The organism is Hymenobacter montanus, from assembly GCF_014699115.1.
Lineage (GTDB): Bacteria > Bacteroidota > Bacteroidia > Cytophagales > Hymenobacteraceae > Hymenobacter > Hymenobacter montanus.
This window is the reverse complement of the sequence record NZ_JACXAD010000012.1, coordinates 1-56,613: the sequence shown is the minus strand read 5'-3', so window position 1 is coordinate 56,613 and position 56,613 is coordinate 1. Positions and strand designations below refer to the sequence as shown.

The following is a 56,613-nucleotide window of genomic DNA, read 5'->3' as shown; positions in this document are numbered from 1 at the left end:
CCACCGATGCGCTGTCGGTGGCCCTGTGCCACCACTATCAGAAGGGCAACAACGTGCAGGCCGGCGGTAAAAGCTGGGGCAAGTTCCTGGCCGACAACCCTGGTCGACTGAACGCCACAACCACGACTAAAAAAACGTCGGCTAAAAAGCTGCCCTAGGCGCCCACCTGGCCATCGGCATCAGGGTCCGCGGCGGCAATTTCTCCGGTTGCGTACGTCACGGCGTAGCCGCTGATGTCAACCCGGTCGGCCCGCAGCCGGCACCACAGGTCACCACCGCGGGGCGAAACCTGCCGGGCGCGCAACTCGGCCTTGCCTAACTTCTCGGCCCAATATGGAATCAGGGTGCTGTGGGCCGAACCGGTGACGGGGTCTTCGGGCACCCCTACCCGGGGCGCGAAAAAGCGGGAGACGAAATCAACACCAGCGGAGCCCGGGGCAGTGGCGATGACGCCCACGTATTCGAGCGCGGTAATAGCCGCAAAATCCGGGCTCAGGGCTCGCACTTCGGCTTCGGTATTGAAAACGGCCAGTAAGTCGCGGGCCGCCAGCACGTGCACGGGCGTAGCCCGGAGGCCGTCGGTCAACCCCAGGGGGTGGGCAGCCAGGGGCTGCGGCGGGCGGGCCGGGAAATCCAGGGTGAGGCGGCCATCGGCCTCCCGCGAAACCTCCAATGGCCCGCTCTGGCTGTAAAAGGTAACCTTGGCCTGGGAAAAGCCCAGGTGCGCAAAAAGCACGTGGGCCGCCGCCAGGGTGGCGTGGCCGCACAGGTCGATTTCGACGGTGGGGGTAAACCAGCGGATGTCGTATTCCGCCGCCCGGCCGGCTCGCGGCACGATGAAGGCCGTTTCGGCCAGGTTGTTTTCGGCCGCAATCTGCTGCATCAGCTCGGTGGGCAGCCCGGCGGGCAGGGGGCACACCCCGGCGGGGTTACCGGCAAAAGGGCGCTGGGTAAAGGCATCGACGTGGAAATAGCGTATCACGACGGGGCGGGGTTGGGAGTACGAGTTTCCTGGCAAGAATACGGCGTAGCGGGCATTGAAAAGCCCGAGAAGAAAACAGCGCGGCCTGGGGGCCACTACGCACAACTCGGGTCGGCGCTACTTGGGCGCTAGTGGGGAACGGGTTGGCGGGACGGCCGAGCCCGGGGCATGGATCGAAAATATTTTCAGAATAACTTTCGGGCCGTGCAACCGCCTGGGGTACTCGCCGGTCATCAGGTCGTAAGGCGGGTGGTGTACAGCCTGCTTTTCTTCATCGTTCTCCTATGCCGCCCCCCATTGCCCCTGTCGATGAGGCCTTGCTGGCGGCGTGCCGGCGCGGCGAGTCGGCCGCTCAGTACCAGCTGTACCAACGGCTGGCCTACCGCCTGCTGGGGGTGTGCCTGCGCTACTGCCCCAACCGGGCCGAAGCGGAGGACGCGCTGCAAAACACGTTCGTTAAAATATTCACCCGCCTCGACCAATACCGGGGCCAAGGTCCATTTGAGGCGTGGGCCCGGCGCATCGCCGTAACCACCGCCCTGCACGCGGTAGAACAGCACCGCCTGCGCCACCCGACCCCCGGCACCGACCCCGACGACCTGGCGGCCGACTTGCCCAGCGCCGAGCCCTCGGCGCTTGAGAGCCTGGCGGCCGAAGACCTGTTGGCTCTGCTCAATACGCTTCCCCCCGGCTACCGCACGGTGCTCAACCTCTACGCCGTGGAGGGCTATTCGCACCAGGAAATCGCTGAGCTGCTGGGCATCGCCGAGGGTACCTCCAAGTCGCAGCTGGCGCGGGCCCGCCGGCTGCTCGAATCCCGCCTGGCTACCCAACACTACCAACAATTGCCATGACCGACCGCACCCCCGACGACTTATACGATGCCCTGCGCGACCGGCTGGCCGATTATGGCCAAGAGCCGCCCGCCCCGCTGTGGGCTAAAATTCGGGCGCAGTTGCCCCCCCCAGTCGCTGCACCGCAGCTGCGGCGGCGCCGTCGTCGCCCCATTGTGCTCCTGGGCCTGCTGCTGACCGTGCTGAGCGCGGCCGGCTGGCAATTGTGGCTGGTCAGCAGATCGGGCCCAGCCGTAATGCCGGCTCCGCAAACCGTGGCCCTAGGCTCAAATGCCCCAACGAATGCCGCCGTTGCCTCACCAGCCTCAGCCGGGCCGTCAGCTAGCCCCAAGCTCGGCAAAGCGGCACTGGAGAACCCAGGAATGTCCGGGGCTTCGATCTCCGAAACGAAGTCCTCGCCCTCAACCGCTACTACTGATAATCTACGGTTGGCCACCCAGGTCCGTCCGGACTCGGCGGCTTCCCGGCGCTCCGGGCCTTATCGTCCCCAGCCGGCCGGCTCGGTGGCCGGCCCGTTCGCGGGGGGGTCCCAGGCCCGCAACCCTCGGCTAGCGGTGCTTAGTCGGAGTGCCAGGGTGCGCTATTCGGCTGGCCAGCCAAGCTTGGCCGTAGGCAGCACTGATTCGAGCGTTGAGTTACCGACTGCTGCTGCATTTTCTACCAGCGGTTCAGAGCAGGGGCGCCTACCTGTTGATGTTGTGGTTGCACCCTCCGCAGGCGGGCACAAAGCCGTTGAGCGCAGCACCGCGCCTGTTTTCGGCCCGGTTGCCGCTTCGGCCACCGATTATGCCCCAGGGGCTCCCGCAAGCCTGCTGGCATCGCGCCCGGTAGCGGTGCTTTCGCCTGCGCTTCCCCAACCCAGGGTGCAGTTACGCACCGATACTTTTTCGACGGCTCCGGCAGTGGTCCGCCGCTGGACGGTGCAGGTGCTGGCCGGGCCGACCCTTACCCACCAGCACTTAGGAGCTGAACCTGCTTCAGACCCCTCGCTTCCTACCGGCATCATCACCTATCTTGATAGCATCGTTAATGAGTTCTCCCGGCGGGAACGAATGAGCACGGGCTATAGCGCACAGGTGCAGGTTCGCCGGGTGCTTACCGGCCGCTGGAGCCTGAGTACCGGCCTAGGCTACCAGGAGTATGCCAGCCAGACAACTTACGTGGCTTCAACGTCGACAAGCACGCCGCCAATCCTGAGTTCGGGCGTATTCGACATGGCTCCCCCCTCACCCCACCGTTCCACCTACCGATTTCTGACCGTGCCTATCCGGTTCGGTTATGCACTGGGCCAGTCGGGGGGCCGGTTACGCTACGGCCTGCTGGCGGGGATCGATGCGGCGTTGTACCTGGGCGGCAATAGCGCGGGTAAAGAGGCAGTTCCCACCGCCTGGAGCATCAGCGGCAGCCCTTACCGCCCGCTTAGCGCATCCGTAAGCCTGGGCCTTGATTTTAGGTACCGTCTTGCTTCTCACCTGGAAGTGCTGGCTCAGCCCACGGCAACTTATTTTTTAAATTCGCTGCCGCGCCCATTGTCCGGCTTAACTCCGCACCATCTCTTCGGGGCCGGGGCCTTGCTTGGGCTTTCTTATGAGTTCCGCTGACGTTATCCCCGGGGCTGACTCCCGCTGTTTTCTGATTAGCGTACGCGGGCGCCAAGGCACACTTACTCTCCCTATTCGACCAGAAAGATCGGCTAAGCCGTTTGGGTTCGTCATAAAAGGGCGCCAGACCAGCCTTTGGCATTTCATTGCTACTATCAGAAATAAGAGAGTAATGTGAATAGCCAAAACAAGAACATAGGATTCTTTTATCTTTAATTTATATACAATATTCTTATACAAAATTTAATTTACTTTCATAATCCTGCATTATCTGCTGCAACACTTTCTGTAACTGCTGAAATTGTAAATTGTCAGTTGAGAAAGTAATTTTAATTGTCTCATATCCACCCATCTGATTCGCCATTTCAGGATTTAAATCAATGATGAGGCTGTTACGATTTAGACTAACCTGGTTGATTCCTCCATACCCTCCCCAACACTGATCGTCTCGCTCAGTGTAGATATTTTCCAGGTTGGAAAGAGGCTCTTCTGTAAACTCTTCGTCACGTTGCATGATGAAGTAATGTTCACCATTTTCTCCCTCAGCAAAACCAACACGAAGAGCAGCAGCGTCAATTTCAAATTCGCTAGCATGAAATTCAAATATCATTTTTTTACCTCTAAAAAATTCCTCAAGCGTCCGAACCTTGGTACTCACTTCCCCACCCCCGCTCAACCGGCTGCCTAACACAAACAGCCGCCTATTACCACGTCGCGGACCGGGTTTTCGCCCAGCCAATACGGAATTTCGGCTATGCTTGCTCGACGCAGGACCAGCACGTCGGCCTGCTTACCGGGCTCCAGGCTGCCGCAGTTGCGCTGCTGGCCAATGGCCCAGGCCGCGTTGAGCGTGACGGCCGCCACGGCTTCCTTCGGGGTGAAGCCCATTTTCAGGCAGGCCACAGACAGGGACAGCCACACGTTTTTGCTTGGGCAGGAGCCGGGGTTGAAGTCGGTGCTCAAGGCCACGGGCAAGCCGGCATCGATAAACTCGCGGCCGGCGGCAAATTTCTCCTGCCGCAAAAACAAAGGCACCAGCGGCAGCAACACGGCCACGGTACGGCCCTGGCTCTGCTGCCCGAGGCGGGCGGCCGCGGCCGGCGTGAGGTAGTCGCAATGGTCCACGCTAAGGGCACCCAGGGAAGCGGCCATCTCACAGCCACCCAGGTCGTGCAGCTGCTCGGCGTGTATTTTCAGCCGAAAACCCATCTTCCGGGCCTGCTCCAGGTAATAGCGCGCCACTGCCAGCGGAAAAGCTCCTTCCTCGCAGAAAACATCAACGAATGCCACCTGCCCTTTTAAGTCGGGCAGCACTTCCCGCAAGATAAAGTCGACGTAGGCCCGGGGCCCCGCGGCCTTGAATTCCGGCGGCACCACGTGCGCGCCCAGGAAAGTTGGCACTACCCGCACGGGCTGCTGGTGCCCGGCCTCGCGGGCCACGCGCACGAGGCGCAGCTCGGTGTCGCGGTCGAGGCCGTAGCCGCTTTTCGCTTCCAGGGTGGTCACCCCGTAGCGGCGAAACCCCTCCAGGTGTTGCAAGGCGTTGGCCAGCAGCTCGGCCTCCGAGGCCGCGCGGGTGGCGCGCACGGTGCTTAAGATGCCGCCGCCCCCGGCCAGGATATCCAGGTACGACTCCCCGCGCAGCTTGCGCTCGAACTCACTGGCGCGGTTGCCCCCGAACACCAAGTGGGTATGGCACTCCACCACGCCCGGCATCACCACGCACCCCGTGGCGTTGATAAGGCGGGTACCGGGGCCGATGCGAGCCGGAGTCAGCTCGCTCATTCGCCCCACCGCTACGATGGTCGGCCCCAAGCACGCGACGTAGCCGTCCTCGATAACGGCCCAGTTGCCGAGCGCGTCCCCGGCCAATGGGCGGTCGGTTGGCCCGCCGGCCAGGGTCAGCACTTGGGCCGCGTGCTGAATGACCAGGGTATAGGGACTCAGACCAGCAGGGGTACCAAGGGGGCCCGGGAGAACGTGCGGCGAAACGGCGAGGGAAGGGGAATCCATGCCCAAATGTAGGCAGCCGCCAGAGGGTGCTGTCTGGCTACCAGACGCGCAAAGCCGGGCGCTAGGTCCAGTATTGCCCCGGGGCCTGCGGAAACCGGCGCTGCCACTCGGCGTAGAACCAGGCTTTCATGGCCTTCATCTGCTCGGGTTGGTACACGTACTTGAGGCCGCCGAACTTATTGCGTTTCACGGCGCGGCCTGCCTCGGCCAGATCGAGGCTGGTGTTCGGGTACCACTGCAACAGCACGTCTTTCGAGCCGGGCGTAAAGCGGTGGGTGATAAACTCGGCGATCAGGTCGCAGTCGAAATCCAGCACTGCCCGCAGGCGGTCGAGCAGCTCGGTGTAGTGCTGCTGCCAATCGGGAATGGGCATGATGGGGGCCAGCACCACGCCCACGGGGTACCCTCCGCCCCCCTTGCCTGCCGGCAGCGCCAGCTTGCGCAGGGCCTGCAAACGAGCTTCAACCGAAGCCGTACCGCCTTCGAGACGGCGCACCACGGGCTCGGCGTTGAGGGAAAAGCGGGCGCGGGTGCGGCCGTGGTGCGGCTGGCCCAGCAGGGAGTCGACGTGGTCATACTTGCTCACGAAACGCAGCTGGGCTCCCTCCCGGGCCCCAAAATACCGGACGGCCTCGCCCAGGCTGCCGGTGAGGTGCTCGATGCCCAGCACGTCGGTGTAGCAGCTGGCCTCGAAGCTGACCACCCGGCCGGGCTGCTCGTAGGCGGCGGTGTTGGCCAGCAGCTGGGGCAGATTGGCGAAGGCCTTCACCACGGGAGGGCCACTGAGGCTGCCGGCCAGGTAGCAGTACTGGCAGTGAGCGGGGCAGCCCTCGGCCAGGTTCAGCTGCCAGTCGGCCGAAGGGGGCGTAGGCTGCAGGCGCAGGGCCCCGGCGGGGGCCTTCACGATGGCCAGGGTATTTTTGGCGGTGCGATAGGTAGCGCGCACGTCGTCGCCCCGCAGGCCGGTGAGGCGGTTGCTTTTCAGCAGCTCCACTTCCAGATTCTGAGCCGCGACGCGAGCCAGAATTTGCTGGCCGAATTCCTCGTCGAGCGCATCGGGCGTGAACACCACCCGCTGGGGCCGCCAACGCTTGGCCGAGTGAGTGCGAGGGGCCGTCGCCGGAGCGGGCACGTCGGTGAGCAAGGTATCCGAAAGCGAAACCAGGGAGCCAGCAGGTAGCATAGAAGCGGGTTGGTGAGGGATAGAAGACCAACGTTTTGGAGGCCAAATTAAGTCCTTCACTCGACGCTTAATTCCTTGATTTTGTAGTCTTTTATCAAGCAAGCTCGGGGTTTTGCCGCCACCTCAAGCAGCTTAGCATGCAGCGGTTACGGGCTGCTTTGCGTACGCTTATCAGCTGCTATCCTCTTCGCCGCCCCATGTCGTATTTTGCCGATGCCCCGCTCATCCTCACGCTCACGCTGGACGACGCGGCCCACACGTATTTCAATGCCCTGCGTCGCCAGCATTTTCCGCCCAACATCAACTACCTGGCCGCCCACTTGACGCTCTTCCACCACTTGCCCGGCAACGAGCTGGCCACCGTCAGCGAGCAGTTGCGCACCTGCTGCCAAACCCAGCCCCCGCTGTCGCTGCAAGTGACGGGACTACGCTCCCTGGGCCGGGGTGTGGCGTTTTCGCTGGCCTGCGACGGCCTGCTAGCCCTGCACCGCCAGCTGCAGCGGGCGTTTGCGCCCTACCTCACGCCCCAGGACCAACAGAAGCTTCAGCCCCACGTCACGGTGCAAAACAAGGTAGACCCGGCCGCGGCCCGGCAATTGCTGGCCCTCCTACAATCGGACTTCGCACCGTTCGGCTCGGTGGGCACCGGGTTACACCTCTGGGCCTACCGCAACGGGCCGTGGGAAAGCATCACCGAATTTCCCTTCACCGGCTGATACCCGAATCCCTCTCCAAAAAGAGAGGGGCAACTTTTCCTCGGCTGGCTCCCTCTCGCTGAAGGCTTCCGCGCCCCAAACTAACCGGGGCCGGCCTCGGAGAGGGCACGAGAGGCCCCGCTAGAACGACAACAGTACGCTCCCTGGCTTCAGTGCCCTTCCCACTCGGCTAGGCCGGCGCGCCATTCCCGGCTCAGGAGGGCCCGAATGTAGCTATCGGGAAGTATGCCAATAGTAATTGCAGTGCCCCGTTCGCGGGCGTAGGAGTCGGCGACGGTGCCAAAGCGGCGGTAAGCGGCAAAATGCGGGGCCAGCTCGTCGTCGGGCTCGTTGTCGACAATGATGAGGGCTCGACACCGCGCCGGCACCGGATACCAGAACAGGAAGCTGCCGTTGAGGCTGTTGGCGGGCGGCAGGGGCCGGTGACGATTATAGTAATTAATGGCGCTGGCCTGGCCATAATTCGCGCAGTGAATGAGGGTGTGGGCCCGCAGCGAATCGGGCAGAGACTGGTAGGCCGCCCAGGTTTTTTCGGCTAGCTCGTGCCAGCCCAGCATGTCGGCGTAGTCCTGGGGCAGGGTGTGGTCGCGGCCGTCTTCCCAGCGGTACAGGCCCAGGCCGACGTACTGCGGACGCAGAGCAGCCATGGTAGCGGGGCGGCGCACGGGAAACACGAAGGGGAGAAACGAGACCAGAAATACCAGCGGCACTGCCAGCAGCACGGGCTGCACCAGCGCCTTCCCCCGAAAATTGCGCAGTCGGGTTTCCCACCACACCGCTCCGAAGGCAAACAGCACCGGGTAGTAGCCCAGGGCGTAGTAGTCTTTGCCGTGCAGCGCGGCCAACAGGCCCACCCCCAGCACCGGCACCCAACCCACCGGGCGGTAAGCCCGAAACGCCCGGCCGCCTAACAGGGCCAGCAGCCCGGGCACCCACACCCACGTGGCCGGCAGGCACATCAGCAGTTGAGCCTTCCAAAAGTCGGCGGCCTCGACGTGCACCAGCTGGCTTTCCTTCAGCAGGGCCATGTGGTGCAGAAACGGGATGCCGTGCCGAAGCTGCCACAAGGCATTGGGCAGCCACAGCAGGAGCGTCAGGCCCGCCGCGCCCCACAGGTGGCGGTTACCCAGCAGCCGGCGAGCGGGCGTGAGCAGCAGCGCCCCGCCCAATGCGGCAATAAAAAACAGCGTGGTGTACTTGTTCAGCAAGCCCAACCCGAGCCCCAGGCCCAGCAGGTAGAGGTGGCGCGGCCGGGCTTCCTGGATAAAGCACACCAGCCAGTACAAGCATGCCATAAACCCGAATACCTCGAACGAGTTGGGCTGAAACAGGATGTTCAGCCGGGCGAAGGCCGAAGCCAGGTAGCAGGTGCCCGCCAGGCTTTGGGCAAACCAGCCCCCGCCCAGCCGGCCAGCCAGCCGCACCACCAGGTACACCGTGGCCGCGCCCCACAGAAAAGGCCAGAACTTCACCCAGCCCTCGGCCCCACCCAGGGCTAGCGTTACCCACCCCTGCACGGCAATGAGCGGCGGCACTTCCAGATAGCCCCAGGCCAGGTGCTGGCCCTGGTTGAGATAGAGGTATTCGTCGCGCTGCAAGTCGTACGCCGGGCTAATGAAGAAGTAGCCCGACACGAACTTAACCAGCGCGAAAGCAAGCGGCAAGAAGCGTTTCATGCGGGGCAAGGTAGCAACCGCTTAGCAGCTAATAGCGCTATCTTAATACCTTTTCAAGCGCACCCTGCCACCCTACTGGTACAAATTATTATATTTAAATTATTTTTAGCAGTATTTTTAGCTGCTCTGAATTCCACCACCACTGGCGCATTCGCTACTCTTACTCTTCAATGATTATTTACGGAACCAACGCTGCCCGGTGTAGCCTGTCCTAGCTGTGCCACCCCCGAAAAAATGCACCTGAGCGTGTACAGCCGCTACGTCCACATCTACTGGATTCCGCTGTTTCCGTTTAGCAAGCCCACGTTCGTGCACTGCGGCCACTGCCAGCAAGCCTGGGAAGAGAATGGGATGCCGGCGGAGCTGCGCAGCTCCACCCAACAGTTGAAAGGGCAAACGCGGGCACCGCTCTGGCACTGGATGGGGCTGCTGGTAATAGCGAGCCTGCTTGCCTGGAGCATTATAAGCAGTGGCTTGAAATCGATGCCCTGAGTACACTCCCAAACGCGAGCTACCGGGCCGCTCTCCAGGCTGGCAGCAAAACGCATTCCCGTCTTGCTGCTGTTACTCTAAACGCGGCCCAACAAATCGGTGGAACCGTCGGGTCACCGGCCGCCATGGCTTTGCCTCGAAAGAAGCCGACCGCTTGGACTGAGTGACCTTGGAGTCGGAACGTGAAGCGGTAGCACCGCTGAAACCAAGCACAAGCGAAACCAGAATATTATAACAAATATCCTATATTACCGGGGCGGCATTCAGCGCTAAAGGAAATCTCCCTGCCCTATAATAGGTTTGAATAGGATATCAAAAACCAGGCAGGGCAAATACCAGTTGATCGACGTAGACCGGCTAAGGGAGTGAGGACGCTGGTGATTATTCGGCTAGCAATTGCTGAATAAATACGCCGTAGCTGGGTCCTACGGGAAGTTCGTATTCGGTATGCAAGCGCCGGCGCGCTACCAGGGTTGCTTCCTTTTTCAAGGGGTTAACCCCCTGATGCGGCTCTTCCATCCAGTACAGCCCTACTCCCCGCTTCTGCCAGGCGGGCAGGTTATTGAAGTTGATGCCGCGTTGAAACAGCAGCTCGTTTTTGGCCGCGGTACTCAGCCCGCTTACCGCGGCAGTGGCCGCGGCCGGGGACTGCCCTTCGTCACGTAGCTGCCAGTAACAATGAGCATTGAGGGCGTTTCGCAGCGCATCCTCGGCGCGCCAGCGGAAATAGTCGTCCACGTCGCTCAGCCGGGGCAGCTGCGCTATACGGCAGTCAAAGCTGCCGAGGTCGCCGAGGAGCAACGAGAACTTCGCCGAGGCTTCGCCGGCCAGGATGCTGTGATACTTGCGCAGCTTACGACCAAAGGTGTTTTCGGCAGGGTCGAGCAGCAGCGATATTTCGTCGCTCTCGGTAAACCCGTACCGGATCCGAAAACCGCACTGCATCAAATGGGCCACGGTAGCCACCATCAGGTCCCGAAAACGCGCGTCGAAGGGCCGCTCGAAAGGGTGCAGCTCTTTGGTGAGGCGGGTGAATCCCCGCCCATCGAGGCGGGCCACTAGATAAAGGCCCGGCAGCGCGCAATGGTCGTGGGCGGTTTCATATACCCGGAGACGAGCATCAAGGTCGTTAAATTTCATGGTTGCCAAGGTTCGACAACAAATGTACCGTCCGGGGCGATGCGGACGTGGTGTAACTCATCAAATCCCTCGGGGTAGGCGGGCAACTCCAGCCGCGCCCGGGTCCCAAAAATGCCGCGGTCTGGCACCTGCTCCTCGAGCGGGCGGTTACGGTTGCGGGCCACGGCCGCTTGCGTAGCCGATTGAAAGAAGTACCCTACCACATGGTACCCAGCCTGCCGGGCGGGGCCGATGTAGCGCTGCCGGTCGGCAGCGGTTGGGTTGGTGTTGTCGACCACAAATCGGGCTTGGGTATCGAGGCACAGTTCCAGCATGCGCTGCTCCCGGTGGCGGGTGCGCAGCAAATCCATGCTGATGCGGATGTGCGAATTGAAAAAGAACTGCCGGTAGAAGGTACTCTTACCCGTTGCCTGAATGCCGCAGAAAATAATGGCCTGCATGAGAAACTAACGAAAAGCCCGAGTCGCACCTGCCTTTGCCCGAGCGGCACAGGAGCCTTACAGGTTGCTGGGCAGCTGCACCAGGCGAAGGTAGTCGCTCAGCCCAGTGGAGCTTTGGAAGACGTGAATGAAAAGAATGGGTTCCTCGCCCCGGCTGCGCCAGATTTCGGCGTAAAATCCCTCTATTGCGTACAGCGTCAGCACGAAGCTGTCTTCCTGGCGCTCGGCCAGGCAGTGGCCGTGCCGGGCGAGGTACTCGGCCTGGCGGCGCTGGTGCAGGGCTTTGAAGTGGGTGTAGGTCATGAGCAGCACGGGCGGCGCGGAAGCCCGACAAGGCGGGGAGGTGTCAATTTTTCTCCTTAGGTTGCACCAAATTACTACCCTAACCTGCTTGTCTTCGCATGGGCCTCTTCGACTTTATTCGCAACGAGCTGATTGAGATTATCGACTGGGTTGATAACTCAACCGATACGGTCATCTGGAAATTTCCGGACCACGAAAACAATATCAAAAACGGGGCGCAGCTTACCGTGCGCGACTCCCAGATGGCCATCCTGATGGACCAGGGCCGAATTGCCGACGTCTTCGGGCCCGGCCGCCACGTGCTGACCACGGAGAACCTGCCGGTGCTCACCACCCTGCGCGGCTGGAAGTACGGGTTCGACTCGCCGTTTAAGGTGGACGTTTTCTTTGTCGCCACCAAGCAGTTCACCAACCTGAAGTGGGGCACGCCCAACCCGGTTATCCTGCGCGACCCGGAGTTCAAGCAAGTGCGGGTACGGGCCTTTGGCACCTTCGCCCTGCGCGTGACCGAAGCCACCAAGTTCCTGACCGAATTCGCGGGTACCAACTCCCTGGTTCGCATCACGGACGTGGAAGGGCAGTTGCGCTCGGCCATCGTGAACAAGTTTTCCGATACCCTGGCCGAGGCCAACGTGTCGGTGCTCGACCTGGCCCGCAACTACCAGGAGCTGGGCGAGCGGCTACGGCCGCTGCTGCAGGACGACTTCGGCGCCTACGGCCTGGAGCTCACGCGCTTCTACCTCGAGAATGCCAGCCTGCCGGCCGAAGTAGAGGCTTTCCTGGACAAGACTACCCAGATGAGTATGGCCGGCGACATGGGCCGGTTTCAGCAGTTCCAGGCCGGCCTGGCCGTGGAAAAAGCAGCGGAGCAGGAAGGCGGCATTGGCGGGGCCGCCGTGCTGCTGGGCGGGCTGGGCAACATGCTAGGCAACGCCACCGCGCCGGCCCAGGCGGCAGCAACCCCACCGGCCGCCCCTGCCAGCGCCAACCGGGAACAGGTGATGCAGCTGCTGCGTGACTTGGGCCAGCTCAAGGCCGACGGCATTTTGACGGCCGAAGAATTTGACGCCAAAAAGGCCGAGCTGCTGGCGCAGCTATAAAGCACGACCTAGCTCGGTCTGAACCCACCCCCCACCCCTGATGGATCCCGCCACCGAAGCCACCCTCCACCACCTGCGTGAATCTGACTTGCTGCGCGCGCCCTGCTCCAGCTGCGGCTCGCAAATGGTGTTTCAGGCCGATACGCAGGTCTTGGGCTGCGGCCATTGCGGAGCTACCCAAGCGCTGGTTTTCAGCCGCGACCGGCTGACTGAAAACCGGCTCACCGGGTTGTTTATCGCCGATGAGCTAAATCCGGCAATGCTCGCCGAGCAGCAGCTCTTCAGCTGCCCCAACTGTGGGGCCCGCACCCGCATCAATGCCGACCACCCCACCCTCAATTGCGGTTTCTGCGGCAGCCGGGCCATCAACCCCGAGGCCCAGCGCACCCGCCTGATTGAGCCCGCCGGGGTGCTGCCGTTCCGACTGAGCAAGGCCGCGGCTACCGAAGGCTTCCGCCGCTGGATTGGAACCAGCTGGCTGGCCCCCAACGACCTGGCCGCTGCCGCCAACCTGGACAACCTGCACGGCATGTACCTGCCTTTCTGGACCTTCGACGCGCAGGCGCATTCGGACTGGCAGGGCGAGCGGGGCGACTATTATTACGTGTCGGTGAGTAGCACTGATAGCAAAGGAAATAGCGTCACCCGCCAGGAACGACGCACGCGCTGGTCGTTTCGCAGCGGCAGCCACGACTTCTTTTACGACGACGTGCTGATCCTGGCGTCGCAGAGCCTGGCTAAGCAGCAAAAACACGTCGATGAGGTCCTGAACTACAACCTCCAGGAAGTAGTCGACTACGACCCCCGCGTGCTGTTGGGCTGGGAGGCCGAAGTGTACGCCATCGACCTGGCCGAGGGCCTGAATCGGGCCCGCGCCACCATTCACCAGCGCGAGGAAGAAGCCTGTGCTCAGCTGCTGGGCGGCGATACCCAGCGCGGCCTGGAGGTGGCCACGACCCTCAGCAACGAGTCCTTTAAGCACCTGCTGCTGCCGCTGTGGCTCTGCGCCTACACCTACCGGGGCAAGCTCTATCACTTCCTGGTGAACGGGCAGACCGGGAAAGTGAGCGGCTCGCGGCCCCTCTCGTTCTGGAAGGTGCTGCTACTGGTGCTACTGGGCCTGCTGCTGGCCGGCGCGGCCTTTTACCTCTGGGGTGATGCAGATTCGAATAATGTGAATGTAGAAATGTCAAACCGCAACGGATTCTAGCCCTGGGCTTTCACTCTGAACTCTTTGCTAAGCGCGAAGAACCGTAAACCTTTCCTCCACTACCTAATCAGCTTCGGCCTCCTGACGGTCCTTTTTTAAGAGGATAACCGGGAGCGGGAGTCGCCCATGAATACCTTCCGCTTTCCTCACCCACTCGTGCTGCTCGTGGGTTTTATCATTCTGTCCGCCGCGCTGAGCTACGTCCTACCCGCCGGCCGCTTCGACCGCAAACAAGACCCCGTGACCCGGCGCGAAGTAGTGGTAGCCGGCTCTTACCACCGCGTGCCCGCTACCCCGGTGGGTCTGCTCGACATGGTGGTGGACATTCCCAAGGGCCTGGCGGATGCGGCGGGCGTGGTGTTTCTCATCTTCCTGGCGGGTGGCGCCTTCACGGTGGTCGACCAAACGGGGGCCCTGCGCCACGGCGTGGACTGGCTGCTGGCCCGCACCCAGGGCCGCCAGGTGCTGGTGATTCCGCTCATCGGGGTCCTGTTTGCCACCATGGGCGCCCTCGAGAACATGGGGGAAGAAATCATTGCCCTGGTGCCGGTGCTGCTGGTGCTGATGCGGCGGCTCGGGTTTCCGGCCCTCACGGCCGTGGCAGCCAGCGCGGGAGCAGCCTTCGTGGGCGCCTCGTTCAGCCCCATCAACCCGTTTCAAGTGGGTATTGCCCAGAAGCTGGCCCAGCTGCCGCTGCTCTCGGCCGGGGGCTACCGCCTGGCGTTTCTGGTGCTGGCCCTGGCGTTCTGGCTCTGGGGCACCATCCGCCACGCCCAGCGCCACCGCGTGCTGGTGGAGGCCACGGAGCAGGAGCGGGCGGCCGATGCGACCGGCTCCGGCCGCCACGGTTTGGTTCTGCTGCTCCTGCTGGTGGGCTTCAGCTTTTTTGCCTACGGTGTGGTGCGGCAGGGCTGGGGCTTCGAGGAAATGGCCGCCCTGTTCTTCGCGCTGGGCGTGGCGGCCGGCCTGTTGGGGGGCCGCGGCCTCACCGGCACGGCCGAAGGTTTTGTACTAGGGTTTCGCGACATGGCGTTTTCGGCCATGCTCCTCGGATTTGCCCGGGCTATTTTCGTGGTGCTGGAGCAGGGCAACATCGTGGACACCATTGTACATGGGCTGGCCGAGCCCCTGAGCCACCTGCCCGTAGCGTTTGCGGCCCTGGGCATGATGGCCGTGCAAACGGCCCTGCACGTACCCGTACCCAGCGGCAGCGGGCAGGCCACCCTCACCATGCCGCTGCTCACGCCCCTCTCCGACCTCATTGGCCTCTCCCGCCAGGTAATGGTGCTGGCTTTCCAGTACGGGGCGGGCCTGTGCGAGCTGATAACGCCCACCAACGGCACACTCATGGCCATGCTGGCCGCCACCGGGGTGCGCTTCGAGCAGTGGCTGAAGTTCGTGTGGCCCCTGTACCTGGGCCTAGTGGTGCTGGGCATCGTGAGCGTGGTAATGGGCATTACCATTGGCCTGGAATAGGGGCTGGCAATGAGCTTGGCCCAGGTGCTGAGGACTGACAGAAAGCCATTTGAAACCTGCTTTTCCCGGCGCTTGGTCGCCGACACGCTCCGCTTAGTTGGGATAAATAATGCTGCTCAGGCCCATGCATGCGCCAGCTAGCCGCCAGGCGTTGCGACAGCAACAGATTCTCACTCCTGCTATTTTCCACTACCGCTGGCTCCTGATTCAGGCGACAGCTATGCCGCAGCTTTGAGAGGCCTGAAAAGCAACACAGCCTGACTATTCCTAGTCAGGCTGTGTTGCCGCATCCGTATGGGAAACCGCTTAGCGCAGAATTACGAGCTTAGCGGTTTTACTCGTCTTGCTGCCTTGGGCCCGCACCGAGAACAGACCCGAGGCAAGCTGGCCGATGGGCAAGCGTACGGCGCTTTCAGCTTTGGCCGAGAGCGGCACATACTCTGCCAATACTTCCCGGCCGCTCACATCCACGATGCGCACCCAGACCGCCTTTTCCGAGGCGAAGGCCGACAGATCAAGGCTCACCCACTCGCGGGCCGGGTTCGGATACAGCCCCAGACCCGGGGCGAGTGCCTCGTCCGCCGCAGGGGTATTGGCCCCGGCGCTCAAGGGCGTATTCAGCTCATAGGCGCCCAGATCGGGCAGGCCCTGCACATTGTCATCGTAGGGCGGCACGGAAATGCCCTTGTCGATCGCGTCCGTCGCCGTCGGTTTCAGACGGTAGTCACCACCAGCCGCGTCCACGAACAGGGTCGAGAGCACCGTTCCGGCCGCATTGAATAGGTTATTGCGGATGTCTAACAGGTTCGGACTATTAGCGGGGTAAAGAACCAGCGGATTACTTAGTATGTTATTATATACCTTGATGTTTCTTCCCGTATTGGTGGAGTTCAGGGTGATTGCTAAGGCCCCCCTGGCAATACGCCCTCCCCCTGGGGCATGAGCCAGGAAGGTGTTGTTAAAGACATTCACCTCGATACCGGGGTTAATCAACATTGGATTGTCGACCTCGTAAACCACATTGTGGTCTACCGTCGCCCGTATTCTCAATTCGCCATTTGTAGAGCTACCGAAATCGAGGTAGATTCCATGCCGCCGGCCCCCGTATTTAGCATCGGGTAGGGTGTTGTAAATCCGGTTGTGGTCGATTCGAATCCACTGCAAATCTGACCCTACCATATCGATGGCCCCGCTATCCCAGCTCCGGCGCATGAAATCATAGATCTCATTGTGATGGATCCGGTACACGTCCCGAACATCCGGATTGCTGTTCTGAGAATATTTAAAGTTGATGGCCATCATGGTGGTGTTCCAGATCTTGTTATACCCGATCTCGGCATCTTTGCAGATAAAGCCGGTATTCATCGCCCCGGAGTTGGAACACATGTAGTTAGCATCCTGAATCCGGTTGTTAAGCACCTTGATGCCAAAGCCCTGGACGCTCAAGGCCGAAGTGGCCGAATAGCGGATCGTACAGTTGCGAATTGTGTTATTGCGCCCGCTCACCACCATGCCTGTCCAGGTATAGTGCTGGTCCTGCCAGTTGCCGCTCATGTCGGTCTGGTGCGAGGGGTACTCCACGTTCAGGCCGCTGAGGGTGATGTCGTGGGCCGCTTCGATGATGCCGCGGTTGTAGAAGGCATCTTTGTCGGTGGTGATGGCGCAGGCAAACAGGCGAAAGTCCTTGATAGTGTAGCCCGAGCGCGTGGTCGAGCCCCAGAAGGCAAAGTGCCGTCGTTTGGCTTCAATCACGTTCGAGCCCGTGCCCGTGGCGCTCGGCGCGCCCCCGTTGCGTGTTTTCACGTACAGTGTATTGCCGTTTTTCCACCATTCGCCCGGGCCCAGCAGCGCATTCACGCCCCCGGTGGCATTGACCCCGGCCGGGGTCGGATTGAATAAGAAATATTCCGTGCCTTCCCCTAAGCTCCAGGCTTGGTACCCTAATCGGGGTGGTGAGCGAAAATCGATAGTGATGGTATTGCCGCTGGTGGCCACCACGGTGCCCGTCCAGCCCTGCCCGTCGAGATCCAGCCGCGCCAGATTGACCCAGACCTGAGCGCCGACCCAGCGACCGGCGGGCTCGTTGAAGTCCGCATCAGTAATGGTAAATAAGTTGCCCGAGGCGCTCACGGCATCGGCTTTGGCATTGGTGGGCATGACCAGGTCGCTCGCGGTCTGATCGGGCCAGCGGGCCAGCTCCATCATTCGCCCGTCGGCAAACACCTGGTTGGTGCCCCACCGGGCGTCCACGTCCCAGGCCATAGTCGTCTGGTAGGTCGAACCGGCCACCGGGGTCCAGTCCCGCATCAGGTCCGTTCCATTGATGGTCACGCTTTCCCCATTGTAGGGCTGAAACGTCACCCGGTCGGCCTTCAGGTCCACCATTTCGCGATACACTCCGGCCCGAACGTAGACCATATCGCCGGCCACGGCCACGTCCGAGGCTTTCTGGAGGGTAGCATAGGGGGTGGTCAGCGAGCGGCCATTATTGGTGTCGCGGCCGTTGAGGGCCACGTAATAGTCGGTGGCAAAAGCCGGAGCCGTCAGCAGCAGGCAGAGCAACGACAACAGGGCTCGGGCGGGGCGTCGGCCTAAAAGGATAGTTAGTGTGGTATGCATGATATTATTCAATTAAGTGGATCGCGCAGGTAGAGGCGATAAGAATAGTAAGTAGCTGTGAACTAGGATCCACCTCAGAGGAATGGTAGTGTAGGGGTCGGCTCCTGAAGCTCGTAGACAAGTACATCGCGGTCCAGAAAGTGATTATGTTTCATACTCGTAATTGATTAGAGGTTGTACTTAATCGTCTTGACTTCTCTTTTCTTTTATGCCTAACACAACCGCCGTTTGGACTGGTCTATCCCAGCCTGTTTGTCTTCCGCTGTTTAATAATATATTATTTGTAATTCAACACCGCATCTATTTAATTGTTTAGCTTAAACTTACCAAAAGCGTTTTCCAAGCAGACTATGGCGACTCCAATCCCATGACGGGGTTATAAACACCAGGATAACTAGTTACGTGAATCAATAGCACTCACTACGAGTGCCGTGCTCAACAAAAGTCCTACTAGCGGCCCGAAATCTCCTAGTAGTTTACCAAATTACTGCAGTTAAGGAAGGATAACCAACTTGACGACTTTGCTGCCTGGCCCCGAACCCAGAACAAGCCCGAGCAGAGCTGGTTGATGGCTAAGCGCACCGCACTTTCGGCATTGGCTGACGGTGGTATGGTACTCGGCCAAGACTTCTCGCCTACTCACATGCCTGATGCGTGCCCAGACGGCCTTTTTCGGGGTGAACGCCGACAAACCGAGGCCTACCTACCCGCGGGCCGGGTTCGGATCCAACCCCATCCCCGAGGCCCGACCTGCTCCGCCAAATGATTATTGGCCCCCGCGCTTAAGGGCGTGTTCAACTCGTAGGCCTTCAGGTCGGCAAGCCCTGCACATTGTCATCGTACATCGTAGGCTAGCCCGAAGATGCCCTCCTTGGCTTATCACGGCCGAGTCGGTTAGGTGTCAAATGGTAATTATGATTGGCTTCATCCATAAAAAGAGTCACCGTTGCCATTAAAACCAAGTAATGGTCAGTGGCAAAGGCCAAAGTCGTCAGCAGCAGGCAGAACCGTGATAACAGGGTTGGGCCAGTGGCTGGCGTAAGAGGATAGTTAGCATGGTGTGCATGGTATTATTCAGTTAAGTGAATCGGGTAGGTAGATGAAGGATAGAAAGTGGTGTGGACTAGGCCTCACCTCAAGAGGTCGATGGCGTAGGGGCTTGCTCGTGAGGCTCGTGGAAAAGCGAATCACCTTTCAGAAAGTGGTTATGTTCCATAATAGCATTTGTTAAGTGAGTATGGAAATTACTGAACTATTCTACTGAAGTGGCTAATAAACAAACAACAAACTGAAGATCCAAGCTAACGCCAAAATCCTGTTACCAGTTACTCATCCTCATTATTTCCAAAACAGCTATCTGGCCAGACGTGTAAAGAAGCCGGTGGGTCCATCGACGCCCTCGATGATAGTGGCCTGCTACCCCTGGATTGATTCGCAGGTTTGGTTCGGGAGCCGGCAGCAATCAGGTAAGCCGATCGGTGCGGAGCCCCGAAATGATATGACTTTTTATCAGTGCCGCCCTCCTCGGCCAGAGAGAAACCACACTTAGTTTCCGGATACAAGGCATTCCTGCCGCGATAATGGCCCGGTACGTAGCCTACCCGCCTAGTCGCTATAATATCACTTGGCTTAGAATAAGAAACGTAAGCAATAGCCCTTGGGGTACCCAGGCGACCCTACATTTACCCACCTGCAACAGCCGCCGGCTCGCCTCCCAGCGTTCGCGCCATCAGCTCCACCATAGATCCCCCGAATAGGCTGGTGAGCATAGAGTCGGAATAACAGAAAGGCTCGCCCTTATTCGTGGGCGCGGTACTGCTGCGGAGGCCCAAGGACTGACATCGTTATCCATTCCTGGGGCGCCGTCGGAGGCAGGCTTCCTTAGCGGGGATGTTCCAGCCCCTCTAATTACCCTTAATTTATTTGACGTAATGGCTCTGCTGCCTGGGGCTAGTCGGCCCGCAGCTCGGTAGCTTTAAAAATGCGCGGCAGCTTACGCTTGCGCTCCACGATCTGAAAAGAGGCGGTGTCGGTGGCCTCGTCCCAAAACACGTCGGAAACTTGACCAAAATGGCGGTACTGACCGGGCAGCGAGGTTACCTCTTCCACCGAATCGCCGAAGCTAAACCTGGGCTTGTGGTAGATTTCCTTGAACAGCTCAGGCCGCACCAGAAACTGCTGCTCGTCGTAGCGCAGAGTCATCCACTCCCCTTCTTCGTCTTCACTGATTTTCTCGAACAACTTGCCCACTGGCTCCAATAACTCAAAGGAGCGGCGGTTAGCGGGGTGGATGTACCGGAAGCCGTAAGCCGGCGACCAGCTGTAAAGACCAAAAACAACAGGTTTAGGGCGAGGCATAAACAGGCAAAGTACGGGGCAAAGATTACCTGCAAAACCCCAAACCGATGGCCAAAGTTGCGCCTCACCCCCCGGCCCCCTCTCCTTCAGAGAGGGGGAGCCAGGCGAATCCGGTAGATGCATAACCGGCTCCCCCTCTCCCCGGAGAGGGGGTCGGGGGGTGAGGCCCACCCCTGAACAGCTGCTTTCACATTTTGTAAGTGGAGATGCGCGCTCAGTAAGCAGCCGGAGCCGACGTGGCGGGCAGATGCAGGAAAGCGTGGGCCAGCACGCGGTCGCGCAGAGCGGCACCGTCGTGCAAGGCCGTAAAGGAAATGCGGCGCGCCGTTGGGCGGTGCACGAGTAGGTTGGTGGGGCCGGTGGGCTTGACGCGGGTAATAACTCATGAATGGTGCGAATTGGCCGCGCCTATTTTATGGTGCGGCTGGCGTAAAGCACTCTTGGCCGAAAGGACGTGGCCAAATTCCGGGCGATTCCGTATTGCCCGGTTACCTACTGTTCAGTACCGGCCGCATTCCTGGCTGCCTGGGCAGCGGCCAGCCATTCCTTCAATGTCTAAGTCTAACGCCAGTCCCGCCCAGGGCGCGCCGCGCGCCAAATCCTCTCCTTCCGCTACTCGTAAATCCGCTTCGGGCGCGCCCCGTGTGCCCTTGCAGCCGGGCATGGGCGCCGTGCCCCACCCGGCCGGCACCACCTTTAGGGTGTGGGCGCCGAATGCTGAGGCCGTAGCTGTTATCGGCACTTTTAATAAGTGGTCCGCCACGAAAAACCCGTTGCAGCCGGAGGGGAATGGCTACTGGGCCACCGATGTGCCCACTGCCAAACCCGGCGACGAGTACAAGTTTCACCTGACCCACCAAGGCCGCTCGTTCGACCGCAACGACCCTTACTCCCGGCAGGTAACGAACTCGGCGGGCGCCTCGGTGGTACACGACCCGGCCTTCGACTGGGGCGACGACCACTTCCAGATGCCAGCCTGGAATGAGCTGGTGATTTACGAGCTGCACGTGGGTACCTTCAACGCGCCGCACACCGACCGGGTGGGTACCTTCCTGGATGTCGCCGAAAAGCTTCCCTATCTCCGCGACCTGGGCATTAACTGCATAGAGCTGCTACCAGCTACCGAGTTTCCGGGCAGCCGCTCCTGGGGCTACAACCCCTCGAACCCATTCGCCCTCGAAAGTGATTACGGCGGGCCCCAGGCGTTCAAGGAACTGGTCAAGCAGGCCCACCAGCAGGGCATCGCGGTGGTGCTCGACGTGGTGTACAACCACTTCGGCCCCGGCGACCTGGACCTGTGGCAGTTCGACGGGTGGAGCGAGAACGATGGCGGCGGTATCTACTTCTACAATGATTGGCGGGCCCGCACGCCCTGGGGCGACAACCGCCCCGACTACGGCCGCCCCGAAGTGCGCCAGTACATCCGCGACAATGCCCTGATGTGGCTTGAAGAATACCGCGTCGATGGCCTGCGGGCCGATGCCATCGCCTTCATCCGCAACGTGCACGGCGAGGAAGACCCGGGGGCCGAGCTACCCGACGGCTGGAGCCTGATGCGCTGGATTAACGAGGAAATCGACCAGACCATGCCCTGGAAGATCACCATTGCCGAAGACATGCGCGGCAACGCCCACATTACCGAAACGGTGGCCAACGGCGGGCAGGGCTTCGACTCGCAGTGGGACAGCTCGTTCGTCTACCCCATCCGTGAGGCGCTCACTGCCGGCGAGGATGCCGACCGCGATATGCACGCCGTGGCCGGGGCCCTGGCCGAAGGATACAACGGCGATGCCTTCCACCGCGTCATCTACACCGAGAGCCACGACGAAGTGGCTAACGGCAAGAGCCGCGTGGCGGAGGAAATTATGCCGGGCGCCGCCGACCACTACTTCTCGAAAAAGCGCACCACCCTGGGCGCGGCGCTCGTGCTCACCGCCCCCGGCATCCCCATGCTGTTTCAGGGCCAGGAATTTCTGGCTGCGGGTGCGTTCAACGACACCGAGCCGCTGCAGTGGGCCAACGCCGAACACCGCAGCGGCCTAGTGCACCTCTACCGCGACCTGATTGCCTTGCGCCGCAACCAACGGGGGCACACCCGCGGCCTGGGCGGGCAGCACACCCACGTATTCCACATAAACAATACCGACAAGCTGATAGCCTTTGCCCGCTGGGCCGACGGCGACGGGGGCCCCTCCGATACGACCATCGTATTAGCCAACTTCGCTAATCAGACCCACGAGGCCTACACCATCGGCCTGCCCGGCCCCGGCCACTGGCACGTGCGCTTCAACAGCGACTGGCGCGGCTACGATGGCGAGTTTTTAGATTTCGAAAGCTTTGGCGTGGAGGCTGCCGAAGGCGAGGCCGATGGCTACGCCTGGCACGGCAGCATCGGCCTGGCTCCGTACGCGGTGCTGATTCTGTCGCAGGATTTAAAAGAGAATTAAAAATTAAAAATAAAGAATTAAAAAAGGGGGCTAGAGTTCGAACTTTAAGTTTTAATCCCTTTCAAATGAGGGAATAAAGGCAAAAATCAGGAATTAAAAAGGGGTTCTAGAATCGAATTTTTAATTTTTAATTCTTCATTTTTTAATTATTTCATACTACGCCGCCAGGGGGTCAGACGGTGGCTTGGTCGTAGCGCTCCCCGGCCTGCTCGGGCCAGCCGCCTTCGAACACGAACTCGGCCAGGGGCTTACGGGTACGGGGTGCCAGCTCTTTGTCGCGCAGCGAATCGGGCAGGCTGGCGGGGTCGCCGGGATAGCCCAGCGTAAACACGGCTACGGGCTCGTAGCCAGCCGGAATACCAAAAGCCTCGCGCAGCTTATCGGGCGCAAAGCCGGCCATCTGGTGCACTTGCAGGCCCAGCTCGGTGGCCTGAATAGCCATGGTGGCCGTGGCCTGGCCGACGTCGTGCCGGGCCCAGGCATTGGGGTTGTCGTCGTGCGAGAAGGCCAGCTTGGCAATGCTCACGCCCAGCACCGGGGCCTTCTCGGCCCAGACCTGGTTGAACTCGCCCAGGCTGGCGAGGATTTTATCGTACGCCTCGGGGCTGCTGGCCCGGGTGCCCACGAGGTAGCGCCAGGGCTGCTCACCATAACAGGACGCGGCCGACGAGGCCGCGACGAATACCTGCTGCAGCAGGTCGGGTGGTACGGGCTGGGCCGCATAGGCCCGCGGGCTGCGGCGCTGGGTTAGTACCGGCAGAATGGGAGTTTCGAGGGTCAGAAGGTTGGTGGTATCAGCCATCAGAAGCGAGAGAATAAAGGGACTATTGGGCGGCCAACCGGGGCTACGACCCGGTGTTTCGGCCAAATAACCGAATTATTTCCCGCTTGGCGGCCCGAAAATGGCGGCTTGTAGTGGCATCTGAATCCCAATCGGCTTACCTTTCGCCGCGCTCAACCCGCGCCATCTTCCTCTCCTTCCTACTTCCCGCCCCCTATGCAGCCCACGCCCCCTACCCCCGATGCCTTGTTTCCCGACGCCTTGCTGGTGGAAGTAGCCTGGGAAGTTTGTAACCAGGTGGGCGGCATCTACACCGTAATTCGTTCGAAAGTGCCCGCCACCGTGCCGGCCTGGGGCGACCGGTATTGCTTGCTGGGCCCCTACTTCCCGCACCAGGCCCAGGGGGAGTTCGAGCCCTTCGACGATCTGGCCGTGCACACGGCCGCCGACCCGTTTGGGGCCGCCGTGCGCACCATGCGGGCCCAGGGCTACGATGTGGGCATTGGCACCTGGCTCGTCACGGGCCGGCCCCGCGTGGTGCTCATCAACCCGTTTCAGGCTTACGACCGGCTGGGACAGCTCAAAACCGACCTCTGGCAGCGCCACGGCATTCCGGCGCCGGACAACGACGACCTGCTGCACCAGGTTATTGCCTTCGGGCACCTGAGCACCATCTTCTTTCAGCACCTGGCCGCCCAGGTACCGCCTAAGCTACGCCTGCTGGGCCACTTCCACGAGTGGATGACTGGCGTGGCCATCCCCGAGCTGCGCCGGCTGCAAGTGCCCGCCCACCTGCTCTTTACCACCCACGCTACCCTGCTCGGCCGCTACCTGGCCATGAACGACCCCGCTTTTTACGATCACCTCATGTGGGTGAACTGGGAAGCCGAGGCCCGCAAGTTCAACATCGAGCCGGCCGTGCGCATGGAGCGCGCCGCCGCCCACGGCAGCCACGTGTTCACCACCGTGAGCGAGCTCACGGTGCGCGAGTGCATTTACTTGCTCGACCGCATTCCGGACGCGGTGCTGCCCAACGGCCTCAACATCGAGCGCTTCGTGGCCCTGCACGAGTTCCAAGTGATGCACCAGAAGTACAAGGCGCAGATTCACGAGTTCGTGATGGCCCACTTCTTCCAGTCTTACGCTTTCGACCTGGACAAGACTTTGTACCTGTTTACCTCGGGCCGCTACGAGTACCACAACAAGGGGTTCGACCTGACCCTGGAAGCCCTGGCCCGGCTCAACTACCGCCTTCAGCAGAGTGGCCTCGAAGGCCAGGTGGTGATGTTCTTCATCACCAAACGGCCTTTCACCAGCATCAACCCGCAGGTGCTGGAGCGCCGCGCCATGCTCGACGAAGTGCACGAAACCTGCCGGGCCATCGAGCGGCAGGTGGGCGAGCGCCTGTTCTACGCCGCCGCCGCCAGCCAGGACCACAAGCTGCCCGAACTCAGCTCCATGGTCGACGACTACTGGCGCCTGCGCTACCGGCGCACCTTACAAAGCTGGAAAACAAGCTCCCTGCCGCCCGTCATCACCCATAACCTGGTGAACGACCAGGACGACGACATCCTGAACTTCATGCGCCGGGCGCAGCTGCTCAATCACCGCCACGACCGGGTGAAAATGGTGTACCACCCCGATTTTGTGTCGCCCTCCTCGCCCCTGCTGGGCATGGAGTACGGCCAGTTCGTGCGCGGCTGCCACATGGGCGTGTTTCCCTCCTACTACGAGCCCTGGGGCTACACCCCGCTCGAATGCGTGGCCCGCGGCGTGCCAGCCATCACCTCCGACCTGTCGGGCTTCGGCGACTACGTGCTGCAAACCATCCCCGACCCCGAGCAGAAAGGCATTTTCGTGGTGCATCGCCAGGAAAAATCCTTCGACGAATCGGCCGAGGAGCTGACCGAGATGCTCTGGCAGTTCGTGCTGCTCAATCGGCGCGAGCGCATCATGCAGCGCAACGCCGTGGAGAGCTCCGCCGAACTGTTCGACTGGAAAAACCTGCGCGTACACTACGACCGGGCCTATGCCCTGGCCTTGGAGCGGCAGTAAGCGAAACTTTGCCGGTTGATCTCCCTCAACGATGCTAGCCAAGTTTTTAGAGACCTTATTGGATTCTCGGGCCTATTCGCCTCAGGTTCAAGCGCTCTGGGGCCTGATTACAATAATGGCTGGGGTCGTGCTCTTTGCGCGAGCTGAAAAGAAACCCACTCACGCAGAGGATCTAGCCGTAGCAAAGAGCCTCTCCTACTGCGGAGTGGTTTGGCGAAAAGAGCCAGATGACCGAGGTCGCACTCAAGTGTGGGTGACCACAACGAAAGAACCGGTTCAGGCATATAACCTGGTTCTAGCATATGACTTAGAGGAATTCTATCAACAAGCCGCTTTCACTCGACTGGTCAAGGAGATGCCTGACAATATGTTCCCGTACGACTTAGCTCAACCGTTTAGTTTACCATTACAGGCACATGTGGGGGATAGCATTATTAAAAAGCCGAATACATTGACCGTAAGACTAGTGCGTGGCGATAAGTCGTATTACTTCCGGTATAAGTGCCCTTATCATAATTACTTACTTTGAAAGGACTCGGCTGTTTCATTTTTAGTTATTAAGCTCTCCCAGAGCTATTCCCTCTCATAGATCAGGTGAATCCAAAGCTGCTGATTGGCCCAATTATTCTGAGTGCTGGGGTCGCCCTGGCCCACGAGTTTTGGCTCGAAGCCCCCCGCTTTCGCCTCCAACCTGGCCAGACGCTCAGCATCCGCCCCTTCATCGGGATGGACTTTAAGGCGGAACCCTGGACCAATAAGGCGGCCAAAGTGTTGCGCTTGGTGCGCTACGGCCCCAACCCGGCCGATTCTACCGACCTCACCCCGGCGGCGGGCTTCGCCCCTACCGATACTTTCCGAACGGCCTTTTCTTTCGCGCAGCCCGGCACCCACGTCGTGCTGCTGCGGTCTACTAACTCCTTTATCGAGCTGCCCGCGGCGCAATTCACGGCCTACCTGCGCGAAGAAGGCCTCGACTATCCGCTGAAGCTCCGCCAGGAGCGCGGCCAGGAAGCAGCAGCCGGCCGTGAAACGTACCGCCGTTGTGCTAAAGCGCTCGTGCAAGTGGGTGAGGCCCGCGCCGTACCCGCCGCCACCGACAGCGCCTACCGCCGCGTGTACGGCCTGCCGCTGGAGCTGGTACCCGAACAGAACCCCTACCGCCTAGCTGCTGACCAAGCCCTGACCGTACGCGTGCTGCGCGCTGGCCGACCAGCCGCTGGCGCCGCCGTGCAGGTGTGGCAGCGCCAGCCCAGCGGCTTGCCCACCATGCATTTTACGACGCGGGCCAACCAAAACGGCCGGGTGCTGTTACGTTTATCCGGGCCGGGGCCCTACCTGCTGGCTACCGTCGGCATGAGTGAGGCCCCCGCTAACCTGCGCGACCGCGCCGATTGGCAATCAACCTGGGCCTCGCTCACGTTTGCCGGACCACCCGGCACCGGACGGCGAGCAACAAAACATTAGCCTGCTTCGCCCAAGATTTTGGGTTTTTTCTTTACCTTCGCCGCTCTCTTACCCCTCTTGCCTAACGCTGTATGAAGTACACGATCGATAAAAAAGAAAGCTACACCATCATCACCATTGAGGAGAAGAAGCTCGATACCACCGTTGCGCCCGACCTCAAATCGGAGTTTGTGAAGCTGAACGCTGAAGGCATTAACAACCTGATTCTCGACCTCACTAACGTGAAATACACGGATTCGTCCGGCCTCAGCTCCATCCTCATCGCCAACCGGCTGTGTAATTCCACGGGCGGCCTGCTGGTGCTTACCGGCTTGCAAGACCACGTGCTGAAACTTATCACTATTAGCAAGCTGGAGTCGGTGCTGCACATCCTGCCCACCGTCGAAGAAGGCATCGACCGGGTATTTTTGCACGCCATCGAGCGCGATTTGACGGATAAAGAATAATTTTTTAGCCTCGGCTGTTGGCTGTTAGCGGTTGGTTTTCGGGCTGACGGCTAACAGCCTTTTATTTTCTTCCCATCCGAAACCTGGTTCCTGGTGAGTTGCCAGGCTCCCTGTTTCACCCATTCCCACCGTCCGTCTTGACTTTTGAACTGAAGATTTTGGGCTCCGCCTCCGCCACGCCAGTTCAGGCCCGCCACCCCACGGCCCAGGTACTTACGGTGAGCACTAACAACTACCTGATTGATTGCGGCGAAGGTACCCAGTGGCGCATGCTGGAGCATCGCATCCGCCCGCACCATCTGCGCGCCATTTTCATCTCGCACCTCCACGGCGACCATTACTTTGGACTGTTTGGCCTGCTGAGCACCATGCACCTGCAGGGCCGCACCCAGCCGCTGCACATCATCGGCCCGCCCGGCCTCAACGAGGTGCTCACTACCCAGGCCCGGGTTTCTGACATGCACATGGGCTTCACCGTGGATTTTACCGCCGTCGATACCGAAGCCCACGCCGTGGTGTACGAGGACGCGCACCTCACCGTGTCGTCGTTGCCCATGCGCCACCGCATTCCGTGCGCCGGCTACCTGTTTGCGGAAAAGCCTCGGCGGGCCAAGCTGCTGAAGGAGAAGCTCCCCCCGGGTCTGCGCCCCGAGCAGTTGGCGCGCCTCGCCCAGGGCGAAGACCTGCCCGCCGACGACCAGCAGCCCGGCGTGCGTCATGCCGACGTGGCGGGTCAGCCCCCGGCGCCCCGCCGCTACGCCTTCTTCTCCGACACGCTCTACACGCCCGCCCTGGCCGACCTGATTCGCGGCGTCGACTTGCTCTACCACGAAGCCACGTTTCTGGAAGAGCTCAAGGAGCGGGCCGCCCAAACCCACCACAGCACTGCCCGCCAGGCCGCCCAGCTCGCGCACGATGCCGGCGTGAAGCAGCTGCTGCTGGGTCACTTCTCCAGCCGCTACAAAGCCCTGGAGCCCCTATTGGTCGAAGCCCGCGCGGTATTCCCCACCACCGAGCTGGCCCTCGAAGGGTTGAGCGTGAGCCTCTAGCTTCTGCCAGGAGGGTTCGGCCTGCTTCGTTGCTACGCTACTCGCTGGATGGGCTAAGGCTCTCTTTTTGGCAGGGGTCTACCCAAAGCCCCGGGCCTGGTTAAACCTCCGCCCTATTTTCAATGGTTCTCCAACGGAAAGTTGGCTTACTTTACCCTAATATGTCTACCTTCTCCAACAAGAAACAGCAGCTTTACCTCGTCCTGAGCGGTATTTTTCTGGTTAATGCACTGCTGGCCGAAATTATCGGCGTTAAGATTTTTTCGGCTGATAAGCTAATGGGCCTGCCCGGCAGCCTCACGGCCGGCGTGCTCATCTGGCCCGTGGTGTTTGTGACCACCGACGTCATCAACGAGTACTTCGGCAAGGCGGGCGTGCTGCGCATCAGCTACCTCACGGTGGTGCTCATTCTGTTTGCTTTCGGCGTTATTTACCTCACCACCAAGCTGCCCCCGGCTGATTTTTGGCTGGATGTGAACAAGACCGACGACCAGGGCCGGCCCTTCAACATTGATTTTGCTTACCAAAGCATTTTCCGCCAGGGCCTGGGCATCATCACCGGCTCGATTGTGGCCTTTGCGGTGGGCCAGGTGCTGGATGCCACCATCTTTGCCGCCATTCGCAAGGCCACCGGGGGGCGCTTCATCTGGCTGCGCGCCACGGGCTCCACGCTGGTTTCGCAGCTGGTCGATTCCTTCGTGGTGCTGTACGTGGCGTTTTACGTCTTTGGCAATTGGTCGCTCGAGCAAGTGGTTTCGGTGGCCAACACCAATTACTGGTACAAATTCGCGGCGGCCCTGCTGCTCACGCCGGTGCTCTACCTAGCACATTACCTGATTGATAAGTACCTGGGCAAGGACGAAACCGCCGAGCTGCAAATAGAGGCAGTAGAAAACGTAAGCGTTTAAAGGCAACTTGCGCGCGGCGGCTGGTGGCCAGTACTTTTATTTCATATTTTCTTTCTACCTTTATTTCTCTATCTAGCCTATATTTTCCTCTTTAACCTATATTATATTTATCCTATGCGTTCTCTGCACGTATTATTTATTATTGGGATGCTGCCTTCCATTAGCTTTGCTCAGAAGGGCTTTACGCCAGGCACTTATGAATTAGTCGATGGAACAAAAGGTGAGGGCGCCCTTAAGTACTCATCCGGCTCGGGGGCGGAACTGGTGGCGAAGCCCGCTGAAAAAGGCAAGAAGCTCACGTTCTCTCCGCAAGAGGTAAAATCCTTCCAGACTGCCGACCGAAACTTTGTGTCGGTTCATGATTTTATCGTCGATAGCGGGCTGCCCATGACAACGAAGATGCTCATCAAGCATGATTTTGCCGAGGTGCTGGATACCGGGCGGGTCGAGCTTTTAAGCTATTCGTTGCCGATGTTAACCAATAAAGCCGGTGAAGCCCGTCCGTCTGGCGATGCTTTCTCCACTGGCTGCCCCCTTATTCGGCAGCGCGGCGGGCCCCTGACCGGCGTTCCGGTCGTGGCCAAGAAAGCCCGCCCTATTATTGCATCCTTCATCAAAGACCGCCCGGATTTGGTGGAGCGTCTCAACAAGGAGCCCTACACGGCCGAAACCATTCGGGGTATTATCCGGGCCTACAACGCTGGGCCCAAATAATACCTCACCCACCCCCATTCTTACCGGCATTCCAACCGCTGCCTGCCCCACCCGGACGGCCTACTGTGGCTATTCTCCCGGCCAGCGAGCTGTCAGCAAACTCGTCCATTGAGTCGCTGCCTTTCATCGCTGACTTACACTCGCTCAACCAGGTAACTTCGGGGCCAACACCAATTATTGGCCCCAATTTTGGGGCCCGGCTGCGCAGGCCGGTGCTCTACTTGGCGCATTACTCGATTGATAAGTACCGGGGCAAGAACGAAACCGCCGAGTTACAAGTTGAGGCGGTGGCGGAGGTAAGCGTATAGGCTACTCACCTTATAGCTGGCCAAAGCTGGGGCGTATTGATGAATGAGTCGTAGCCTTACCCCGTGGCCTGCCGCGCGGTCATCTATCTAACCTTATTTTTTCTCTATGAAATTGTTTAAAGTCCTGCCGGCGCTAACAGCTTTCCTGCTGCCCGGTATGGCAATGGCGCAGTTTAATCTGGCCCTGGGCACCTACGAGCTCGCCAACGGGTCCAAAGGCGAGGCGGAGCTGAAACTGGTTTTGGCCCAGGAGGGCAAGCCGACGGTAGTAATGGGCGTGAAGAATGGCAATAAGCGCACCTTTCGCACCAGTGAGATTAATGCCTTCACTATTGATAACCACAGTTTCATTACCATTAAGGATTTTCGGTTCCGCAGCGGGTCCGATGCGGACTTCAAGGATCCCGTTTTGCTGGAAATCCTCGAAACCGGTCCGGTTGAGCTGTACTACTATTACTACCTGGTCGAGATGGGGCCTAACTTCAAGGCGCACGCCAAGCTGCCCGTACTCCGCAAGACCGGCACTAATGTGTTCTTTGCCTACAGCCCCACCCGTACGCCGGGCTTTGACCAGAAGTTAGCCCCCGGTACCTTTGTGGCGGCCCTCTTCCCGGCCGACCCCGTGCTGCAGCGGAAATTTGCCATCAACGGCATTCCCCACGCGCAGCTGCGGGCCGCCGTGCACGCCTACAACGAAGGCGTGCGCTTACCTCGCTAGCCTTCCTTTATGTCCCGCATTCTCACCGGCATTCAAAGCACCGGCCGCCCCCACCTCGGTAACCTGCTCGGCGCCATCCTCCCGGCTATCGAGCTATCGAAAAACCCGGCCAACGACTCGCTGTACTTCATTGCGGACCTGCACTCGCTCACCACCGTGCGCGACCCTGAGCTGCTGCGCCAGAACACCTATGCCGTGGCCGCCGCCTGGCTGGCCTGCGGCTTCGACACCGAGCAGAACCTGTTTTACCGGCAGTCGGACGTGCCGCAGGTAACCGAGCTAACCTGGTACCTGAGCTGCTTCACGCCCTACCCCATGCTGGCCAATGCGCACTCCTTCAAGGATAAGTCCGATCGACTATCGGAAGTGAACGCGGGCTTGTTCACCTACCCCGTGCTGATGGCGGCGGACATCCTGCTCTACGACGCCGAAATTGTGCCCGTGGGCAAAGACCAGGTGCAGCACCTGGAAATTGCCCGCGACATTGCCGCCGCCTTCAACGCCCGCTACGGCGAAACGCTGGTGCTGCCCCAGGCCCGCGTCGACGCCCAGCTGATGACCATCCCCGGCCTCGACGGCCAGAAAATGAGCAAGAGCTACGGCAACATCATCGACGTTTTCGCGCCCGAAAAGGAACTACTGAAAACCGTCAGAAGCATTATCTCGGATAGTACCCCGCTGGAGGCACCCAAAAATCCCGATACCGATACCACCTTCAAGCTCTACTCCCTGCTGGCTACCGCCGACGAAACGGCCACCATGCGGGCCAATTACGAGGCTGGCGGCTACGGCTACGGTCACGCGAAGCAGGCTCTGTACGAGTTGATTTTACAGCGTTTTGCGGCCGAGCGCGAGCAGTTCAACTTCTACTCCAGCAACCTGCCGGAGCTCGACGCCAAGCTGGCAATCGGGGCCCGCCGCGCCCAGGAATACGGCGCCGAAGTATTAGCCAAAGTGCGCCAGAAGGTGGGCTACGGGCGCTTATAACCCCAGGTTCGGTATCCCCATCGTCCGGCTCCCCTCTCCTGAGGCTTCGCGCCTCCAGCGAACCGGGGTCGCCCCGTAGGGGTCCCGTGAGGTGCCCACGGCTGCGCCGCGAACACCGGAAGACGGTGCTAATACACCTGTTCGTGCGAGAAGCTGAAGCCCACCTTGCTACCGCGGCTTACCTGCTGGTTTTCCAGCTTCTGCTTGACGCTGATTTTTTGAATCTCGGGTAGCGGCGGGGCAATCAGGTCGTTGTTCACGGCAGCAATCATGGCACTCTCCACGAAGAGGCGCATCATCTCGGGCGTAATCAGGTTGTCCGACATGTCGTTATCGGGCAGTTCGAGCTGCTGGACGCCTTCGAGGAAGTAATGATTGTTGATGTTGACCAGCAACCGGCCGACCAGGTAACCCGGGTCGTTAAGGCGCTGGTATTTGATGCTGTCGGCCATGAAGTTATAGGCCATGATGTGGCCGAAGAACCGCCGCCGGAAGTCCTCGTTCACGTAGGCGCTGCTCATGGGGCCGTAGTCGTCGGGAAACGTGACGATGTTGGAGTGCATGATGAACACCAGCAAATCGCCCGAAAACTTGATGTGAAACTCCATATCGTTGATGGACCGGTACTCAATCAGCACGCTCGAATCCAAGGGTGTGAGCTTGCGGCTGAGCTCCACCACCAGCTCCTGCGACACCAGGCGCAGGCAATCGAACGCCATCTGGGTATTGCGAAAAATGGCCTGCTTGGCCGTGGATTTCTGCTTAAGCCCTTCGAAGATCTGGTCGAGGCGGTCGGCCGGGGCCTCCGTGGGTGAGCCGGCTTCGGCAGTGGGCAGGTTATCGGTAGCGGTGGCGCCCCGGTGGCCGGTTTCGGGTTCGGCCGCCGCCGAAGCCGCCGGTTCGGCTTTATTGGCCCTGCGGCTCGGCGCCGCTTTGCGGGCGGCCTTCTTTTTAGGCGGAGCCGGCGCGGCTGCCGGAGCAGGAGCCATCCCCTCGGTGGGGGCAGACGGCGCGGGCTCGGTGGTTTTGGGGGATGACTTAGCCATTCGATAAAGAAGTGGCGCCTCTGAAATGAGCAGCGCCGGAGCAGACCACGAAGATAAGCGCAACAGCAGACCCAACTGCCACTTTATTGCGGTAAAATAAGCGTACGAAATGCGTTGCCGCCCTGGTTTCGGCCGCTGCGGGCCGCTCTTTTTCAGGGAAGCGCGGGCGGGGCACTCAGCTGAGACAGCACCGGCCACTCCGGGCTACGGAAGGCCACCGTGCGCAGCCCCGCCCGAATGCTGCCGGCGCCGGGCAACAGCATGGGCTGGGCTGAAGCCTGGCTCAGAGCCTCGCCCACGGTACGCACCGCCCCGGCGGGCACTGCCCGACGCGCCAGCTCAGCCAGCAGCTCGTCGCCGTTTACGGCGGCAATGTGCTCGGTGAGCAGGGCTTCGAGCGCGGCCCGGTGCGCCACCCGGGCCACGTTGGTTTGAAAGCGGGCGTCGTCAGCCCAGACGGGTTGGCCCAGGGCAGCGCACAGCTGGCGGAACTGGCCATCCGAGCCCACGGCCAACACCAACTGGCGGCCATTGGCGGCGCGGTACACGGTGCCATACGGTACAATGCCCGGGTGGCCCGAGCCCAGCGGCTGGGGGTCGTGCCCCGTCACGAGGTAAGTCGCGGCCTGATTAGCCAGCGCGGCTAAGGCACTATCCAGCAAGCTAACGTGCACCAAGGCCCCGCGCCCGGTTTTTTCCCGTTGCAGCAGGGCCGTAAGCAGCCCTTCTTTGAGCTGGTGCGCGGCCAGCATGTCCACCATAGCCACGGGCATCTTTTGGGGCGGCTGGCCGGCTCCTTCGGTGTTGAGGTACATGAAGCCCGCTTCGGCCTGCAGCACGGCATCGTAGCCGGCGCGGGCTTCATCGGGGCCGTAGCCGGTAAGGTGGCCGTAAATCAGGCGAGGGTTCTCCGCGGCTAAAGAGGCGTAGTCGGCACCCAGCTTCTCGGCGTCGCCGGGCTTGTAGCTCGCCACCACCAGGTCGGCAGTGGCGGCCAGGCGACGGAGCGTGGCGTGGCCAACGGCGGTGGTCAGGTCCAGCACCACCGTTTTTTTGCCCCAGTTGGAAGCGGTGAAATACGCCGAAACCGATGCCTCGCCGGGAGCCTGAGCCGCTTCGGCCGCGGTTTTCCAGGTACGCGTGACGTCGCCGGCGGGGCTTTCAACTTTCAGGACTTCAGCGCCCAGCTCCGCGAAAAACTGGCCTACCTGCGGGCCGGCCAGCACCGAAGCAAGCTCAAGAACGCGTAGGTGAGCGAAAGGCAAGGGGTTGGTCATACCAGGTAACGGGGGTTCTTTCCGTCAGGGTCGGCATGGCCAACCGAATTGTTAAGGCAGTAATTATACGGGCTTTGTGAAATATAGGAAGCTACATCAGCGTCGATTCCTTGAAAGCAGCCTAGTTGAAAATCATAATACTGCGGATTATAATCAGCTAGACTAAGGCCAAACTCATCGACTTTCTCTTGCCCGGTGTACTGCTCCTTTCTATCAGTGGCACTGGTGAGCTCGATTTCTGGCAGGTTCTGGCCAAAGGGGTCGTAGTGGTTTTCCTGCTGGGTAAGCACGGGAAACACCTCGGCCTGTAGGTCGTCAAACCAGGCGTTGGTGGCGCTGGCGTTGGCCAGGTACACCTGCACATACCCCCCCTCCCTGGCCCGAAACCCCTGCTGCAACTGCTGCCACTCCGCCTCCCCCGTAGCCGATAACGAGCAGGTGGCCCGCTTGACCAGCACACTGTCTTGCGTGTATAGCTCATAGGTTAAGCTGGCTTGCGGCGTGGCCTGCGGTTTGCCCCACAGCCCCCGCAGCTTCTCCCAGGCTACGGCCACCCCGGCTGTGATCGACGGCAACCACCGCCGTTGCCCGGCCGGCCGGTTATCGGGACCACTGCTGCCGGCCGTGCCCAGGCTGCCGCCCACAGCCTGCCCCAGGTCAGAAGTGAGCCCCCGGGTCGTACAGTATCTAACACTCTTTGTCTACTGGACAACAAAATAAAAAGTATTGCTTGTCATGGCACTTGCAGAATAAGGTGTTTTATTTATAAATACATTGCCAGAATATTCAGCCTGAACCTCATATTTACCATAAGATATTTTTGAAAAATATTTTTCTATTGGGTAGGAAAACACTGTACTATATTTGCTATTCGGCTTTATAGAGACTAACTCGTTAAGATTACTTAAAATAGGCTTGATTTTTACAGATGGCACTAGAATGCCATTATTTTTTAGTATCAGTTGCGTCGATGCAGAAAATTTAGGATCGCTAATTAAAAGAGGTGTATCAGTTTGATTAATTGCATCGAGTGAAATCATTATACTTCTCTCATTTAAGGAGAATATCTTCTTTGCAATGTGTATTTCAAGTCTGAGTGGTACTTTAATTGAATCTATAACGGTATTTCTCACTAAACGTTGAGAAAGTATTTTTTGGGGTTGTGCAATACATTTGTAGTGTGACGCTACACAAATTATAAAGAGCACAAATTTCAAAACAGAATTCATACTATTAATTAACAAGAGTTAGCTTATGAGACAACCTCACTGTGAGCAGTTGTTATCGAAGCAATTTAACGAGTTTCTCCTAGATGTCACAATAGCTAAAATTGAGATGAATAATCATTCTATAAATTATTAAAAATCAAATATTTACCCCTAAATGAATGTTTATCTGATGCGAGCTTTGATAAATATTTATTCCATCTTGTAATTATAAATGACATCATCATCATCCATATAATGGTTCAGAAAAGTTGAAAGCCTGTCGCATAAAGGAGTTAGGCTGTCAGTCGTAGGCATTATACATACGATATATTGAGAATCAGTGGACCATGGGAAAACGAAGGCGTATTCCCATGATAATTGCATGTAGTCGCAAAAAGGCAAAACGTTCACATGGATAGTCTGAAATTCCTGCCCGTCCCATATTTTATAATTCCCTCGCTTAATGTGCATCATTGCTAATTCCTTGAATGAAAAACCCTCTTCGTCAGTATCATGCGGATAAATAGAAGGCATTCCATCGAGTAAACTGTAAAAACAGGATATATCTTCTGGCAATTTGACGCCATTTTCATCTTCAAAATGCTTTATGAACTCAACTGTGTTAAACGAAGAAAAGATGGAACGTTCTTTCCAGTAGAGTGATAAATGATTCAGGACAGTTGGTAGTGAAGAGTCAATCATGGCCACATTCTTATAGTTGCTCCTAGGAGTTATTTTCTAGGCGCCATTACTTGGTTGTTTAAGTATTTACCTCCCTCAACTAATCTAGCAGAGTATTCAGTAATTAAGTTCTGTACTTTCGTTTTGGTAAGGCCCTATTCTATCATTTTCTGCACTTGCCCTTGTGTCAGACTCTTTGTCACATTAATTGCTTGTTGTGCGGTTTGCTAACCTGTTCCCCATCCTACCACTTCGCCGATTTTAGCGCCAGTAAGTAAGTTTACCCGCTTTCATACTTGTTCTAGCTGCCAGCTTTTCAGCTGAAGGCCCTACCTCAGACCCAAATTTGGTGACCGCTAAATCTCCTGCTTCTACTAATCCTTTTAGGCTAGGAAAAGCTGCTAGTAATTAGATTTTACTTCAATAAGCAGAGTGGAACGATTGTAGTTTGCCTTGCGATTCCACTTGTACAAGGGTTCCATCCGCCGAATATGTGACACAGACAGGGCTGCGGCTGCGGCAAATGCGGGCAAAAGTCCTTCTTGCCAATGAAAGCTCGACTACCGTATAGCGCTTTGGTTGTACATACCCATCTGTAATACTGACAAATACGATTTTGTCGCCCTTCACTCCCGAACACACAGGTATGTTCTCTATCTCAACACTGTTTCTTGGGGAAAAGACTGGCGCATGAAACATGCCACCTTCTGCTTGGGTGGACACATATACATCGCCTCGCCGAGTCACTCCCAGTATATACGGTCCCAGGTAAGCTACGCTGCAGGCTACTGAATTTTCTCCCGCGTGAGGAATGGTATCCAAGGAAGCAGTTCGAGTAGCCGAACCTAGATTGAGGAATCCCCTACGCAAATGCAATGGCTGTCCCTTTTGGTCATAGTTACCAATGTAATGGCGCGCCATTATTAAGAGAAAAAATATTGGTTTCATCGAGTCAAAGTAAAGAAACAATTAAGTGGATGGAAACGATATAAAAAATAAATTGACTAATGTCAGCAAATACAATATTATATACTCAATTTAATTAATCAACCGTTATACCTTAACTATTATAAAATCTTTCCGACCGCATAATAAATCGAGGATAGGCAAACTATCTAACCCAAGTTGCGGACTAAGCCCCGAGTTGGGCGAGGGTGTGGGTGAAGACAAACAGCAGGAGTTTTAGGGCAAATCCCTGGGCCGTGATCGCGTGAATGGACTTGGGAAAGCGCTCGGTGATTTGGCTGATAGTCGTTTCTACGCCTTTGCGAAAGTGCTGTATGAGAAAGTTTTGCCACGGTTCATGCGGCCGTTTGCTGTTGCTTTTGCGCTCAGCCAACAGGCAAACTTGCTCCGCTTCCCGCCACGCATCTTCGAAGGCATAATCGGTGTAGGCCGCGTCGGCATACAGCACACTTCCGGCCGGTAGCTGCGGCCCTAAGACCCGCAGGCCCGTGATGTCCGCTTCGCTGCCAGCGTGGATGTATAGCTCAACGGGTAGCCCATCATGGGTCATGAGCACCTGTACCTTGAAGCCCTAGAAGTAGCAGCGCTTGCTGGCGGAGTAGCCCCGGTAGGCCTCGCCTTCGAGCAAGCGGCACTGCTGGATGCGCACGTTGTCGCAGACAGCGACGGGAAACGAATCGATGACATAGCGGGCCTGCGGGTTGAGGGTCTTCAGGTGGTGGCCCAGGGCCAAAAACAAGACCTGGAGCGTCGCGTGCAAGCGGTGCAGCTGGCGCGTAAAGCCGCTCTTATCAACCCGCTTCATGCCCCAGTGCTGCTCCATGTAGCGGCGGGACGCCGCCAAGTTGCCTCCGAAAAAACGCGCCGCCAGCAAGGCCGTCGTCAACACTTCGGCGTCGGAGAGGTGGCGCCGGTGCGGGGCCGGTGGGCGCGTGAGGCGTAAAAAATCGTCGAGGAAGCAGTACATTGCCACAGTCTGTTCTGTCATGGGGCCTAGGAGTGAGTGTGGTCGAAGACCTCAAACCTAGCTGTTCCGTGCCGGAACAGACTTTTTTTGTCCTTACACTACGCCGCAACTTGGGTTAGGTAGTAGGGGATGACCTATTTGTTGACGGAGGCGCAGCGGGCACGGATTGCCCCCCTGCTGCCGAGTCGGGAAGGCACGAAAGGTGGACCAGGCCACGCAGCCGCAGCTTAGTCGAAGTCGGGCACTAGGTTGCCGCGGGCGGGCCTTGCCGGCCACCTGGACCGCCTCGCGGGGGTGGGCCCGGGCGCTGGGGCGGCGGGGCAGCAAGCAGACGCCCGACACACGCTGCGGCTGGACTCGACCACGGCGTGGGCCCGCCAACACGCCAGCGGAGCACGCACAAAAACAGGCCGCACGCCCTCGGGCACCGCGGCTTGACCAGCAGGCTACATGTGGTGGCCGATGCGCTCGGGCGCTGGGTGCGGTGGCCGCACGGTAGGCCGGCGCCCCGAGGCCCGGCAGGCCCGGCCGCTGCTCTCCAGCCTCGTGGCCGCCGAATTTCGGCGGCGCGTACTCGAAACGCTCCCCTATCAGGTCCAAACAGTACTGAGCGACAACGGAGTGCCGTTCAGCCCGCGAGCGCCTCAATTCCCGCCCGGCGGCCACTGCGTTGACTGCATCTGCTGCGAATACGGCGTGGCGCACCGTCTAACCACACCAGCGCACCCGTGGATTAACAGCCAAGTCGAGCGCAGGAACCGCACCAGCAAGGAAGCCACCAGCGCTTTTATTACCAGAACGCAGACGAGCTCGTATGGGGTCAAGGCCCTGGGCGGCTTGACCCCATACGAGCTCGTCTGTGCTCAGTGGCAACGGAACCCGACTATCTTTACCCGAGACCCGACCCGCCTCATACCGGGACTATACAGCCAGGCCAGCCCGCTGTAATTCGGCTTAAGATTTTTTGGCGATAACGTTGAAGGTCAGGTCAAAATCGTCGTTGATAGCCTTGTCGCCAATGCTGTCGAAGAAGGTCTTCGAGCCGTACTTCAAGCCGAACTTGGTACGATCGATGGTCACCTTGCCTTGGGCGGAGGCCACGCCGCCCTTCACGCCTACTTTAGCGGGGAAGCTGATGCGTTGCGTTACACCTTTGATGGTCATGTCGCCGGTAATGGTGGCGTTGTTTCCGTCTTTGGTGGCGCCTTTCAGGGGCGTTACACTCACGATTTTAAAGGTGGAGGTGGGGTTTTTCTCCACGCCGAAAAAGTCGTCGCCGCTCATGTGGCCCACAAACTTGGTATGGCTTTCGGCATCCTTAATGTCGGTGGCCTTAATACTCTTCATGTCCACGGTCACGGTGCCGCCCACCACAGCGTTACCTTTTACCAGCAGTTCTCCATCGGTGAAGTTTATGGTGCCGTTGTGGCCGTGGGTTACGGCCTTGCCTTCCCAGCCCAAGGAGCTCAGCTGCGGCTGCAGCTTATAGGCCGGCGCGTTGGTGGCCATTTTTTCGCTGTTCATTTTTTGGGCTGAAGCAGCGGGTGCCGCGCCAAGCACGGCAAAAGCGAACAGGACGGGCAGCAGAATTTTTTTCATCTGAAAAAAGATTTTAAAAAGTAAGTAGTAAAAAAAGAAGCAAAAGGACCAGCGCACGGCAACGAAGAAATGTGCCAAAAGCGTCCGCGCAAGTAGTTAATCGATATCTACCTTTACTCAACCGTACGCACCTTGTCGAGTAAGGCATTGAGCTGCTGTGCTTCCGCCTCGCTAAGCTGCTCGACACCGGAGGGTGTAATGTTGGCTTGCTCGATCCGGTCGAGCAGGTCCAACCCAGCCTTAGTGATGCGGATGTCGACGGCCCGGCGGTTGGCCGGGCACACGGTGCGCGTCACGAGCTGCTTTTCTTCCAACCGGTCCACAATTCGGGAGGCGTTGCTGGTTTTGTCCAGCATCCGGTCGATTAGCAGGGCCACGGTGGCCGGCCGGGGATGCTGCCCGCGAAGAATGCGCAGAATGTTAAACTGGGGCAGGGTGAGGCCGAAGGGCTTGAATGCCGCGGCCTGGCGCAGTTGCAACCACCCGGCGGTGTACACCAGATTGATGTGGGCCTTCTGGTATTCATTGCGAAAAACCGGCTGTTTAATTTCGTCTTCGATGCGCATAAGAGGCAGAGGAATCGACTGCAAATGTATGTACATACATTTAATGTTGCAACATCGCTCAGATTAATTTCAAAGATTTTTGCTTCTATTTGACTCACAAGGTGCCTGACCGACCCTGGAATGCGTATTGCCCCCTATTTACCTACTCTTGTCCTTTACCCAATGAACCGCTTTATTTTCATGCTGCTCGCCGCCGCCTGCCTGGCTACCGCTCCTCGCCAAGCGGCGGCGCAGGATGGCGGCTACGCCGTCAAAACCACCGCACGTACCCAGTTTGTGCTCAAAGACGGCGAAGTGGTGCAGCGCGAGGGCAACCAGCTAATCCCCCTCACCCAAAACGTCAAGCTAGCCAACGGCGTCAAAATCAACTACAAAAATGGTATTGTGGAAATGCCGGCCGATAAACTCTATCCCAAGGGCAAGAAAATCACCCTGCAGGAAGGCGACTTTGTCCGCGCTGATGGCGGCATCGTCTTCGCCACCCCGGCCAGCGCTGCTGCCGCCCGCGGCGAAGCCACTTCGGCAACCACTGCACCGGCCCCCAAGTACGTGCGGCAGAGCGCCAACTATACCGCCCGGACGGCACCAGCATTGGCGGCCGACGCGCAAGTGCGGCTACTCAGCAAAAAGGTGGACTTACTCACTCAGAAAGTTAAACTCCTCAGCCAGGGCCGCACGGAGCTGCCCGACACGAAAGCCATCGACGACCAGCTCGCCCAGTTGGAGGCCCAGCCCAGCACTATTGCCCCGAAGTAAGCGCGGGGCTAAACAGCTCCCCGGCCTGCTCTCCCACTCCAAATGGCTCGTCTTTTACAATGCAGGAAGCCGGCCAGGTCGTGGACGTCCGTTGGAAAGCTTAGCTGTAGCGTCGCCACAATGCCCACGCCTGGATTGAGCGGCCCCGCTGCTTCCCCTGCCCGAATAAAAAAAGCCTGGTCAGAACAGGCTTTTTTTATTCGTCTCGAACCCAGGCCGAGGCAACCGAGGAAATCCGGGTTGCTAGGCCGGGCCGCCTTAAATTTTTTCGGTGATGATTTTAAAGGTTAGGTCAAAATCATCGTTGATAGCCCGGTCGCCAATAGTATCGAAGAAAGTTTTCGGGCCGGACTTCACGCCGTACTTAATGCGATTGATGATGACCTTACCCGTGACGGACAGCAACAGCAAACAGGGCGGGCAGCAAGATTTTTTTCATTACTACTCTTTAATAAATTTTTTGAAGATACTTGTTTTTTCTCCTTCCAGCCTAAGCATATAAAAACCGCTTGATAAATGGCCGGTCTTTAACTGGCCGGTTTTAATAGCCGTATTTGATAGAGACAGATTATCATGGCTTATAACCTTACCGGAAATATCTAGAATGCTATAACTTGTAAAATTTGCATTATGAGGCAGTTCTAAAGTAAGTCTGTCTTTTGCCGGATTAGGATATAAATTTACAACCAACTCCATTTCGGGATTAGCAGTCCCTAGAGCATTGCAGCTATTTGGATTAGGATTCCAGACTACCCTCATCCCACTACCTGGCTCTTGAAAAGAAAGATTTGGGCATAAACCAGGGGACGCAACAACATAATAATTTCCAGGTTCGGAAATGGTATAAGTCGCTGAAATGGCTCCGGGAATTGGCTGGCCGTTTTTATACCATTGAATAATACTATAGGGAGGGTTGTTCATGCGTATATCAACGCTATGCCCCGGACAAAGATACCAAAGACCCGCTTGTGAGTTATAAACAAGAAATGGCGTTACAGGCGTTGCTATTGTTAATCCAGCAAATGCATAACTGTCAATCCGAATAGTATTTGACTCGGTACTTACACCATTTAAGGTAGCTACTACCTTAAGCAGAGTCTGATCATAGTGAAACCAGTCATAAGTAAAAGTAGGCCCTGTAGCTCCGAGAATTGGCACATAAGGCGCTTCGTTAAACCAGTACCTTTTTACATACCACTGATAACTGGCAGATGTAGGGTTTGTTACGCGAGCGGTCCCGTTTGTATAAGCACAAAGTCTTATATCCCCTTCAATGACCGGAGCTTGTGCAAAAGCCGTCTGCAGGCTTGCAAGGAAAAAAATAAAGAGTAAAATCTTTTTCATAAAAGTGTTTTTAAAGAGTGATGTGAGCCTTACTGGTGTTCATTGCGAAAAATCGGCTGGTTAATTTCGCCTTCGCTGCTCATAAGAGGCAGCGGAACCCTGCAAATCTATAGGTCTACACTTAACGTCACAACATCGTTTTAGCTAATTCTTTATTTTTTTTGACATTGTGATTATGCAATACCGGGCAGCCTATGTATTATCCTATTATACTAAGCTTGTCCCTTGCTTTATCAACCACTTTATCTTCGCGATGCTCGCGGCCGCCTACTTGGTTACAGCTCCTCATCACGCGGCGGCGCAGGAGGGCGGCTACGCTGTCAAAACCACTGCGCGCAGCCCGTTTGTGCTCAAAGACGGCGAAGTGGTGCAACGCGAGAGTAACCAGCTGATCCCCTCACCCACGACGTCAAGCTGGCTAACAACTTCAAAATTAACTATAAAATAGTACAAATACCAGCCGAATAAACTATATCCCAAGGATAAGAAAATTCCCCTGCAGGAAGGCGGCTTTGTTCGCGCCGATGGCAGCACCGTCTTCGCCACCCCAGCCAGCACGGCAGCCGCCCGGGGCGATGCCAATAAGGCGACGAATGCGACGGGCTCCAAATGCGTACCGTACCACGGAGCGCCAATTACATTAACCTGACTTCTCCAGCGTCAGCAGCCGACGCGCAGGTGCGGCTACTCAGTAAAAAGGTGGACTTGCTCACCCAGAAAGTCAAACTCCTCAGCCAGGGCCGCACGGAGCTGCCCAATACGAAAGCCATCGACGACCAACTCGCCCAGCTGGAGGCCCAGCCAATGGCCCCGGATTAAGTTATTGGTTACCCGCGGATAAACAGCTCCCCGGCCTGTTCCTCCACCACTCCAAACGGCTCGTCCTGCACAATCAGGAAACCGTCCAGGTCGTGAACGTCGGCCAGGGAGCTGATTTGCAGGGCCGCCGCAATGCCCACGCTCGTCTCCACCATACAGCCCAGCATGGGCAGCAGGCCATGCGCGCGCGTTTGGCGCAGCAGCTCTATGCCGCGCCGGAAGCCCCCGGCCTTCATCAGCTTCACATTCACCCCGTGGAACTGCTGGGCGATATCGGCGAAATCGGCAGTGTCGGTCACCGATTCGTCGGCCAGCAGCGGCACGGCGCTACGGGGCCGCAGGTAGCGATAGTCTGCGGCTTGGTCCGCCGGTAACGGCTGCTCCAGCAGGCGCAGGTGCAGCCCCGGCAGGGCGGTGGCCTGCTCCAGAAACTGCAGTACGCCGTCGGCGTCGGGCCAGGTCTCGTTGCCATCTACCAGCAAGGCGTGGCCGGGCAGGGCCCGGGCCACTTCCCGCAGCAAGTCAAGCCCTTGCGCCTGGTTGACTTTGATTTTTAGCAAGTGGAAGCGGGCCGCGTTTTGCTCGCGCAAAAACCCGGCTACCGCGCTGGGCTCCATAATGGGCAGCGAAAAGGCGGTGGGCACCCGGTGGGTAGGCAGCACCACCCCCAGCCATTGCCATACCGGCTGACCCGCCCGGTTGGCCAGCCACTGCACCAGGGCGGCTTCCAGGGCGAAGCGCAAGGCGTGGGCCACGGGCTGCCGGCCCAGCAAGGCATCCAGCTCATCCAACGAATCAATCCCGGACAAGCCCTGGGCCTGCAGCAACTCAAACTGCTGCTGCAAGAGCTCCGGCGACTCGCCATAGCGCACATTAGGGGCGGCCTCGCCGAGCCCGCGGTGCCCGTGGCCCGCCACCAGCACCAGCAAATTGGTTTTGGTAGCCGATGCGTTGCGGGAAATTTTCCAAACAAAGCGCAGGGGCAGCAGGTGCGAGGTCAGGGTCCAAGTGGGCATGGGTGGCAGAGGGAGTCCAGGAAGTGGGAGCTCAAAAATAAGGCGAAGAACCACCCCTCGCCGTCACGATCGAGCGAATAGTCTCTTTAACTTGGCATTTCCACCGCTTCACCTAAAACATAATCAAGGCTGGGGTAGCGTAAGCGCTGACGTGGTATCTTTGTTAGGCTTTCTACTTTATAACATCCTACCTTATAATAAATTAAATTAACCATAACTACTATAATCAATTATGAAATCCCCTTTATTTATCTCGTTTCTACTCATTATTCTGTTGTCGATCAGCAGCCTTTCTCAGGCCAGGGCTCAAGCGCTCGAGGAAGCTTCCTCTGCCGAATCGGCCGGCTCCCTGCCGTGGTTCACGTTGCAGGATAATGCCTTAATCATTCGAAATGGTAGCAAAACCAAGCCCTTGGAAAGGGACATCATGTTGCCTAGTGGCGTTCGGATAGACTACCGCTCCAAGTCGGTCGTGTTCGCCAATGGTACCCGCGTAAAATTTCAGGAAGGCGACGTTCTGAGCCTGAACGGGGATTTCATTGCCAATACCCGCAACCCATCGGCTCTGTCCGCTTCCCCGGAGCCATCGGCCGCACCCGCGGCGGCGCCAACGGCTGCGCCCGGGGCGGCTGCGGCCTCCCCCGAGCGCCCGGCGGCCCCCGGAGCGACACCCGCCCGCAGCAGCTCACCGCACCCAGCCACGGCAAACTGAAGGGGTGTTGAGTTAGGGGCACACCCTACGGTGGGCGAAGCCCGACCGGGCAGCGAGCCTGACGCTGCGCTGTAAGGCCAGGCGGGTGCCTCGACTAACCCAGCAGCACAGGGCCAGGCGCGGCCGCGCGCTCTACCAAGCCCTAGCCCCGGCCCCAAGGGCCAGCAGCCTGGGTTTGGCCAGGGGCCCATGTTAACATTGGCCACCTACTATATGCGGCCCTCATGGCCCGACCGGTACAGGGTGGCTCACCGCCCCGCGCTCACCAGCGCGGGGCTTTTTTGGGTTCCCCGGGCGCATTACGCGGGGCCCGGCAGGATTACTGACTGGATAATGCCGTTCTTTAGGCCCTTATTTCGTTTTCACGGCCTTTTTTACTTGCATGGCGAAATCCCGTTTACCCCTCGTGGCTGTCTTGTTGTTGTTGTTGGCCATTGCATTTACCGTTTGGGCGGCCCAGAACCCAGGGGCCCTGCCGCCGGCCCTGCCCCTGGCGGCGCGCTGGCTGGCCCTGTTAGCGGTGGCAGCGGCTGTGGCCCCGCGCCGCTCCCTCACCCTCTGGATTGTGGTCAGCATGCTGGTGGGCATTGAGCTGGGGCACGACGCCCCCGGCGTGGCCCTCAACCTTAAAGTTTTGAGCGACGCTTTCCTGCGCCTGGTAAAAACCATCATTGCCCCGCTGGTTTTTGCGACGCTGGTGGTGGGCATTGCCGGGCACGCCAACCTCAAGCAGGTGGGTCGCATGGGGTTGAAGGCGCTCGTCTACTTCGAAATTGTTACCACGTTTGCCCTGTTTATCGGTCTGGCCGCCATTAACCTTACCAAAGCGGGCGTGGGGGTGAGTCAGGCCGGCGTAAAGCAAGAGGCCCTGGCCGTGGCGCCGCCCCAAACCGCGGCCGACATCATCCTGCACATCTTCCCCGAAAACATTGCCAAGTCGGTGGCCGAGGGCCAGGTGCTGCAGGTGGTCATTTTCGCCATTCTGTTCGCTATTGGCTTGGCTATCACGCCCGAGCGGCCCCGCCGCGTGATGCTGGAGGTGTGCGAAAGCTTGTCGGAGGTCATGTTCAAGTTCACGAACGTGGTGATGTTTTTCGCGCCCCTGGGCGTGGGCGGAGCTTTGGCCTACACGGTGGGCAAGATGGGTTTCGCGCCCCTGCTGAACGCGTTTCAGCTGCTGCTCACCCTTTACGGGGCCCTCATCGCGTTTGTCCTGCTGGTGCTGCTGCCGGTGGCGCTGCTCATGCGCATCCCCCTGCGCCGCTTTATGGCGGCGGTGGCGGAGCCGATGAGCATTGCCTTTGCCACTACCTCGTCGGAGGCCGCCCTGCCGCGGGCCATGGAAGCCATGGAAAACATCGGCGTTCCGCGCCGCATCGTGGCCTTCGTGATGCCCACGGGCTACTCATTCAACTTAGATGGCACCACGCTCTACCTGTCTTTGGCGGCCGTATTCGTGGCTCAGGCGGCCGGGGTGCCCTTTACCTTTGGGCAGCAGCTGCTCATGGTGTTCACGCTCATGCTCACCAGTAAGGGGGTGGCCGGCGTGCCCCGGGCCTCGCTGGTAATTCTGCTGGCTACCGTGGCGTCTTTCAACCTGCCGAGCTGGCCGGTCTTCATCATCCTGGGCATCGATGCCTTGATGGACATGGCGCGCACGGCCATCAACGTGCTGGGCAACTGTCTGGCCTCGGCCGTGGTGGCCCGCTGGGAAGGCGAATTCGTTGATAACTATCAGGCGCCCGAACAAAACGGGCTGATTTAGAGCAGTTTTCGAAAAGGAATTAAAAATTAAAAATGAAGAATTAAAAATCGGCTGGTCAATTTTTAATTCCTCATTTTTAATTTTTAATTCCTAATAAGATAGGCCGGGGCCAACTTTTCCAAGCCCCGAGGGCTGGCACTTCCCGAGCCAGCCTACTGCAGAATTCAACGCGTACGTAGCGTTTAGTGAACCTGTCCCAGCTACATTACCGGGCGCGGCACGAGGGAAAATCACCAACCGGATGCGGTCCGGACGCCAGCCAATCGCCCTGCGCGAAAGTAAAGTACAATTAGACGCTGCTGTTTCATCCAATCAGGGGTGTTTTTAGGCCATTCACCGAGAAAAAGTCGGGCTCTGGATTAGAACCCTTATTTTAGCCTCCAATTATTGAAGGGCTTATCTACCAAGGAGTCTTTGGTTTTTTCATTCCATTTCTTTTTACTCTCTGGCATTTTTGCCTTCTCTCTATGAAGCCTACTCGTCAATTCGTCATGCTAGCGTTGGTGCCGTTCCTGCTGCTGGTGCCCGCGTGCGTGTCGGTCAAAACCGTAATGAAGAGCACGCCGGCCGCGGCCATTACTAAACGCCTGCCCGCGCTGGAAATTCTGGCGGACCAAGGCCCTCTCGCCATGAATGACGGAGCCCTGCCTGAAGACCCGCTCCGGTTGTTTCAGCAAGAATGCGAGACCAACCTGATGGAGCCCACCGACTCGACCACGTACGGCTACGCGAAGCTGGTTGTGCGGAAGGTGCGCACCCGACGGACGGGCCGGGGTATTCAGGCCTTCCAAATACTACTGCTGATGTCGCCGTCCTTATTCGGGATGCCGCTGGAATGGTACAAAACCACCTTGCAGGCCGAAGTGCAAGTGAGCGACGCCGCCGGCAACTTGCTGGGCACCTACACGGGCACCGGCAACTCCGAAGTGAAAGTCGCCATGTATCACGGCTATTCGCAAACCGTGGCCCCTCGTCTGGCCGACATCCTGGCTTTGCGGGGCGCCATGGCCGAGATTCGCCCTCAGCTGGACACGGCCACTGCCCGCCTGCGCCCGCTGTTGTTATCCGGCAGCCCCGTGGAGAGCCCGACAGTACCTTCTTCCTCCATAGTGACGGGCAGTCGCTAAGACCCAACCGGGGCGCGGCCCTGGCCCGCCGCACCGGTGGCCCGCGGCCCCACTGCTCCTGGTTCGGGGTGAGCGGTCGGGGCGGCGGGCCTTACCTTTGGGCTTGTCATGGCTTACTCCTCACCCTTCCGATACGCTGCTGCCCTCCTACTGAGCCTGGCTCTGCTGCTCGGCAGCTGTTGCGCCAACAACGTCTGCGACCGGGATGACAGCCGGGAGGATAACATTCTGCTGCGCTTTTCGATCGACGGCAGCCGGAGCTTCACCGCGGCCGAGCTGGACACGATTATCATCCAGCGCTACCCGCGGAAGTTTACGCCGACCACCAAACCCGAAGTCGTTATCCTGCGGCGAACCTCGGCGCAAGCGCGCGACACTATCGTACTGAATAACAACACTCCTTTTGCGCAAACCGGCACGGCTAAGCTTAATCGGTACCGCTACGTAATTCAGTACCTGCAGGGGGTACCCGGGACCCGACGAGTGGCCACCCCGGTCCTCACCATTGACAGCGTTCAGCTCCGGGGCAGCCTGGAGGGCGCGGCGTGCTGCACCTACTATAAAAACACCCAGAAAACGGTCTTTATAAACAATGAGCCCGTTGGGCAGGACCTGAAGCCCAACCCTGTTCTCACCATTACTAAACCCAGATAGTCGGGCCGCCAGCACTTGGCGTATAAGGGCTGCCGCGCTGCAACGATTGGCCGGAAACCCGTGTTTTTCGTCTCTATGCCTGCTGAACCCATCCTCCCGCTGGACTCCCCGGTGCTTGCGCCCCGCAGGCCCGCTTTCCCTTTTCGCTCTACACTCAGCCTGGAACCCCTCATTGCCTATTGGCAGCAGCGGGAAGACGCCCGCAACGCGGGTATTGCCCAGCTGGCCCGGGCCATTGGCGAACAAGTAGCCCAAGCGCCCTTATGCCGGGGCCCGCTCAGTGATTTCAGCATTCTGGAATGCAACCGTGACTTGGTGGAGGCCCTGATGCTGGCCATCTTCCCACCCGCCTCGTTTGCTACTGACATCAGCGGGGTGGTGGGCCCTTTTCAACGGCACTGTTTTTACGCGACGCGCCACTTTGCGGAGGTGATGCTCAATAAGGATGGCACCATCAAGCAGCCGCTGAATATTGACTTGCCCACCATGGAGCGGCAACTCGGGCTGATGGCTTACCACTTCGTGCTGCACCGGGTATACGGAGCCAGCTTGCCGTCGCTGGGCACCATCATTTTTACCGTGCCCGACTACCAGATTGGTCTTTACCGGCATTACGGGGTAGATTTTAACTCGGACTTTGTGACCGTCAAGGTCGTGGGCGAGCCGCCGGCCCTCACGCCCGAGCAGATCGAAATGCTGATTCACAACCGCCACCGACCGGAGTACTGGCGGGAGCTGCTGCCGCCCGAGCACTTTGAGCTGGAAGGCTTCAACTTCCTTCAACTGGTGGACGTGACCGATCAGGAGATTCTGTCCGAGCTGAAGTACGACCTGCTGGAGCACGACGTGCTGCAGACCCCGGCCCGCTTCGAGCAGATCCAGGAGAAGCTGCGGGTGCTGTTTGCCCAACCGACGCTACAGCTAGGCATTGCGGCGTACGACGAAAAAAAACGGGTCTTCGAGGATTTTGGCCGCAAAATCAACCACAGCTTCCTCACCAAAAAGGTAGCGCACCAGTCGGCCGACAGCAGCTTCCGGTTGATTTATGACCGGCTGCTCCAGGAGCGGGAACCCTTGGTGCTGAAGGATGTGGCCACGGCCGACATTCCCGAAGACCTGCGGGCGCAAATTCTCGGGCTGGGCATTCATTCCGCCATCTTGGCGCTGCTGCCCTACGGCAACGACACAGTGGGCCTGCTCGAGCTGGGCTCGCCCCACGTGGGGGGCTTGGATGAGTTTGACATGGACAAGGTGGCCCAGTTTATTCCCTTGTTTGCCGTAGCCGTGAAGCGCAACGCCGAAGAGCTGCAAACCCGGGTGCAGGCCATCATCCGGGAAAAATTTACCGCCATCCATCCCACCATGGAATGGCGGTTTATGGACGCGGCGCGCAACCTGCTCGCCAAGCTCGACGCCGGCAACCGCACGGCCGAAATGGAGCCCATCGTGTTCGAGGAAGTGTACCCCATGCACGGCTCCTGCGACATCCGGGGCAGCAGCACGGCCCGCAACGAGGCCATCCAGGGCGACCTGATCGAGCACCTCAACCTGGCGGATAAAGTCCTGAAGAAAGCCCTGGAATGCCAGCAGCTACCCATTCTCGATGAGCTGAAATTCTACGTCACCAAACACCTTAAGCGCCTGCGCGAGGGCATGCTCACCGGCGACGAGGCCAACATCTACGACTCGCTGAAGCGGGAGGTGGAGCCCTTGTTCGAGTACCTGGCCCGGCACACGCCCGAGCTGCGCCCCATCATCACCAAGTACTGGAGCAACATCGACTCCAAGCTGGGCATCCTGTACAAGCGTCGGCAGGACTTCGAGAAGAGCGTGACCGCCCTCAACGACGCGGTGAGCGACTACCTTGACGAAGAAGAAGAAAAGGCCCAGCTGATGTATCCGCACTACTTCCACCGCTCTAAGACCGATGGCGTGGAATTCAACATCTACGTGGGCAGCACGCTGGTTCAAAACAAGCCCTTCGACTTGGTCTTTCTGAAAAACCTGCGCCTGTGGCAGCTGCTGACCATGGTGGAGATTACGCGGCGCACGGCGGCGCTGAAGGAAACCCTGCCCGTGCCGCTCGACACCACCCAGCTCATCCTCATCCACGGCCAACCGCTCGACATCCGGTTCCGGCAGGACGAGCGGCAGTTCGACGTCGACGGCGCGTACAACATCCGCTACGAAATCATCAAAAAGCGCATTGACAAAGCCACCCTGCTGGGCACCGGCGAACGCCTGACCCAACCCGGCACCATTGCGTTGGTATACACCCAAACCCGGGAGGCCGTGGAGTACTACGAATACATCGACTACCTCCAGGACCGCCGCCTGCTGGAGCCCGGCGTGGAAGAGCTGGAGCTGGAAGAGCTGCAGGGCGTAAAAGGCCTGCTGGCCCTGCGGGTGCGGGTAAAGCTGTGAGGTAGATGCCGTACTGCCCGGGGCACACGAGGCCGGCCGGGAGCGGCTCATTCGCCCAGCACCTCCCCTTCTTCCTTCCGAAACAGCCGTAAGCCTGCCCGGCAAACGACCAACCAGCCGGCGCCGCCCGCAAAGCCGGCCAGCACGTCGGTGGCGTAGTGCACGTGCAAGTACACTCGCGTAAGGCCAATCAACCCCACCCAGAGCAGCAAGGGCACGGCCCAGCCGCGGCGACCAAAATACCGCGCCAGCACCCAGGCCAGGCCGCCGTAGAAAGTCATCCCCAGCATGGCGTGGCCGCTGGGGAAGCTCAGCCCCAGCGACTGCAGCAGAGCATTGCTGGGGCGGGGCCGCCCAAAATACCATTTCAGCAATTGGTTGAGCAGCACGCCGCCCAACATGGCTACTACCAGCTCCTGCGCCGCCCGTGGCCGACCGGCCCAGCGCAGCAGCAGCGGCACCACTATGCCGGCGGGCAGTAGAAAAGGCAGCGAGGCGAAGAAGGTCACGAACCGGACCGGGGCCGTCAGGCCCGGGGCCGCGTGCCGCCAGCGGTCGACCACGCCCGCAGCCCAGTTGTCCAGGGCCATGGAGTGCTGCACAAACACCACCCGGCTCAGGTAGAAGAAGATGGCAAACGCCACCACGAACAGCCCCGCCCCGAGCGCGATTTCGACGGTGAGCAGGCCAGCCAGGGGCAGTAGCCGGGAGGGGAAACGGTTCATGGGACGGGGTGCCGACGCAGGGGAAAAGCAAAACCGCGACTACATACGCAAAACGAAAAAAGCCAGCCCTTCCTTGGGCTGGCTTTTTAAACGTGCGCTCGGGGAGACTCGAACTCCCACACCTTGCGGAACTGCCGCCTGAAGACAGCGCGTCTACCAATTTCGCCACAAGCGCATGCAGTAGGACAAAAAACCGCTCTCCTCGTTAAGCAGTGCGGCCTTTTGATGGTGCAAAGATACGTCTTCGGGTTACAGCGATACAACCCCTGGCTCATTTTTTTCCGATTGTAAGAGGATGCCGGCTTACCGACCTTTGTTTTTCAGTTACTTGCCAGCCTAATTTTTTTCTGCGACTTCCGCATTCCGGCATGTCTGATCTCCCCGCTGGTTCTTTCCAAGCTGCCCCGAGCGCCGAGCGGCCCACTGGCTTCGACCGGGTGGCGTGGTGCTACGACGCCCTAGCCGGCCTGGTATTTGGGCCCGCGCTGAAAAGAGCGCAACGGGCGGCCTTGAGGGGGCTGCCGGCCGGGGCGCCCCACGTGCTCATCCTGGGCGGGGGTACGGGCTGGGTCCTCACCGAGGTATTGCGGCGCCGGCCCCGGGCCACGGTGCTTTACCTGGAAGCCTCGCCCAACATGCTCGCCCGGGCCCGCCACCGGCTCGGGCGCGAGTCCCCCGGGGCCGCACCCCAAGTTGAGTTTCGGCACGGTACTCAGCACCACCTCGGCCCCGCCGACCGTTTTGACGTGATTGTCACGTTTTTCGTCCTCGACTGCCTGGCCGCGACCGAGTTCGACGCCGCGCTGGCGCGGCTGCGGGCCGCCCAACGCCCCGGGGCCCCCTGGCTGCTGGCTGATTTCCGGCCGGCCGGGGGCGGCTGGCGGCGGGTCCTGCTGACGTTGATGTACGCTTTTTTCCGGCTGACGACGGGGCTGCGAGCCCGGGAACTGCCGAACTTGCCCCGGGCCCTCGGCTGCCTGGGGCTGGAGCCAACCACCAGCGAAACTTTTTTCGCCGGTGCCGTCGAAGGAGTAGTCTTCGTCGAACAGTCAGCTTCCCGCCGCACCTTTGCTAGTTGATATTCCTTTTTTAAGGAAGCTGAAACCTGGTTTTATGAGCAGCGAGTGGGTTGAGCGGGGTCGGCTCAGTGTTTTTGCTGTAACTTTTGCTCAATTTTACCGACTGGCTTAGCCTTAAAAGCCTGCTGCGTTCCTTGTTTTCACATCATTTTCGTTCATGAAGCACATCGCTACCGTTACTGCTTTAATGGTCCTGGGGGTGGGGCCAATCAAAGTTCAAGCCCAAACCCAAGCACCGGTTCCGCCGAAGGCCAAAGCGCCCGCGAAGGCGTGGGCTCCCGCCAAAGCTGGGGCACCAGCCAAAGCGCCCGCAAAGGCGTGGGTTCCGGCCAAAGCTGGAGTACCGGCCAAAGCGCCCGCGAAAGCGTGGGCGCCGGCCAAAACTCCCGCGAAGCCGTGGGCGCCAGCCAAAGTTGGGGCACCGGCTAAAGTGGTAGCACCAGCTAAAGCCGTGGTCCCAGGTAAGGTTCTGGCTCCGGCCAAGGCTGGGGCGCCAACTCAGGCTGTGGCTCCCGCCAAGCCGGGAGCTCCCGCTAAAACGGCAGCCCCGGCCCCGGGAGTCGTTGGGCCAGCTAAGGTTGTGGCGCCGGCCAAGGCGCCGGCGCCGGATCTGGCACCAGCCCCCACTAAGGTCGCGGGGCCACAAACGGCGGCCCCGAAAGCCCCGGTGCCAGGGCCCGGGGCGGCTCAACCGGCTCCTGCCAAGGAGGTTCAGGGCCCGGCGGTGCGTTATACCATGTCGTTCCCGAATGCGGTACACCACGAAGCCCGGGTTACGGCCACGTTCTCGGGGTTGCCCAGCGGGCCCCTGCACGTACGCATGGCGCGTAGCTCGCCGGGGCGCTACTCCCTGCACGATTTCTCGAAAAACGTGTATTACACCGTGGCCACCGACGGCAGCAACCACCCCTTGCCCCTTAACCGGCCCGACCCCTACGGCTGGGACGTAACTCCCGGCGCCGACGGCACGGTGGTGTTCAACTATACGCTCTACGGCGACCAGACCGATGGCACTTACGTCGGCATCGACCAGCAGCACGCCCACCTCAACCTGCCCGCCGCCCTGTGCTACGCCATCGGCCTGGAAGGCCGGAGCGCCGAAATAAAGTTCGACTTGCCCCCTACCTGGAAAGTAGCCACGCAGCTGCGCCCCGGAGCCGATAAGAACCTGTTTTTAGCCCCCAACATGCAGTATTTGATGGATAGCCCGGTGTCGCTGGGTGTTCAGCAGGTACGCACGTGGCAGGAGGGTAATCAGACCATTGAGCTGGCCACCCTCTACCTGGGACCGGCGGCGGAGCTGGATGCCTACGCCAAGAAGGTGCAAAAGGTGGTGAAAGAGGAAAAAGCCGTTTTTGGCGATTTACCAACCTTTGACTTCGGACGGTACACCTTCTTAGCGGACTATTTAAGCCAGGCCACCAGCGATGGGATGGAACACCGTAACTCATCTTCGGTGACGAGCCCACGGCCCCTGCGCGACGAAGACGGCACGAAAAACCTCAGCACGGTGGCCCACGAATTCTTTCACTCCTGGAACGTGGAGCGCCTGCGGCCGAAAGACCTGGAGCCGTTCGACTTTCAGCGCGTGAACATGAGCGACGCGCTGTGGTTCGCTGAAGGCTTCACCCAGTACTACGCCCGACTATCCCTGCGCCGGGCCAAATTGATTGAGGACGAAGAGTTTTTCGACGATATCAGCCGCTGGGTGAACCTGCGTCAGAACAGCCCCGGCGCCCGTTACGCCTCGGCCATCGATATGAGCCGCCAAGCAGCGTTCAACGATAAAGCCTCGAGCAGCGACCCCACGAACGCGGTGAACACCTACTTGTCTTACTACGACCAGGGCGCGGGACTAGCGCTGGTGCTCGACTTACAGCTGCGCCAGCACCACCGCACCACGCTCGACAAGTACATGCAGGCCCTGTGGCAGCAATATGGCAAGCAGCAGGAAGGCTACGCCCCCACCAAGCCGTATACCGTGCCCGACTTACAGCGCGTGCTGGGCGAAGTGAGCAAGGATACGGTGTTTGCCAACCGCTTCTTCCGGCTGTACGTGTACGGCCGCGAGCAGCCCCGCTTCAATGAGAGCCTGCTGGGGGCGGGCTTGGTGGTTATTCCGACTCGCGTGCTGGGGGCGGCCTTGCCCCGGCAGGTGGAATTCGACGAGCAGGGCCGTTGCATCGTGGCCTACAACGCGCAGATTGGCTCGGGCCTTTACAAAGCGGGCATCGACCGCGGCGACCACCTTATGATGCTCGATGGCAAGGAGATTAAGTCCGCGGGCGACCTTGATGCCATATTGCATACGCACTCGCCCAACGACGTGGTATTCGTAAGGGTGAAAACCCGCGGCGGGGTAGAAAGAACCACGCAGCTCATCTTGGCCGAAGACCCCAACGTGCAAGTGAAGCCCGTGGAAGGCGTCGAGAAGATGGTGTATTCGCCCAACCAAAAAACCTTGCGTGAGGCTTGGCTGGCCAGTCAAGCGTCCAAATAAAGCCGTTGCCGGCTGCTTTAGGTAAGGGAGTAAGGGAGTAGAGACATTGTATGTCTCTACTCCCTTTTTTTGTCTCCCCTTTTCTATTGCCAGCCAAGTCCCCGAACCCGGCTCCGGTGGCGGGAATATGGCCTATGTTCAGGTGGGCTCTTGCAAGCAAGGCCCCGATAGGCTTTTATGCTGCTTTTTTTTACAACCGGCTGAATTGCCCCATATCTTTACCTTTGAACCGTCGCAGAGGTTTTTAGCCCAATCTTTTACCACTGGTACATTGATTGGTCTTTGGCGCTTTCACGGGTCATCCGTCTTACTCTCATTCTCTTTATATTTTCATGGAAATCTTCGATAAGCTCACCAACGCCGCTAAAGATTTTTTTATTGAGCCTGAGGAAGGACCGACTCCACCGACTACTCCGCCAACTACCCAGTACGGGGCCTCGACCGCGGCGCCGCGTGCGACGGCAGCCCCTTTCGCGGCTCCGGCCGCACCATTTGCCGCCCCAACCGTAACGCAGGCGGAACAGCGCCACCTCGACCACATCGCGGGCTTACTGGCCGGCGACGGCAAGGATTTTAGCGCGTACATGAAAATGGTGAAGAGCATGGCAGCGGCCGGTATGTCGGGGCCGCTGCTTTATCAGACGGCCTTTAATGCATTCTCGGCCGTAAACGGCGGCACGGTGCCCAGCCTGCTGGCCTCGGCTTCCCAATTTGAGCAAGTCCTGGCCACCGACCGTGAAAAAGTGCTGGCCCGACACCGCGAGAAGATGGGCGAGGCAACCGGGCCCGGCGCGGCTCCCAGCACCGTGGTGCAGCTCACGGCTCAGGAAAAAAAGCTGGCGGCCGAACTGGCCGAGCTCACCCGTCAGCTCCAAGCCAAGCAGCAGCAACTGGTGCAAACGCAGCAGCAACTAGCCGAAGAGCGCCAGAAAACGCAGGCCGCGCTGGCTTCCTACGAGCTGGCTAATTCGGCGGCGCTGGCCGAGCTGCAAGCCCACCACAAGGCGGCGGAATCGTTTTTGAACGCTGCTGGCACCGCTTCTAAATAACCTTTTTTATTGATGAATACACCCTTACTTGGCCCGCCTTCCCCGGCCGACGGCTTGCCCTCCTGGCAAAAACCCGAAAAAGTAGCCGCCTGGTCGTTCGTGGCTCTGCTCGCCGGAATGGGCGTTTACTACTGGGGCCTGATTGTTCCGTATTTAGTCGACATCGTTTTCGATACCGTCAAGCTGGGCATCGGGCTGGGGACGCTGTTCGTGCTGTTTCTGCTGGCCACCAACAAGCGCATTCAGGCCGGGCTGTGGTACCTGGGTCAGCGTATCTTCCGAACCGCGGCCAG

At 59.2% G+C, this 56,613-nt stretch carries 55 protein-coding genes, 1 tRNA gene and 1 pseudogene (1 of these 57 only partly in view); 32 read left to right on the top strand and 25 right to left on the bottom strand.

From position 1 onward, the window contains the following. Positions 1-158, top strand: partial view of a crossover junction endodeoxyribonuclease RuvC gene (ruvC, locus tag IC235_RS12015; protein ID WP_191005508.1) — the final stretch only. 424 nt of this gene lie to the left of the window's left edge; the window shows 158 of its 582 coding nt (coding positions 425-582); its start codon lies beyond the left edge, outside the window; its stop codon occupies positions 156-158. On the opposite strand, the gene IC235_RS12010 is transcribed toward ruvC, so the two are convergent. Beyond that, positions 155-982 carry a PhzF family phenazine biosynthesis protein gene (locus IC235_RS12010; protein ID WP_317173566.1) on the bottom strand — a complete coding sequence of 276 codons (828 nt, stop codon included), beginning with the start codon at positions 980-982 and terminating at the stop codon, positions 155-157. The two genes, ruvC and IC235_RS12010, sit on opposite strands and share 4 nt — an antisense overlap. A 284-nt stretch (positions 983-1,266) precedes the next feature. On the opposite strand from IC235_RS12010, the gene IC235_RS12005 reads away from it, so the two are divergent. Together IC235_RS12005 and IC235_RS12000 are read left to right on the top strand one after the other, a co-directional pair. Further along, complete coding sequence (locus IC235_RS12005) at positions 1,267-1,836, top strand: RNA polymerase sigma factor (RefSeq protein WP_191005422.1); 570 nt, start codon at positions 1,267-1,269, stop codon at positions 1,834-1,836. After that, positions 1,833-3,437 carry an outer membrane beta-barrel protein gene (locus IC235_RS12000; protein ID WP_191005421.1) on the top strand — a complete coding sequence of 535 codons (1,605 nt, stop codon included), beginning with the start codon at positions 1,833-1,835 and terminating at the stop codon, positions 3,435-3,437. The genes IC235_RS12005 and IC235_RS12000 overlap by 4 nt, the downstream gene beginning before the upstream one ends. 232 nt (positions 3,438-3,669) lie before the next feature. On the opposite strand, the gene IC235_RS11995 is transcribed toward IC235_RS12000, so the two are convergent. From IC235_RS11995 to IC235_RS11985, 3 genes are all read right to left on the bottom strand, one after another. After that, positions 3,670-4,047: an Imm10 family immunity protein gene (locus IC235_RS11995; protein ID WP_191005420.1), complete on the bottom strand. Its 378-nt coding sequence runs from the start codon at positions 4,045-4,047 to the stop codon at positions 3,670-3,672. Between the two features lie 74 nt (positions 4,048-4,121). After that, positions 4,122-5,450: an imidazolonepropionase gene (hutI, locus tag IC235_RS11990; protein ID WP_191005419.1), complete on the bottom strand. Its 1,329-nt coding sequence runs from the start codon at positions 5,448-5,450 to the stop codon at positions 4,122-4,124. A gap of 61 nt (positions 5,451-5,511) precedes the next feature. Next, a complete protein-coding gene (locus IC235_RS11985) occupies positions 5,512-6,633 on the bottom strand; it encodes a spore photoproduct lyase family protein (protein ID WP_223847245.1) in 1,122 nt (373 codons plus the stop codon). 197 nt (positions 6,634-6,830) lie between these two features. Here IC235_RS11985 and IC235_RS11980 point away from each other — a divergent pair, with 197 nt between their 5' ends. Next, positions 6,831-7,349 (top strand): 2'-5' RNA ligase family protein, encoded by a 519-nt coding sequence (locus IC235_RS11980; RefSeq protein ID WP_191005418.1) that lies wholly within the window; start codon positions 6,831-6,833, stop codon positions 7,347-7,349. A 149-nt stretch (positions 7,350-7,498) separates the two neighbouring features. On the opposite strand, the gene IC235_RS11975 is transcribed toward IC235_RS11980, so the two are convergent. After that, positions 7,499-9,025 (bottom strand): glycosyltransferase family 39 protein, encoded by a 1,527-nt coding sequence (locus tag IC235_RS11975; protein WP_191005417.1) that lies wholly within the window; start codon positions 9,023-9,025, stop codon positions 7,499-7,501. 192 nt (positions 9,026-9,217) lie between these two features. On the opposite strand from IC235_RS11975, the gene IC235_RS11970 reads away from it, so the two are divergent. Then, positions 9,218-9,517, top strand: coding sequence for a zinc-ribbon domain-containing protein (locus IC235_RS11970; protein WP_223847258.1), 300 nt, complete (start codon positions 9,218-9,220; stop codon positions 9,515-9,517). Between the two features lie 381 nt (positions 9,518-9,898). Here IC235_RS11970 and IC235_RS11965 read toward each other — a convergent pair whose 3' ends face one another. The 3 genes from IC235_RS11965 to IC235_RS11955 are packed head-to-tail and all read right to left on the bottom strand — an operon-like array spanning position 9,899 to position 11,400. After that, the gene (locus IC235_RS11965) at positions 9,899-10,657 is read right to left on the bottom strand and encodes a tRNA(His) guanylyltransferase Thg1 family protein (RefSeq protein ID WP_191005415.1); all 759 of its coding nucleotides are present in this window, start codon (positions 10,655-10,657) and stop codon (positions 9,899-9,901) included. After that, the gene (locus IC235_RS11960; protein WP_191005414.1) at positions 10,654-11,097 is read right to left on the bottom strand and encodes an AAA family ATPase; all 444 of its coding nucleotides are present in this window, start codon (positions 11,095-11,097) and stop codon (positions 10,654-10,656) included. Before IC235_RS11960 ends, IC235_RS11965 begins: the two co-directional genes overlap by 4 nt. A gap of 57 nt (positions 11,098-11,154) precedes the next feature. Continuing rightward, on the bottom strand, positions 11,155-11,400 hold the full coding sequence (locus tag IC235_RS11955) for a hypothetical protein (RefSeq protein ID WP_191005413.1): 246 nt from the start codon (positions 11,398-11,400) through the stop codon (positions 11,155-11,157). Positions 11,401-11,498: 98 nt separating this feature from the next. Between IC235_RS11955 and IC235_RS11950 the strand changes: the two genes are divergently transcribed. From IC235_RS11950 to IC235_RS11940, 3 genes are all read left to right on the top strand, one after another. Further along, entirely contained in the window at positions 11,499-12,500 is a 1,002-nt protein-coding gene (locus IC235_RS11950) for an SPFH domain-containing protein (protein ID WP_191005412.1), read from the top strand. Between the two features lie 40 nt (positions 12,501-12,540). After that, entirely contained in the window at positions 12,541-13,710 is a 1,170-nt protein-coding gene (locus IC235_RS11945) for a hypothetical protein (RefSeq protein WP_191005411.1), read from the top strand. 126 nt (positions 13,711-13,836) lie between these two features. Next, positions 13,837-15,186, top strand: a complete 1,350-nt coding sequence (locus IC235_RS11940; RefSeq protein ID WP_191005410.1) for a YfcC family protein — start codon at positions 13,837-13,839, stop codon at positions 15,184-15,186. Positions 15,187-15,492: 306 nt separating this feature from the next. Here the strand turns inward: IC235_RS11940 and IC235_RS11935 are convergent, their stop codons facing one another. From IC235_RS11935 to IC235_RS22480, 3 genes are all read right to left on the bottom strand, one after another. Then, positions 15,493-17,805 (bottom strand): T9SS type A sorting domain-containing protein, encoded by a 2,313-nt coding sequence (locus IC235_RS11935; RefSeq protein WP_191005409.1) that lies wholly within the window; start codon positions 17,803-17,805, stop codon positions 15,493-15,495. Between the two features lie 1,950 nt (positions 17,806-19,755). Next, on the bottom strand, positions 19,756-20,163 hold the full coding sequence (locus tag IC235_RS11930) for a DUF6960 family protein (protein ID WP_191005408.1): 408 nt from the start codon (positions 20,161-20,163) through the stop codon (positions 19,756-19,758). Between the two features lie 214 nt (positions 20,164-20,377). Then, positions 20,378-20,503, bottom strand: a complete 126-nt coding sequence (locus IC235_RS22480) for a hypothetical protein (protein ID WP_262892818.1) — start codon at positions 20,501-20,503, stop codon at positions 20,378-20,380. A gap of 211 nt (positions 20,504-20,714) precedes the next feature. Here IC235_RS22480 and IC235_RS11925 point away from each other — a divergent pair, with 211 nt between their 5' ends. Further along, a complete protein-coding gene (locus tag IC235_RS11925) occupies positions 20,715-22,610 on the top strand; it encodes an alpha-amylase family glycosyl hydrolase (protein ID WP_223847244.1) in 1,896 nt (631 codons plus the stop codon). A gap of 172 nt (positions 22,611-22,782) precedes the next feature. On the opposite strand, the gene IC235_RS11920 is transcribed toward IC235_RS11925, so the two are convergent. Beyond that, the gene (locus IC235_RS11920; protein ID WP_191005407.1) at positions 22,783-23,412 is read right to left on the bottom strand and encodes a nitroreductase family protein; all 630 of its coding nucleotides are present in this window, start codon (positions 23,410-23,412) and stop codon (positions 22,783-22,785) included. A gap of 195 nt (positions 23,413-23,607) precedes the next feature. Here IC235_RS11920 and IC235_RS11915 point away from each other — a divergent pair, with 195 nt between their 5' ends. From IC235_RS11915 to trpS, 9 genes are all read left to right on the top strand, one after another. Next, positions 23,608-25,446 carry a glycosyltransferase gene (locus IC235_RS11915; RefSeq protein WP_191005406.1) on the top strand — a complete coding sequence of 613 codons (1,839 nt, stop codon included), beginning with the start codon at positions 23,608-23,610 and terminating at the stop codon, positions 25,444-25,446. A 594-nt stretch (positions 25,447-26,040) separates the two neighbouring features. Continuing rightward, a complete protein-coding gene (locus IC235_RS11910; protein WP_191005405.1) occupies positions 26,041-26,910 on the top strand; it encodes a DUF4198 domain-containing protein in 870 nt (289 codons plus the stop codon). A gap of 71 nt (positions 26,911-26,981) precedes the next feature. Beyond that, the gene (locus IC235_RS11905) at positions 26,982-27,356 is read left to right on the top strand and encodes an STAS domain-containing protein (RefSeq protein WP_046246220.1); all 375 of its coding nucleotides are present in this window, start codon (positions 26,982-26,984) and stop codon (positions 27,354-27,356) included. Positions 27,357-27,493: 137 nt separating this feature from the next. Beyond that, on the top strand, positions 27,494-28,405 hold the full coding sequence (locus tag IC235_RS11900) for a ribonuclease Z (protein ID WP_191005404.1): 912 nt from the start codon (positions 27,494-27,496) through the stop codon (positions 28,403-28,405). 161 nt (positions 28,406-28,566) lie between these two features. After that, positions 28,567-29,313, top strand: coding sequence for a queuosine precursor transporter (locus tag IC235_RS11895; RefSeq protein ID WP_191005403.1), 747 nt, complete (start codon positions 28,567-28,569; stop codon positions 29,311-29,313). Between the two features lie 114 nt (positions 29,314-29,427). Further along, positions 29,428-30,027, top strand: coding sequence for a hypothetical protein (locus tag IC235_RS11890; protein ID WP_191005402.1), 600 nt, complete (start codon positions 29,428-29,430; stop codon positions 30,025-30,027). Positions 30,028-30,092: 65 nt separating this feature from the next. Then, positions 30,093-30,335, top strand: a complete 243-nt coding sequence (locus tag IC235_RS11885) for a hypothetical protein (protein WP_191005401.1) — start codon at positions 30,093-30,095, stop codon at positions 30,333-30,335. Positions 30,336-30,441: 106 nt separating this feature from the next. After that, positions 30,442-31,053 carry a hypothetical protein gene (locus tag IC235_RS11880; protein ID WP_191005400.1) on the top strand — a complete coding sequence of 204 codons (612 nt, stop codon included), beginning with the start codon at positions 30,442-30,444 and terminating at the stop codon, positions 31,051-31,053. A gap of 9 nt (positions 31,054-31,062) precedes the next feature. Continuing rightward, a complete protein-coding gene (gene trpS / locus IC235_RS11875; RefSeq protein WP_191005399.1) occupies positions 31,063-32,040 on the top strand; it encodes a tryptophan--tRNA ligase in 978 nt (325 codons plus the stop codon). A gap of 128 nt (positions 32,041-32,168) precedes the next feature. On the opposite strand, the gene IC235_RS11870 is transcribed toward trpS, so the two are convergent. The 6 genes and pseudogenes from IC235_RS11870 to IC235_RS22950 form a co-directional block, all read right to left on the bottom strand. After that, a complete protein-coding gene (locus tag IC235_RS11870) occupies positions 32,169-33,086 on the bottom strand; it encodes a hypothetical protein (RefSeq protein ID WP_223847243.1) in 918 nt (305 codons plus the stop codon). A 152-nt stretch (positions 33,087-33,238) separates the two neighbouring features. Continuing rightward, the gene (locus IC235_RS11865) at positions 33,239-34,351 is read right to left on the bottom strand and encodes a CaiB/BaiF CoA transferase family protein (protein ID WP_223847242.1); all 1,113 of its coding nucleotides are present in this window, start codon (positions 34,349-34,351) and stop codon (positions 33,239-33,241) included. A gap of 8 nt (positions 34,352-34,359) precedes the next feature. Further along, positions 34,360-35,007, bottom strand: a complete 648-nt coding sequence (locus IC235_RS22630; protein ID WP_191005397.1) for an RHS repeat-associated core domain-containing protein — start codon at positions 35,005-35,007, stop codon at positions 34,360-34,362. 57 nt (positions 35,008-35,064) lie between these two features. Next, positions 35,065-35,592: a hypothetical protein gene (locus tag IC235_RS11855; protein ID WP_191005396.1), complete on the bottom strand. Its 528-nt coding sequence runs from the start codon at positions 35,590-35,592 to the stop codon at positions 35,065-35,067. A gap of 189 nt (positions 35,593-35,781) precedes the next feature. Continuing rightward, positions 35,782-36,273 (bottom strand): SMI1/KNR4 family protein, encoded by a 492-nt coding sequence (locus IC235_RS11850; RefSeq protein WP_191005395.1) that lies wholly within the window; start codon positions 36,271-36,273, stop codon positions 35,782-35,784. Between the two features lie 1,111 nt (positions 36,274-37,384). Next, positions 37,385-38,206 (bottom strand): annotated as a pseudogene (locus IC235_RS22950) (IS982 family transposase). A 441-nt stretch (positions 38,207-38,647) separates the two neighbouring features. Here IC235_RS22950 and IC235_RS11835 point away from each other — a divergent pair. After that, positions 38,648-39,133: a hypothetical protein gene (locus IC235_RS11835; RefSeq protein ID WP_191005392.1), complete on the top strand. Its 486-nt coding sequence runs from the start codon at positions 38,648-38,650 to the stop codon at positions 39,131-39,133. A gap of 6 nt (positions 39,134-39,139) precedes the next feature. Here the strand turns inward: IC235_RS11835 and IC235_RS11830 are convergent, their stop codons facing one another. Continuing rightward, the gene (locus IC235_RS11830; protein WP_191005391.1) at positions 39,140-39,784 is read right to left on the bottom strand and encodes a YceI family protein; all 645 of its coding nucleotides are present in this window, start codon (positions 39,782-39,784) and stop codon (positions 39,140-39,142) included. Positions 39,785-39,897: 113 nt separating this feature from the next. Beyond that, positions 39,898-40,350, bottom strand: coding sequence for a MarR family winged helix-turn-helix transcriptional regulator (locus IC235_RS11825; protein ID WP_191005390.1), 453 nt, complete (start codon positions 40,348-40,350; stop codon positions 39,898-39,900). Positions 40,351-40,512: 162 nt separating this feature from the next. Between IC235_RS11825 and IC235_RS11820 the strand changes: the two genes are divergently transcribed. Further along, positions 40,513-41,106 carry a DUF6799 domain-containing protein gene (locus IC235_RS11820; protein WP_191005389.1) on the top strand — a complete coding sequence of 198 codons (594 nt, stop codon included), beginning with the start codon at positions 40,513-40,515 and terminating at the stop codon, positions 41,104-41,106. A 258-nt stretch (positions 41,107-41,364) separates the two neighbouring features. Here IC235_RS11820 and IC235_RS11815 read toward each other — a convergent pair whose 3' ends face one another. Together IC235_RS11815 and IC235_RS11810 are read right to left on the bottom strand one after the other, a co-directional pair. Further along, positions 41,365-41,517 carry a hypothetical protein gene (locus IC235_RS11815; RefSeq protein WP_191005388.1) on the bottom strand — a complete coding sequence of 51 codons (153 nt, stop codon included), beginning with the start codon at positions 41,515-41,517 and terminating at the stop codon, positions 41,365-41,367. Positions 41,518-41,547: 30 nt separating this feature from the next. Then, positions 41,548-42,450, bottom strand: coding sequence for a T9SS type A sorting domain-containing protein (locus IC235_RS11810; protein WP_191005387.1), 903 nt, complete (start codon positions 42,448-42,450; stop codon positions 41,548-41,550). A 175-nt stretch (positions 42,451-42,625) separates the two neighbouring features. On the opposite strand from IC235_RS11810, the gene IC235_RS11805 reads away from it, so the two are divergent. Together IC235_RS11805 and IC235_RS11800 are read left to right on the top strand one after the other, a co-directional pair. Then, positions 42,626-42,898 carry a hypothetical protein gene (locus IC235_RS11805; protein WP_191005386.1) on the top strand — a complete coding sequence of 91 codons (273 nt, stop codon included), beginning with the start codon at positions 42,626-42,628 and terminating at the stop codon, positions 42,896-42,898. A gap of 161 nt (positions 42,899-43,059) precedes the next feature. Next, on the top strand, positions 43,060-43,269 hold the full coding sequence (locus tag IC235_RS11800) for a hypothetical protein (RefSeq protein WP_191005385.1): 210 nt from the start codon (positions 43,060-43,062) through the stop codon (positions 43,267-43,269). A gap of 8 nt (positions 43,270-43,277) precedes the next feature. Here the strand turns inward: IC235_RS11800 and IC235_RS11795 are convergent, their stop codons facing one another. Continuing rightward, positions 43,278-44,285: an enolase C-terminal domain-like protein gene (locus IC235_RS11795; protein WP_191005384.1), complete on the bottom strand. Its 1,008-nt coding sequence runs from the start codon at positions 44,283-44,285 to the stop codon at positions 43,278-43,280. 232 nt (positions 44,286-44,517) lie between these two features. Here IC235_RS11795 and IC235_RS11790 point away from each other — a divergent pair, with 232 nt between their 5' ends. The 5 genes from IC235_RS11790 to IC235_RS11770 all read left to right on the top strand — a co-directional run bounded on the left by IC235_RS11790 (position 44,518) and on the right by IC235_RS11770 (position 50,967). Beyond that, positions 44,518-44,997 carry a hypothetical protein gene (locus tag IC235_RS11790; protein ID WP_191005383.1) on the top strand — a complete coding sequence of 160 codons (480 nt, stop codon included), beginning with the start codon at positions 44,518-44,520 and terminating at the stop codon, positions 44,995-44,997. A gap of 382 nt (positions 44,998-45,379) precedes the next feature. After that, the gene (locus IC235_RS11785; protein WP_191005382.1) at positions 45,380-46,762 is read left to right on the top strand and encodes a dicarboxylate/amino acid:cation symporter; all 1,383 of its coding nucleotides are present in this window, start codon (positions 45,380-45,382) and stop codon (positions 46,760-46,762) included. Positions 46,763-47,229: 467 nt separating this feature from the next. After that, entirely contained in the window at positions 47,230-47,889 is a 660-nt protein-coding gene (locus IC235_RS11780; protein WP_191005381.1) for a hypothetical protein, read from the top strand. A gap of 108 nt (positions 47,890-47,997) precedes the next feature. Beyond that, positions 47,998-48,543 (top strand): hypothetical protein, encoded by a 546-nt coding sequence (locus IC235_RS11775; RefSeq protein ID WP_191005380.1) that lies wholly within the window; start codon positions 47,998-48,000, stop codon positions 48,541-48,543. 75 nt (positions 48,544-48,618) lie between these two features. After that, positions 48,619-50,967, top strand: coding sequence for a GAF domain-containing protein (locus tag IC235_RS11770; RefSeq protein WP_191005379.1), 2,349 nt, complete (start codon positions 48,619-48,621; stop codon positions 50,965-50,967). A 47-nt stretch (positions 50,968-51,014) separates the two neighbouring features. On the opposite strand, the gene IC235_RS11765 is transcribed toward IC235_RS11770, so the two are convergent. Both IC235_RS11765 and IC235_RS11760 read right to left on the bottom strand, forming a co-directional pair. Further along, on the bottom strand, positions 51,015-51,692 hold the full coding sequence (locus IC235_RS11765; protein ID WP_191005378.1) for a phosphatase PAP2 family protein: 678 nt from the start codon (positions 51,690-51,692) through the stop codon (positions 51,015-51,017). A 93-nt stretch (positions 51,693-51,785) separates the two neighbouring features. Further along, positions 51,786-51,867 (bottom strand) — tRNA-Leu (locus IC235_RS11760). 193 nt (positions 51,868-52,060) lie between these two features. Between IC235_RS11760 and IC235_RS11755 the strand changes: the two genes are divergently transcribed. From IC235_RS11755 to IC235_RS11735, 5 genes are all read left to right on the top strand, one after another. Then, entirely contained in the window at positions 52,061-52,771 is a 711-nt protein-coding gene (locus tag IC235_RS11755) for a class I SAM-dependent methyltransferase (RefSeq protein ID WP_191005377.1), read from the top strand. A gap of 270 nt (positions 52,772-53,041) precedes the next feature. After that, entirely contained in the window at positions 53,042-53,200 is a 159-nt protein-coding gene (locus tag IC235_RS11750) for a hypothetical protein (RefSeq protein WP_191005376.1), read from the top strand. 76 nt (positions 53,201-53,276) lie between these two features. Then, positions 53,277-55,271 carry a M61 family metallopeptidase gene (locus IC235_RS11745; protein WP_191005375.1) on the top strand — a complete coding sequence of 665 codons (1,995 nt, stop codon included), beginning with the start codon at positions 53,277-53,279 and terminating at the stop codon, positions 55,269-55,271. Between the two features lie 332 nt (positions 55,272-55,603). Continuing rightward, positions 55,604-56,320, top strand: coding sequence for a hypothetical protein (locus IC235_RS11740; RefSeq protein ID WP_191005374.1), 717 nt, complete (start codon positions 55,604-55,606; stop codon positions 56,318-56,320). Positions 56,321-56,332: 12 nt separating this feature from the next. Continuing rightward, on the top strand, positions 56,333-56,613 hold a 281-nt coding region (locus IC235_RS11735), incomplete at its 3' end, for a hypothetical protein (protein WP_191005373.1).

Bases quoted from the DNA above. Each gene is read 5' to 3' on its own strand.
- IC235_RS11810 (WP_191005387.1), bottom strand. From the start codon at position 42,450: ATGAAAAAGATTTTACTCTTTATTTTTTTCCTTGCAAGCCTGCAGACG.
- IC235_RS11905 (WP_046246220.1), top strand. From the start codon at position 26,982: ATGAAGTACACGATCGATAAAAAAGAAAGCTACACCATCATCACCATT.
- IC235_RS11985 (WP_223847245.1), bottom strand. From the start codon at position 6,633: ATGCTACCTGCTGGCTCCCTGGTTTCGCTTTCGGATACCTTGCTCACC.
- IC235_RS11935 (WP_191005409.1), bottom strand. From the start codon at position 17,805: ATGCATACCACACTAACTATCCTTTTAGGCCGACGCCCCGCCCGAGCC.
- IC235_RS11870 (WP_223847243.1), bottom strand. From the start codon at position 33,086: ATGGCTAAGTCATCCCCCAAAACCACCGAGCCCGCGCCGTCTGCCCCC.
- IC235_RS11770 (WP_191005379.1), top strand. From the start codon at position 48,619: ATGCCTGCTGAACCCATCCTCCCGCTGGACTCCCCGGTGCTTGCGCCC.
- IC235_RS11800 (WP_191005385.1), top strand. From the start codon at position 43,060: ATGCGTACCGTACCACGGAGCGCCAATTACATTAACCTGACTTCTCCA.
- IC235_RS11895 (WP_191005403.1), top strand. From the start codon at position 28,567: ATGTCTACCTTCTCCAACAAGAAACAGCAGCTTTACCTCGTCCTGAGC.
- IC235_RS11820 (WP_191005389.1), top strand. From the start codon at position 40,513: ATGAACCGCTTTATTTTCATGCTGCTCGCCGCCGCCTGCCTGGCTACC.
- IC235_RS12000 (WP_191005421.1), top strand. From the start codon at position 1,833: ATGACCGACCGCACCCCCGACGACTTATACGATGCCCTGCGCGACCGG.
- IC235_RS11925 (WP_223847244.1), top strand. From the start codon at position 20,715: ATGTCTAAGTCTAACGCCAGTCCCGCCCAGGGCGCGCCGCGCGCCAAA.
- IC235_RS11805 (WP_191005386.1), top strand. From the start codon at position 42,626: ATGCAATACCGGGCAGCCTATGTATTATCCTATTATACTAAGCTTGTC.
- IC235_RS11830 (WP_191005391.1), bottom strand. From the start codon at position 39,784: ATGAAAAAAATTCTGCTGCCCGTCCTGTTCGCTTTTGCCGTGCTTGGC.
- hutI (WP_191005419.1), bottom strand. From the start codon at position 5,450: ATGGATTCCCCTTCCCTCGCCGTTTCGCCGCACGTTCTCCCGGGCCCC.
- IC235_RS11855 (WP_191005396.1), bottom strand. From the start codon at position 35,592: ATGAATTCTGTTTTGAAATTTGTGCTCTTTATAATTTGTGTAGCGTCA.
- IC235_RS11940 (WP_191005410.1), top strand. From the start codon at position 13,837: ATGAATACCTTCCGCTTTCCTCACCCACTCGTGCTGCTCGTGGGTTTT.
- IC235_RS11920 (WP_191005407.1), bottom strand. From the start codon at position 23,412: ATGGCTGATACCACCAACCTTCTGACCCTCGAAACTCCCATTCTGCCG.
- IC235_RS11785 (WP_191005382.1), top strand. From the start codon at position 45,380: ATGGCGAAATCCCGTTTACCCCTCGTGGCTGTCTTGTTGTTGTTGTTG.
- IC235_RS11775 (WP_191005380.1), top strand. From the start codon at position 47,998: ATGGCTTACTCCTCACCCTTCCGATACGCTGCTGCCCTCCTACTGAGC.
- IC235_RS11950 (WP_191005412.1), top strand. From the start codon at position 11,499: ATGGGCCTCTTCGACTTTATTCGCAACGAGCTGATTGAGATTATCGAC.
- IC235_RS11930 (WP_191005408.1), bottom strand. From the start codon at position 20,163: ATGCCTCGCCCTAAACCTGTTGTTTTTGGTCTTTACAGCTGGTCGCCG.
- IC235_RS11980 (WP_191005418.1), top strand. From the start codon at position 6,831: ATGTCGTATTTTGCCGATGCCCCGCTCATCCTCACGCTCACGCTGGAC.
- IC235_RS11765 (WP_191005378.1), bottom strand. From the start codon at position 51,692: ATGAACCGTTTCCCCTCCCGGCTACTGCCCCTGGCTGGCCTGCTCACC.
- IC235_RS11915 (WP_191005406.1), top strand. From the start codon at position 23,608: ATGCAGCCCACGCCCCCTACCCCCGATGCCTTGTTTCCCGACGCCTTG.
- IC235_RS11965 (WP_191005415.1), bottom strand. From the start codon at position 10,657: ATGAAATTTAACGACCTTGATGCTCGTCTCCGGGTATATGAAACCGCC.
- IC235_RS11795 (WP_191005384.1), bottom strand. From the start codon at position 44,285: ATGCCCACTTGGACCCTGACCTCGCACCTGCTGCCCCTGCGCTTTGTT.
- IC235_RS11880 (WP_191005400.1), top strand. From the start codon at position 30,442: ATGAAATTGTTTAAAGTCCTGCCGGCGCTAACAGCTTTCCTGCTGCCC.
- trpS (WP_191005399.1), top strand. From the start codon at position 31,063: ATGTCCCGCATTCTCACCGGCATTCAAAGCACCGGCCGCCCCCACCTC.
- IC235_RS11955 (WP_191005413.1), bottom strand. From the start codon at position 11,400: ATGACCTACACCCACTTCAAAGCCCTGCACCAGCGCCGCCAGGCCGAG.
- IC235_RS11780 (WP_191005381.1), top strand. From the start codon at position 47,230: ATGAAGCCTACTCGTCAATTCGTCATGCTAGCGTTGGTGCCGTTCCTG.
- IC235_RS11740 (WP_191005374.1), top strand. From the start codon at position 55,604: ATGGAAATCTTCGATAAGCTCACCAACGCCGCTAAAGATTTTTTTATT.
- IC235_RS11825 (WP_191005390.1), bottom strand. From the start codon at position 40,350: ATGCGCATCGAAGACGAAATTAAACAGCCGGTTTTTCGCAATGAATAC.
- IC235_RS11755 (WP_191005377.1), top strand. From the start codon at position 52,061: ATGTCTGATCTCCCCGCTGGTTCTTTCCAAGCTGCCCCGAGCGCCGAG.
- IC235_RS11975 (WP_191005417.1), bottom strand. From the start codon at position 9,025: ATGAAACGCTTCTTGCCGCTTGCTTTCGCGCTGGTTAAGTTCGTGTCG.
- IC235_RS11835 (WP_191005392.1), top strand. From the start codon at position 38,648: ATGCGCTCGGGCGCTGGGTGCGGTGGCCGCACGGTAGGCCGGCGCCCC.
- IC235_RS11850 (WP_191005395.1), bottom strand. From the start codon at position 36,273: ATGATTGACTCTTCACTACCAACTGTCCTGAATCATTTATCACTCTAC.
- IC235_RS11995 (WP_191005420.1), bottom strand. From the start codon at position 4,047: ATGATATTTGAATTTCATGCTAGCGAATTTGAAATTGACGCTGCTGCT.
- IC235_RS11960 (WP_191005414.1), bottom strand. From the start codon at position 11,097: ATGCAGGCCATTATTTTCTGCGGCATTCAGGCAACGGGTAAGAGTACC.
- IC235_RS11790 (WP_191005383.1), top strand. From the start codon at position 44,518: ATGAAATCCCCTTTATTTATCTCGTTTCTACTCATTATTCTGTTGTCG.
- IC235_RS12005 (WP_191005422.1), top strand. From the start codon at position 1,267: ATGCCGCCCCCCATTGCCCCTGTCGATGAGGCCTTGCTGGCGGCGTGC.
- IC235_RS11890 (WP_191005402.1), top strand. From the start codon at position 29,428: ATGCGTTCTCTGCACGTATTATTTATTATTGGGATGCTGCCTTCCATT.
- IC235_RS11945 (WP_191005411.1), top strand. From the start codon at position 12,541: ATGGATCCCGCCACCGAAGCCACCCTCCACCACCTGCGTGAATCTGAC.